The 57671-nt window shown below is 64.9% G+C and carries 49 protein-coding genes (2 of these 49 only partly in view); 32 read left to right on the top strand and 17 right to left on the bottom strand.

Annotated features, from left to right (window positions below; genetic code table 11):
• The 6 genes from HIM68_RS12025 to HIM68_RS12000 form a co-directional block, all read right to left on the bottom strand.
• Positions 1-171, bottom strand: the beginning of a protein-coding gene (locus HIM68_RS12025; RefSeq protein ID WP_367647521.1) for a glycosyltransferase. The gene continues 1686 nt to the left of window position 1, outside the view; the window shows 171 of its 1857 coding nt (coding positions 1-171); the start codon lies at positions 169-171; its stop codon lies off the left edge, out of view.
• A gap of 22 nt (positions 172-193) precedes the next feature.
• Positions 194-1960 carry a HAMP domain-containing sensor histidine kinase gene (locus HIM68_RS19360; RefSeq protein WP_172172467.1) on the bottom strand — a complete coding sequence of 589 codons (1767 nt, stop codon included), beginning with the start codon at positions 1958-1960 and terminating at the stop codon, positions 194-196.
• Between the two features lie 113 nt (positions 1961-2073).
• Positions 2074-3072, bottom strand: coding sequence for an electron transfer flavoprotein subunit alpha/FixB family protein (locus HIM68_RS12015; protein WP_253903952.1), 999 nt, complete (start codon positions 3070-3072; stop codon positions 2074-2076).
• 2 nt (positions 3073-3074) lie between these two features.
• Positions 3075-3887 (bottom strand): electron transfer flavoprotein subunit beta/FixA family protein, encoded by an 813-nt coding sequence (locus tag HIM68_RS12010; protein ID WP_172172463.1) that lies wholly within the window; start codon positions 3885-3887, stop codon positions 3075-3077.
• Between the two features lie 2 nt (positions 3888-3889).
• Entirely contained in the window at positions 3890-6403 is a 2514-nt protein-coding gene (locus HIM68_RS12005) for an FAD-dependent oxidoreductase (RefSeq protein ID WP_172172461.1), read from the bottom strand.
• Positions 6404-6575: 172 nt separating this feature from the next.
• On the bottom strand, positions 6576-7454 hold the full coding sequence (locus HIM68_RS12000; protein ID WP_172172459.1) for a LysR family transcriptional regulator: 879 nt from the start codon (positions 7452-7454) through the stop codon (positions 6576-6578).
• A gap of 219 nt (positions 7455-7673) precedes the next feature.
• Between HIM68_RS12000 and HIM68_RS11995 the strand changes: the two genes are divergently transcribed.
• A complete protein-coding gene (locus tag HIM68_RS11995; protein ID WP_139906726.1) occupies positions 7674-8267 on the top strand; it encodes a short chain dehydrogenase in 594 nt (197 codons plus the stop codon).
• A gap of 93 nt (positions 8268-8360) precedes the next feature.
• Here the strand turns inward: HIM68_RS11995 and HIM68_RS11990 are convergent, their stop codons facing one another.
• Entirely contained in the window at positions 8361-9137 is a 777-nt protein-coding gene (locus HIM68_RS11990) for an IclR family transcriptional regulator (RefSeq protein WP_172172457.1), read from the bottom strand.
• A gap of 118 nt (positions 9138-9255) precedes the next feature.
• Between HIM68_RS11990 and HIM68_RS11985 the strand changes: the two genes are divergently transcribed.
• Positions 9256-10005 carry an IclR family transcriptional regulator gene (locus HIM68_RS11985; protein ID WP_139469410.1) on the top strand — a complete coding sequence of 250 codons (750 nt, stop codon included), beginning with the start codon at positions 9256-9258 and terminating at the stop codon, positions 10003-10005.
• Between the two features lie 18 nt (positions 10006-10023).
• On the opposite strand, the gene HIM68_RS11980 is transcribed toward HIM68_RS11985, so the two are convergent.
• The 3 genes from HIM68_RS11980 to HIM68_RS11970 all read right to left on the bottom strand — a co-directional run bounded on the left by HIM68_RS11980 (position 10024) and on the right by HIM68_RS11970 (position 12533).
• The gene (locus HIM68_RS11980) at positions 10024-11010 is read right to left on the bottom strand and encodes a sigma factor-like helix-turn-helix DNA-binding protein (RefSeq protein ID WP_367647520.1); all 987 of its coding nucleotides are present in this window, start codon (positions 11008-11010) and stop codon (positions 10024-10026) included.
• Positions 11011-11052: 42 nt separating this feature from the next.
• The gene (locus HIM68_RS11975; protein WP_139906729.1) at positions 11053-11532 is read right to left on the bottom strand and encodes a carboxymuconolactone decarboxylase family protein; all 480 of its coding nucleotides are present in this window, start codon (positions 11530-11532) and stop codon (positions 11053-11055) included.
• A 140-nt stretch (positions 11533-11672) separates the two neighbouring features.
• Positions 11673-12533 (bottom strand): methylenetetrahydrofolate reductase, encoded by an 861-nt coding sequence (locus HIM68_RS11970; RefSeq protein ID WP_172172456.1) that lies wholly within the window; start codon positions 12531-12533, stop codon positions 11673-11675.
• A 144-nt stretch (positions 12534-12677) separates the two neighbouring features.
• Between HIM68_RS11970 and HIM68_RS11965 the strand changes: the two genes are divergently transcribed.
• Positions 12678-13982 (top strand): glycine cleavage T C-terminal barrel domain-containing protein, encoded by a 1305-nt coding sequence (locus HIM68_RS11965; protein ID WP_172172454.1) that lies wholly within the window; start codon positions 12678-12680, stop codon positions 13980-13982.
• 355 nt (positions 13983-14337) lie between these two features.
• On the opposite strand, the gene HIM68_RS11960 is transcribed toward HIM68_RS11965, so the two are convergent.
• Complete coding sequence (locus HIM68_RS11960; protein ID WP_172172452.1) at positions 14338-15792, bottom strand: APC family permease; 1455 nt, start codon at positions 15790-15792, stop codon at positions 14338-14340.
• A 170-nt stretch (positions 15793-15962) separates the two neighbouring features.
• On the opposite strand from HIM68_RS11960, the gene HIM68_RS11955 reads away from it, so the two are divergent.
• Positions 15963-17297: a TrkH family potassium uptake protein gene (locus tag HIM68_RS11955; protein WP_367647519.1), complete on the top strand. Its 1335-nt coding sequence runs from the start codon at positions 15963-15965 to the stop codon at positions 17295-17297.
• A 72-nt stretch (positions 17298-17369) separates the two neighbouring features.
• Complete coding sequence (locus HIM68_RS11950; protein ID WP_139469405.1) at positions 17370-18107, top strand: TrkA family potassium uptake protein; 738 nt, start codon at positions 17370-17372, stop codon at positions 18105-18107.
• A gap of 117 nt (positions 18108-18224) precedes the next feature.
• Here the strand turns inward: HIM68_RS11950 and HIM68_RS11945 are convergent, their stop codons facing one another.
• Both HIM68_RS11945 and HIM68_RS11940 read right to left on the bottom strand, forming a co-directional pair.
• The gene (locus HIM68_RS11945) at positions 18225-18521 is read right to left on the bottom strand and encodes an antibiotic biosynthesis monooxygenase (protein ID WP_172172450.1); all 297 of its coding nucleotides are present in this window, start codon (positions 18519-18521) and stop codon (positions 18225-18227) included.
• Between the two features lie 249 nt (positions 18522-18770).
• The gene (locus HIM68_RS11940) at positions 18771-20090 is read right to left on the bottom strand and encodes a site-specific DNA-methyltransferase (protein WP_172172448.1); all 1320 of its coding nucleotides are present in this window, start codon (positions 20088-20090) and stop codon (positions 18771-18773) included.
• A 37-nt stretch (positions 20091-20127) separates the two neighbouring features.
• On the opposite strand from HIM68_RS11940, the gene HIM68_RS11935 reads away from it, so the two are divergent.
• From HIM68_RS11935 to HIM68_RS11925, 3 genes are all read left to right on the top strand, one after another.
• A complete protein-coding gene (locus HIM68_RS11935) occupies positions 20128-21753 on the top strand; it encodes an FAD-dependent oxidoreductase (RefSeq protein WP_216657117.1) in 1626 nt (541 codons plus the stop codon).
• A gap of 123 nt (positions 21754-21876) precedes the next feature.
• Positions 21877-22911, top strand: coding sequence for an ABC transporter substrate-binding protein (locus HIM68_RS11930; RefSeq protein ID WP_253903950.1), 1035 nt, complete (start codon positions 21877-21879; stop codon positions 22909-22911).
• On the top strand, positions 22908-24194 hold the full coding sequence (locus HIM68_RS11925; RefSeq protein ID WP_172172444.1) for an esterase family protein: 1287 nt from the start codon (positions 22908-22910) through the stop codon (positions 24192-24194). Before HIM68_RS11930 ends, HIM68_RS11925 begins: the two co-directional genes overlap by 4 nt.
• A 91-nt stretch (positions 24195-24285) precedes the next feature.
• On the opposite strand, the gene HIM68_RS11920 is transcribed toward HIM68_RS11925, so the two are convergent.
• Entirely contained in the window at positions 24286-25641 is a 1356-nt protein-coding gene (locus HIM68_RS11920) for a helix-turn-helix transcriptional regulator (RefSeq protein ID WP_248284028.1), read from the bottom strand.
• A gap of 277 nt (positions 25642-25918) precedes the next feature.
• Here HIM68_RS11920 and aceA point away from each other — a divergent pair, with 277 nt between their 5' ends.
• Positions 25919-27229, top strand: a complete 1311-nt coding sequence (gene aceA, locus HIM68_RS11915) for an isocitrate lyase (RefSeq protein WP_172172442.1) — start codon at positions 25919-25921, stop codon at positions 27227-27229.
• A gap of 243 nt (positions 27230-27472) precedes the next feature.
• Positions 27473-29080 carry a malate synthase A gene (gene aceB, locus HIM68_RS11910; protein WP_172172440.1) on the top strand — a complete coding sequence of 536 codons (1608 nt, stop codon included), beginning with the start codon at positions 27473-27475 and terminating at the stop codon, positions 29078-29080.
• Between the two features lie 86 nt (positions 29081-29166).
• Here the strand turns inward: aceB and HIM68_RS11905 are convergent, their stop codons facing one another.
• A complete protein-coding gene (locus HIM68_RS11905; RefSeq protein WP_139469394.1) occupies positions 29167-29769 on the bottom strand; it encodes a DUF664 domain-containing protein in 603 nt (200 codons plus the stop codon).
• Positions 29770-29915: 146 nt separating this feature from the next.
• Between HIM68_RS11905 and HIM68_RS11900 the strand changes: the two genes are divergently transcribed.
• Both HIM68_RS11900 and HIM68_RS11895 read left to right on the top strand, forming a co-directional pair.
• On the top strand, positions 29916-30950 hold the full coding sequence (locus HIM68_RS11900) for a YafY family protein (RefSeq protein WP_253903926.1): 1035 nt from the start codon (positions 29916-29918) through the stop codon (positions 30948-30950).
• Positions 30951-31085: 135 nt separating this feature from the next.
• Positions 31086-31475: a universal stress protein gene (locus tag HIM68_RS11895; RefSeq protein ID WP_101546446.1), complete on the top strand. Its 390-nt coding sequence runs from the start codon at positions 31086-31088 to the stop codon at positions 31473-31475.
• A gap of 30 nt (positions 31476-31505) precedes the next feature.
• On the opposite strand, the gene HIM68_RS11890 is transcribed toward HIM68_RS11895, so the two are convergent.
• The gene (locus HIM68_RS11890) at positions 31506-34586 is read right to left on the bottom strand and encodes an FAD-binding and (Fe-S)-binding domain-containing protein (protein ID WP_253903925.1); all 3081 of its coding nucleotides are present in this window, start codon (positions 34584-34586) and stop codon (positions 31506-31508) included.
• A 326-nt stretch (positions 34587-34912) separates the two neighbouring features.
• On the opposite strand from HIM68_RS11890, the gene HIM68_RS11885 reads away from it, so the two are divergent.
• From HIM68_RS11885 to HIM68_RS11795, 19 genes are all read left to right on the top strand, one after another.
• The gene (locus HIM68_RS11885; protein WP_172172182.1) at positions 34913-35089 is read left to right on the top strand and encodes a hypothetical protein; all 177 of its coding nucleotides are present in this window, start codon (positions 34913-34915) and stop codon (positions 35087-35089) included.
• A 502-nt stretch (positions 35090-35591) separates the two neighbouring features.
• Positions 35592-36557, top strand: a complete 966-nt coding sequence (locus tag HIM68_RS11880) for an inositol monophosphatase family protein (RefSeq protein ID WP_172172436.1) — start codon at positions 35592-35594, stop codon at positions 36555-36557.
• A 169-nt stretch (positions 36558-36726) separates the two neighbouring features.
• On the top strand, positions 36727-37716 hold the full coding sequence (locus tag HIM68_RS11875) for a siderophore ABC transporter substrate-binding protein (protein ID WP_172172434.1): 990 nt from the start codon (positions 36727-36729) through the stop codon (positions 37714-37716).
• Positions 37716-38798, top strand: coding sequence for an ABC transporter permease (locus HIM68_RS11870; RefSeq protein WP_172172432.1), 1083 nt, complete (start codon positions 37716-37718; stop codon positions 38796-38798). Before HIM68_RS11875 ends, HIM68_RS11870 begins: the two co-directional genes overlap by 1 nt.
• 153 nt (positions 38799-38951) lie before the next feature.
• Positions 38952-39980, top strand: coding sequence for an iron chelate uptake ABC transporter family permease subunit (locus tag HIM68_RS11865; protein WP_253903949.1), 1029 nt, complete (start codon positions 38952-38954; stop codon positions 39978-39980).
• A complete protein-coding gene (locus HIM68_RS11860) occupies positions 39977-40732 on the top strand; it encodes an ABC transporter ATP-binding protein (RefSeq protein ID WP_172172430.1) in 756 nt (251 codons plus the stop codon). Before HIM68_RS11865 ends, HIM68_RS11860 begins: the two co-directional genes overlap by 4 nt.
• 657 nt (positions 40733-41389) lie before the next feature.
• Positions 41390-42442, top strand: a complete 1053-nt coding sequence (locus HIM68_RS11855) for an RAP domain-containing protein (protein ID WP_172172428.1) — start codon at positions 41390-41392, stop codon at positions 42440-42442.
• 543 nt (positions 42443-42985) lie between these two features.
• Positions 42986-43306 (top strand): urease subunit gamma, encoded by a 321-nt coding sequence (locus HIM68_RS11850; protein WP_216657116.1) that lies wholly within the window; start codon positions 42986-42988, stop codon positions 43304-43306.
• Entirely contained in the window at positions 43303-43923 is a 621-nt protein-coding gene (locus HIM68_RS11845) for an urease subunit beta (RefSeq protein WP_253903924.1), read from the top strand. The genes HIM68_RS11850 and HIM68_RS11845 overlap by 4 nt, the downstream gene beginning before the upstream one ends.
• A complete protein-coding gene (locus HIM68_RS11840) occupies positions 43916-45628 on the top strand; it encodes an urease subunit alpha (protein ID WP_172172426.1) in 1713 nt (570 codons plus the stop codon). Before HIM68_RS11845 ends, HIM68_RS11840 begins: the two co-directional genes overlap by 8 nt.
• An 8-nt stretch (positions 45629-45636) precedes the next feature.
• Positions 45637-46392: an urease accessory protein UreF gene (locus HIM68_RS11835; RefSeq protein WP_172172424.1), complete on the top strand. Its 756-nt coding sequence runs from the start codon at positions 45637-45639 to the stop codon at positions 46390-46392.
• Complete coding sequence (locus HIM68_RS11830; RefSeq protein ID WP_172172422.1) at positions 46370-47251, top strand: urease accessory protein UreD; 882 nt, start codon at positions 46370-46372, stop codon at positions 47249-47251. The genes HIM68_RS11835 and HIM68_RS11830 overlap by 23 nt, the downstream gene beginning before the upstream one ends.
• A 115-nt stretch (positions 47252-47366) precedes the next feature.
• Positions 47367-48104 (top strand): urease accessory protein UreG, encoded by a 738-nt coding sequence (gene ureG / locus HIM68_RS11825; protein WP_139906761.1) that lies wholly within the window; start codon positions 47367-47369, stop codon positions 48102-48104.
• 77 nt (positions 48105-48181) lie between these two features.
• On the top strand, positions 48182-49792 hold the full coding sequence (locus HIM68_RS11820; RefSeq protein ID WP_172172420.1) for an ABC transporter substrate-binding protein: 1611 nt from the start codon (positions 48182-48184) through the stop codon (positions 49790-49792).
• Positions 49759-50847 carry an ABC transporter permease subunit gene (locus HIM68_RS11815; protein WP_172172418.1) on the top strand — a complete coding sequence of 363 codons (1089 nt, stop codon included), beginning with the start codon at positions 49759-49761 and terminating at the stop codon, positions 50845-50847. The genes HIM68_RS11820 and HIM68_RS11815 overlap by 34 nt, the downstream gene beginning before the upstream one ends.
• Positions 50844-51626: an ABC transporter permease gene (locus HIM68_RS11810; RefSeq protein ID WP_172172416.1), complete on the top strand. Its 783-nt coding sequence runs from the start codon at positions 50844-50846 to the stop codon at positions 51624-51626. The genes HIM68_RS11815 and HIM68_RS11810 overlap by 4 nt, the downstream gene beginning before the upstream one ends.
• Positions 51623-52618 (top strand): ATP-binding cassette domain-containing protein, encoded by a 996-nt coding sequence (locus tag HIM68_RS11805; RefSeq protein WP_172172414.1) that lies wholly within the window; start codon positions 51623-51625, stop codon positions 52616-52618. The genes HIM68_RS11810 and HIM68_RS11805 overlap by 4 nt, the downstream gene beginning before the upstream one ends.
• Positions 52605-53276 (top strand): ATP-binding cassette domain-containing protein, encoded by a 672-nt coding sequence (locus HIM68_RS11800; protein ID WP_172172411.1) that lies wholly within the window; start codon positions 52605-52607, stop codon positions 53274-53276. The genes HIM68_RS11805 and HIM68_RS11800 overlap by 14 nt, the downstream gene beginning before the upstream one ends.
• A 163-nt stretch (positions 53277-53439) precedes the next feature.
• Positions 53440-55548 carry a KAP family NTPase gene (locus HIM68_RS11795; protein ID WP_172172409.1) on the top strand — a complete coding sequence of 703 codons (2109 nt, stop codon included), beginning with the start codon at positions 53440-53442 and terminating at the stop codon, positions 55546-55548.
• Between the two features lie 707 nt (positions 55549-56255).
• Here the strand turns inward: HIM68_RS11795 and HIM68_RS11790 are convergent.
• Positions 56256-56753, bottom strand: a complete 498-nt coding sequence (locus HIM68_RS11790) for a hypothetical protein (protein ID WP_172172407.1) — start codon at positions 56751-56753, stop codon at positions 56256-56258.
• A 178-nt stretch (positions 56754-56931) separates the two neighbouring features.
• On the opposite strand from HIM68_RS11790, the gene HIM68_RS11785 reads away from it, so the two are divergent.
• Positions 56932-57671: the 5' end (the start) of an amidohydrolase gene (locus tag HIM68_RS11785; protein ID WP_172172405.1), read on the top strand. 1135 nt of this gene lie beyond the right edge of the window; 740 of the gene's 1875 nt are visible here — the first part of the coding sequence; its start codon is at positions 56932-56934; its stop codon lies off the right edge, out of view.

The following is a 57671-nucleotide window of genomic DNA, read 5'->3' as shown; positions in this document are numbered from 1 at the left end:
CGTGATGGTGATGGTGATGAGCGCGATGTCGAACCACCAGTACTCGCCGAGGCGCCCAAACGATCCGGAGAAGCAGAAGATGTAGGCCGCGAGAATCCCGTAGACAAGGGAGAGCAGCACCGCGATCGGACCGATCTGTCTCGTCGAGGACTGGCCGTCGTCTCTGGTCACGGTCGGGCTCCTTCGTTTCGGGTCACGGTCGAGTTCCTTCGTCTCGGGAGGGGATGCGGACGCTGAACGTGCTGCCGGCGCCTTCGATCGAGGACACCGTGATCGTTCCGGCGTGTGCGTCGACAATGCCTTTGACCAGGGAGAGTCCCAATCCGACGCCCCGCTGGTTCGAAGCTCGGGCGGCAGCGCCGCGGAAGAACGCCGTGAAGAGCTGATCGACCTCGCGGGCAGGCATTCCTGCTCCGTCGTCGACAACGTCGAATCCGATGCCGAGCGCATCAGAGCGGGTTCGGACGGTGACGCGATGTCCGGGGCCGGAGTATTTGATGCCGTTGACCACGAGGTTCGTCAGCACCTGCGTGATGCGCTTTGAATCGGCCGAAATCGTCGGGGAACCCGCGGACTCGACGGCGAGTTCGACTTTCTGGTCGGCGGCCGTCGAGCGAAGCTGTTCGACGACGTCGTGGATGAGCGGGGCGAGTTCGAACTCGGTGATGTTCAGTTCGAAGCGGTTCGACGGTGTCTGCTGGGCGCTGAGAATGTCCTCGACCATGGCGAGCAGCTGATCGGAGTTCCGTTGCACGACGGCCAGATGTGAGGAGATCGCCGAGGCGGCTGCGCGGGAGCCGTTCTCGAGTTCGTCGAGAGCGAGGTCCGTATACCCCATGATCGAGGTCAGCGGCGTCCGCAGTTCGTGCGAAACCGAGGCGAGGATGCGTTCGCGGGCCCGGATGAGCTGCTGGGTGGATGTCACGTCCTGGGTGGTCACGATCGTGTGCGGGGCGATGCTCGGGTGCCCCTGCCAACTCACCGAGGAGATCGACAGCGCCAGCTGATCACCGCCTTGCGGGCCGACCCAGATGAGTTCATCGGCGAACCGTTCACCGCGGCGGGCACGGGCCACCGGTGACTCCCTCGGGTCGATTCGGGTGTGCCCATCGGCGCCGAACATGTCCCCGTCGGCGATGGCGGACTCGTCGATGACAGAGTCTCCGGCGGCGGAACTGCCGATGGTGGTGTCTGCGTCCCCGGGACCATTCGAGGTGGTCCGAGCGCCGGCCAAGCGTTTGACCGTCGCGTCGAGGTGGGAGGTGAATGCGGGGTTCTTGAACGCGGTGTCCCCGTTCTCGTCGAAGACGATCAATCCGACGTCGACGCTGGCACCGGTGCCGCGCAGCAGCGCGCTTGTCTTCTGCAGATCGCTGGTCAGGCTCTGCTGCCGCTCAAGGGCCGCAGTCAGGCGCGTGTTCATCGAACGCAGGCGCGTCTCGAACCCGATGGTCAGCCCGGAGACGAGCACGACGGCCACGGGCAGGATGAGTGCGAGCACGATCCGGGCGGCATCGACCGGAGCATCTCCGCCGAACAGGCTCACTGGGGTGAGGGTGATGAGCACTGCCCCGAGTGCGATGACGGCGCCGCGTGTGCGGAAGCTTGTGACCAGCCAGACGACAGGGGTGAAGGCGAGGATCGACAGGCCCGCCCCGTCGGGGTAGGTTCCCAATCGGCACAGGCCCAGGGCGAGGAAGTCGAGCAGTGGGATCGCGAGATTCGGCACCCAGGGGCGTAAGAACTTCTCCGAGTAGACGGCACCGAGCGTGGCGATGACGAGCAGGACGGACCCCGATATGAGCCACTCGTGGCCCACTGCTGAATCCGGTCGCAGGGCGCTGAGCAGGGCTGCGCTCGCCCCGAGCAGGATCGCAAATGAGACCTGGTGGATGATCGTGAAGGCTTTGGTATCGCCGGCGATGAAGCCGAGGTAGGCGATGCGGACGAGCCGGTTCACCGCCGATCCGCCGATCGTGTCGAACTCAAGTGGACAGAGCGCACGACAGCCGCCTTTCGCCGCTTCCTGGAGACCCCCATTTGCGGAGGTCTTTGAGGAAACTATAACTGCGCTCAGCCGCGACGGCGGACGATCTCCTCGTTGACGGCTCCGACCACCTCGTGGAGGTCGCCGATGATCGCATAGTCCGCCCGCTGGACCATCGTCGATTCTTCATCGGTGTTGATGGCCACGAGCGTCTTCGCCCCCTCGATTCCGGCCATGTGCTGGATTGCTCCTGAGATCCCGCAGGCGATGTAGACTTCGGGGGAGATGCGGCTGCCGGTCTGGCCGACCTGCTCGGCGTGCGGGCGCCAACCCAGGCCCGTGACCACGCGAGAGACGCCCAGGGCACCGCCGAGGTGGTCGACGAGTTCGAGGACTTCGACGAATCCGTTCTCCGAACCGACCCCGCGACCGGCCCCGACCACGGCCCTGGCCGAGGTCAGTCCGGACGCATCATCGGCGGCCTCGACCTCGGTGCGCTGGACACGGGTGGCCAGGTCCGCCTCGGCGACGGTGAGGTCATAGGCGTAGACCTCCGGGGTGGTTGGGGTCGTCTCTTCGGGAGTGCAGGCGTGACCGGCGATCGTGAGCACCTGCAGATCCCCGTCGAGGCGGAGGCGTTCGAAGGTAGTGCCGCCGTGGACCTGACGCAACAGGCCCTCTGCGTCGGCGGCGATGACATTGGCAGCCATGCGGGCGCCGGTGCGGACCGCGGCGTGGGCCATGAGCTCCATGCCACGCGGGGTGCCCGAGGCCAGCAGCGTGCCGGCCTCCGGAGCGACGTCGACGATCGCCTGCGCCCAGGCCGCTGCCGAATACTCCGCGAGATCCGGATGCTCGAGATGATGGATGACGCCGACCCCGAGCCGCCCCAGCGTCTCAACCGCAGCATCACTGAGCGGGCCGATCACCACCCCCTCCGTGCTACCTGACGGCGGCCCAGATACCTCGCGCGAGGTTGCTGCGCCCCCGTCAGGTAGTAATTGGGGGTTTTTGCGGGCGAAGGTGATGGCTTCGGCGGAGGTGAGTGTGACCTCACCTGCCGGGTCCGTTTCGACGAAAACCATAGTCATGGCCGGATCACTCCGATCTCCTCGAGCACATCGACCAGGGCGGGAGCCGCTTCGGGGCCCTCGCCGAGGATGGTCACCGAACTCGCCTTCACCTCAGGCAATTCGAGCCGGATCCGGGGGCTGCCCGTCCCCGGAACGGGTGCGTCGTATTCGACGACCTGCGCCTTCTTCGCCTTCATCCGCCCGGTGATCGAGGGGTAGCGCGGATCGACCCCGCCCTCATGGACTGCGACGACCGCGGGCAGATCGAGGGAGAAGATCTCCGTTCCCACCGGCCCGATCCCGCGCGCCTCGATCCGCCCGGCGCCGCGCTCGCCGCCGGGTTCGCCGCCTCCATCCGCCCCGCCGACACTGATCGTCTGGATATTCGTGAGCACCGGGTACTCGAGGTCGTAAGCCAGGCGGATCCCGACCTGGAAATCGCCGGTGTCGGCGGCATCGTCACCGGTGAGGACGAGGTCGAAGGTCTGCCCCGCCTCGGCGCGATCGCGGATGACATCACCGATGACCTGCGCAATATCCTCGGGGGCGAACACGGACGGGTCGGCCGCCTCGACGAGGATGCCGTCGTTCGCTCCCACCGCCACGGCCGCACGCAGCTGCTCGACCGCCTCGGCGGGACCGAGAGTGAGCACGGTGACGGTCCCACCGGCCTGGGCCGCGGTCTGGATCGCAAGCTCGACAGCGCACTCCTCGTGTGAGGACATGGTGTGGCCGAGCCCGGATTCGTCGATCCCGGTGCCCGCGTCGTCGAGAGTGACGGAACCGGCGATATCGGGGACACGTTTGATGCAGACGAGGATGTTCACGGCTACCTCCGGATGCACTCGTTGTCAGGGTCGAACAGCGGCGTCGAATCGACCGATGCCACCGTCACCGGATAGAACTCCTCCATGTACACGACCTGCAGACGGTTGCCCAGCACCGCCTCGGCGGGTGGGAGGAACGCCATGAGCACGTGTTTGCCCAGGCTGGGAGCCGATCCCGCCGAGGTGACATAAGAGTGGCGACCGTGCCCGTCGATCAGCGGATCGCCGTCCGCGGAGACGATGGGTTCCCCGCCGAGCATGTACCGCTTCTCCCCGCCGGCGCTCGTGTGATCGTCGACGGTGAGCGAGCACAGCACCGTCTTCGGCTCCTCCTCGCGGTGGCGCAGATACACGGCCCTGCCGACGAAGTCCTGGGACTTCACCTTCGGTCGGGCCATCCCGACCTCGACGACGCTGCGCTCGGAGTCGAGCTCGGCCCCGAATGCGCGGTAGCCCTTCTCGATCCGGCCCGTGGTGCCGTAGACGCCGAGTCCGACGGGGAGCAGTCCGTGCGCGTGGCCGGCGTCCATGAGCGCATCCCAGAGCTTCAGCCCCGATTCCATCGGCACGTAGAGCTCCCAACCGAGGTCACCGACATAGGAGATGCGGGAGGCGAGCACCTCGAGCGAACCGATCTCAATCGTCCGGGCGGTGCCGAACTTGAACGCCTCATGGGAGACATCGGAGCTGGTGAGACCGCCGAGGATGTCGCGGGCTCGCGGTCCCCACAACCCGATCGTCGTCCACGAACTCGTGAGATCGGCGATCTGCGCCCCCATATCGGGCAGTCGGTCGGCGAACCATTTCAGATCGACCATTCCGTGGGCGGCACCCGTGACGACGCGGAACCGGTCGTGCGCCAGACGCATGATCGTCAGGTCGGAACGGAACCCGCCGTTCTCATCGAGGATCGGGGTGTAGACGACCCGACCGATGGCGACATCCATCTGAGCCAGGGCAATGTGCTGGACAGCGTCGAGAGCAGCCGGACCGAACACATCGAAGATGACGAAGCTCGAGAGGTCGACGAGCCCGGCACGCTGCCGCATGGCGAGGTGTTCGGCGTTGATGATCGGTGACCACCAGCGGGAATCCCATTCGGCGCTGCGGTCCATGACCGCGTCACCGAACTCCTCGAGCAGACCGGCATTCGACTGATACCACTGCGGCCGCTCCCACCCGCCGGCTTCGAAGAACACGGCCCCGAGATCGGCCTCGCGATGCCACATCGGGGATCGGCGGACGTCACGGTCGCTGGCCCACTGCTCGCCGGGGTGGACGATGCCATAGGTCTTGTTGAATGCCTCCGAGGTGCGGGCGCGCACGTGTTCGCGGGTGCGCTGATGGGAGTGGAATCGAGCGATGTCGGCACCCTGCACGTCGATCTCCGGCAGTCCGTGCGTCATCCACTCGGCCACCGCCCGCCCGACGCCAGGACCTTCCTTCACCCACACGGCCGCCGCCGACCACAAGCCCTTCACCTGGGGTGATTCGCCGAGGATGGGCGCCCCGTCCGGAGTCAGCGAGAGCAGTCCGTTGATCGCGTAGCGGATCTCGACGTCCGGATTCGACAGCACCTCGGGCATGAGCTCGACGGCCTGTTCGAGCTGCGGGTCGAAGTCATCCTCGGTGAACGGCATCTCCGTGGGGGAGAGCTTCGCCGCCTCGATCGAGGGAATCTCATCAGGGTCGTGGAGGATCGGCCGGTGGGCATAGGAGCCGATCTCCATGTCCGAGCCGTGCTGACGTTCGTAGCAGAAGGTGTCCATGTCCCGCACGATCGGAAACGAGATCTCGCCGGGACGCTCGGCAAGTTGCGGGACGGGCCCGACGCTGATCATCTGGTGGACCGCCGGAGTCAGTGGGATGGCCGCACCGGCCATGGCGGCGATCCGCGGGGACCAGACACCGCAGGCGATGAGGATGCGGTTCGTCGCGATCTCACCCTTCGTCGTGTATACGGCTGCGATCTGCCCGTCCCTGACATCGATGCCGGTCACCTCGGTGTTCGGGGACACGGTGAGCGCTCCCTTGGCTTCGGCGGATTCGCGCATCATCGTGCCCGCCCGGACCGAATCGACGACTCCGACCGTCGGGGTCCAGAATGCACCGAGGATGGCCTCGGGATCGAGGAACGGCACCTTCTCGGCGACCTCGGCGGGGGTGACGAGGGAGGATTCGATGCCCCATGCGCGTGCCGAGGCCATGCGCCGCCGCAGCTCCTCCATGCGCTCCTCGGTGCGGGCGACTTCGAAGCCGCCGGACTCGGTGAAGACCCCGAGTTCTTTGTATTGGCGCATGCTGTCGAGGGTGAGGTCGGTGATCTCACGCGAGTGGTCGACGGGGAAGATGAAGTTCGAGGCGTGCCCGGTCGAGCCGCCCGGATTCGGCAGCGGGCCCTTGTCGATCTGGACGATATCGGTCCAGCCGAGCTCGGCGAGATGGTGGACGAGGCTGTTGCCGACGATGCCGGCGCCGACAACGACGACGCTGGCCTGGGCGGGGACGTAAGCCATGAGCAGGCTCCTCTCTGAAAGCATCTTCGCCTTCACCGGCATCGTTGCGAATTATGCAACGATGCGCGCTATGTGGAACTGCGTACGATGATCGTCCTCCGCCGAGGCCGGAGTGTCAAGAGGTCGCTTGCGCGGTCATTGCGCGGTCGGACGATCGCGTCGAACGATAGCGTCAGGGCTGAGCGGTCAGCTCCCGGAAATACCGCTGAGCGAACTCGGCGAATCGGGGACAGGCCGAGTGGGCGCCGCGGGTGTTCCACTCGATCGTGACGTCGACCTCGGGCGAATCGACGATCTCGCGATAGACCACCTCGGGGTGGGAGTAGGTGAATGAGGTCGCCGCCGAGGTGACTCCGACGGCCTTGTCGAGGACGACGTTGACCAGCCATTCGTCCGTATTGCCCGCCATCAGCGGACGAGGCGCGACAGGTCGGTCGTCCCAGAGCCGCAGACTCGCCGTCGGCGAGACGGAGCACAGCGCCACCGTGCTGTGGGCGATCTGGTCGAGGCTCAGCTGAGGGCTGGCCGCGAGCGGGTTGGACACGGAGACGGCTGCGACGAGGGACTCGCGAAAGAGCGGCCGGCACTCTCGTCCCTCGGGTGCTTGTGGTTCACCGACGGCCCGTTTCACAATGGCGATGTCGATATCGGCCTTGGCCAATGCAGCGTCCAGATCGTCGGGTCGACTCGCATCGATCGGTGTCTGCGAGGTGGCCTGCCATTCCCTGATGAGCCCGTGCGTGTGCTTGCCCAGTCCCGCCCATGCCCATCCGAGCCGGAGGGGTTCGCGATCGTCGCCGAAGCGTTCGAGCAGCCGGTCGAGCCGGCCGACGAGGGACGCGGCCTCGACAGCGAACTCCATTCCCCGCTCGGTGAGCACGACGCTGCGGGTGGTCCGCTCGACCAGCGTCGTCCCCACAAGTTCCTCCAGCTGCGAAATGGTCCGCGACAGAGTCGGCTGGGTCGTGCCGAGGAGCGCAGCGGCGACCGTGAACGAATGGGTCTGATCGATGGCGACCAGGGCGCGGAGATGACGCAGCTCAACACTCATGCGCTCAGCGTATAGCGACCGATCTGGATTCTCCAGGCCGCGCGGAGAGGCGGAGTCCTTGGGAAGACCGAGGCACCCAGGGGGACCAGCCGTTCTGGCGGAGCGACAGCCTTTTCATGCGTCTCAGACATGAATATCCGCACAGAAGTATTTCTCTTCGCCTCCGAACGTGCCTAGGCTCGCAGCAGACCACCACACCAGCGAGACGAGGGAGACACCATGAAGGTACTCATCATCGGAGCCAAGGGACACGTCGGAACCGCGGCCGTCCGAGCGCTCGAAGGCAAGCACGAAGTCATTCAGGTCGGTCGGAGCACGGATCCGGCGGTCGATCTCGACGATCCGGCGACGATCGAGGCGCTGCTGAACGAGGTCGGTGAGGTCGATGCCATCGTGTGCACGGCCGGACACGTCCCGTTCAAACCCGTCACGGAACTGACCCGGGAGGACTTCGAGTCGGGGTTCTACGGCAAGACGCTCGCCCAGCTGGATCTGGTGCGCATCGGCCTGCCCCATGTCAGGGACGGCGGTTCGATCACCCTGACGACCGGGGTGACGGCCCGCGCCGCGATCCCCACCGGATCGGCGGCCGCGATGGCCAGTGGAGCCATCGAATCATTCGTCATGGCCGCCGCCGGTGAGATGCCGCGCGGCATCCGCATCAACGTCGCCAGCCCGACCGTTCTGGAATCGGCCACGCATTTCCACGACTTCTTCCCCGGGTTCCCGCCGGCCTCCGATGAGGCGGTGGGCAATCTCTACCGCCGCGCCGTCGAGAGCATCGACACCGGCACCACGTACATCCTCGACTGACCACCTCCCCGAGGAGGAGGACCACACCCACGCCGAGGCGGGACCCCAAGAGCGCGTCCGTGCCGATTTCGTGGGGTACCGACGTCGCGTGGCTCAGTGTTCGCGCCACCCGAGGCGGGCCGAGATGTCGGCGGCGGCCGAAGTGAGCAGGTCTTTCGCCGAGGCGACCTTGTCCTCGGTGAAGCGGAAGCTCGGTCCCGAGGCCGAGATCGACGCGATGACGTCCCCGTGAGCATTCCGCACGGGAGCGGACACTGCGGTCAGCCCGACCTCGAGCTCATCGACGACGAGCGAGAATCCGGTGGTGGCCACCTCGGCGATCTGGGTGAGCAGCTGCGCAACCGAGGTCACGGTGTGCGGGGTGTAGCGGGTCAGCTTCGCGCCCAGGGTCCCACGGATGCCGGCCTCGCTCAGGCCGGAGAGCAGGACCTTGCCGTTGGAAGTCGCGTGCAGCGGAATGCGCTGCCCGACCCAGTTGTGGCTCTGCACCGAGGCAGTCGACGAAGCCTGATCGAGGTAGAGCGCGGCACCGTCGGAGAGGACGGCGACGTTGATCGTCTCGCCGGTCGCCTCGGCGAGCATCTTGGTGATCGGGCGGGCTTCCTGGACGATGTCGAGACGCGCGGTCGTCGCTCCGGCGAGGCGGAGGATGGACAGGCCCAGACGATATCTGCCTCGGCGATGGTCCTGCTCGACGAGTCCGCGGGCTTCGAGGGTGGAGACGATGCGTGAAGCAGTCGACTTGTGCACGCCGAGTTCACCGGCGATCTCGGTGATCCCGGCGAGCCCCGTGCGGGCGATGATCTCGAGGATCGTCACGGCTCGATCCACGGATTGGACGCCGCCCGAGCCCGCATCTTTGTTGCTCATTTCGAAACTGTAACTCACGACGCGCAACCCGGCCAGAGTCTGAGGGCGTGGGGTAGGGTGAGTGCGGTCGGTGGGCCTCGATTCCGCCGACCCCCTTTCCCCGACGGAGCTGAGCACGATGAGCAATGGGACCCAGTCGATCGACCGGGCGGCAGAGATTCTGTCGTTGGTCGTGAGGTCCGACGACCCGATCTCCTACACCGAGGTGGTCGAAGAGACCGCATTGGCTCGGTCGACGGTCTCGCGCCTGCTCTCCGCCCTCGAACGCAACGGTCTGGTCGAACGCGACGGTGACGGCCTCTACCGCGGCGGATCGCTGTTCGCGACCTATGCTTCCCGCTTCGACCGAGTGGAGAACCTCGTCGCCGCAGCCGACCCGACCCTGCAGCGCCTCAGTGAGGAGACCGGTGAGACGGTCAACCTCGCCATGCCGGGACCCAAAGGAGTCGTCCAGGTTGCCCAGGTCGATTCGACGTTCGTCCTCGGCGCCACGAACTGGGCGGACGTCGAGGTGCCGCCGCACTGCTCGGCTCTGGGCAAGGTCATGTTCGCCTATGACGTCATCCCGCTGCCGACCGGCAGGCTGGAGCGGCGCACCGAGAAGACCTTGGGCTCACGCAAGGAGCTCACCGACGATCTCGACACGGTTCGTGATCGCGGATTCGCCATCGTCCACGAAGAGTTCGAGATCGGACTCGACGCTCTGGCCGCACCGGTGTTCGGCATCGACGGAGACGTCGTCGCGGCCGTGGGAATCTCCGGACCGACGATGCGCATCGCCGAACACCACGATCGCCTCGGTGCGCTGCTCGTCGACGAGGCGGGACTGCTCTCGCGCAGTCTCAGACGCAAGGTCACCCACCGGTAGGGACGGTCGGACCCGGTGTCATGACACAGGATCGGTGCGCATCCGTTTCAGTTTGTCCGGGTTGTTCACTTGTCGCAGGCCCATCACGCGGCCGGTGTCGTCGACCTCGACGGCCAGCACTCGCAGATCACCGTCCTTGACGATTCCGATGCCCGCTTCGCCGTTGACAGCGATCACCCCTGTCACCTGCTGGCTGCTGGGATCGCTCGGATCGAATACCGCGGCGAAGAATCGGATGATCCGATCGATGCCGAACAGCGGATTCCGAGTGGCCGGGACCTTCCCTCCGCCGTCGCTCCAGAAGATCGCATCGTCGGCCAGCAGCAGACGCAGCGCCGAGCTCTGATCGCCTGAGCGGATTGCGTCGACGAGGCGGTCGATCACCTGCCTGTTGCCCGAGCGCGGTAGGTCTCTGTCGAGGTCGAGCCGTCGTTCGGCTCTTGAAATCATCTGCCGGACAGCGGCGGCAGATTTGTCCAGGATCGAAGAGATCTCGCTCGCGGGGACGTCGAATGCTCGGGACAGAACCACGGCTGCCCTGGCTTCGGGAGTGAGCTGATCGGCCAGATGCAGCAGGGTCACCGACAGCAGCTCTCTGTTCGCCACGGCTTCATCGGGCAGTGCTTCGGTTGCAATCGGTTCGGGGAGCCACGACCCGGGGTACTCCTCTTTGACGCTCTCGAGATGCCGAGCCTGGTCGATCGACCGGCGGACGCAGACCGTCGTCAGCCACCCCGGCCAGGAACGCACTGTGCGGGTCCTGCCGGGGCCGGCGGACGGCTGAGTCGACGTGCCGGAAGGCGGCTGAGTCGAATGGCCAACGGCACCGTCGGAACTATCGGCGGCACCCTTCCGCTCTTGGACGACCGCTGCGATGCCGACCTTGGAGACGATGTCCTCGGCCAGCCCGACGTCTCCGAGCATGCGGTAGGCGATTCCGAAGAGTCGCCCCCGGTGCTCTTCCCAGGCGCGGGTCGCCGGTGATTCGGTGTCAGGCGCGTTCACGTGCACCAATGTAGACCACCGTGGATTCTCAGTGGCGGCGGCTCACGACTGCTCGCCGTCTGCCGGTGCTGCAGCAGACTCTGCCTCGGCCGGTGGGACTGTTTCGGTGCTGATCGCCAGGCGGTTCCACACATTGATCGTCGAGATGCCGAGCAGGAGGTCTCCCAGCTGCTCATCCGTGAAGTGGCGCGTCGCCTCTTCCCAGATCTCGTCGGTGACGGAGTCCGGTCCGATCTTCGTCACGGCGTCGGTGAGGGCGAAGACGCTGCGCTCGCGGTCGTCGAAGAGCGACCCGGTGTGCTGCCAGGCGGCGACGTTGACGACCTTGCGCGAGGAGACTCCCATGGCGATCAGGTCGCTGGAGTGCATGTCGACGCAGAATCCGCAGCCGTTGACGATGGAAGCGCGCAGCTTCACGAAGTCGTAGAGTTCTGTGCCGAGGGCTCGCCTGCAGTAGGAATCCATATGTGCGACGGAGGCGTAGGCCTTCTTGTTCATCTGGTCGAGGCTGATGCGTGCCATGGGGTCCCTTTCACTTGATGCTTTTGCGGCGGGTGACTCTTCGGCCCGCCACCTACTGTGTCGGATGGGGATCCCATTGTGTGACACCGGAGCGACATCGGGTGATCGAATCGGCCCGATCGTCGCTTCTCACCACCCGATCACCACGCGGTCGAGACCTCTTCGGCGCCGCCGAGGGCCGCGAGCTGCTTGCGGCGCCAGACCTCGGTGTCCTTGATCTGATTGAACGTATAGATGTGCAGACCGGCGACGCCCATATCCTGGTCGTCGAGGACCGGGCCGATCTTGTCGAGGAACTTCCGCGGGTTGTATCCGCCGGGCTTGGCCATCCGCGTGAAGGTCGCCGTGTTCTTCCGCAAGAACCGCGTGGACTCTCCCACCCCGATCTTCGTCGCGACCCGGGCGAGCTTCGCTAGCTCCACCTTGCCGGCAATACCGAGGACCAGCGGCAGTTCGACGCCCCGTGCGCGAACCCTGGGCACCCAGGACGCGATGAGCGCCGGATCGAAGCACAGATTCGACACCAGGTGCGTGGCGTAATCGCGTTTGTCCCACATCGCCTGGATCGTCACATCGTCGGGGATGATCGGATGCGATTCCGGATAGGCGCTGACGCCGATGTGCTGGAACGGTGCGGCCATGGATGAGAGATCGACGAGGAGGTCGTGCGCACCGACGTATCCGCCGGCCGGGGGAGTGGCGTCTCCCGCGGGGACGAAGATCCGGTCCACAGCCGCCTCGGCGAGGCGATCGACGATCTCCGTGAGCTCGGGTCTGCCGTGGATCATCCGTGCGGCCAGGTGGGGCACGGCGCGGAAGCCCAGGGCCTGGAGCTGTTCGGCCGTGGACAGCGTCGCCTCGAGGGTCAGCCCCGTCGACGCGGTCACCGTGATCTCGCGGCCCGGTGCCACGTACTCCTCGATGCGTTCGACGATCCCGGCCGTGGGCAGAACCTCGTAGCGGGTGGTGCTCAACAGACTGCGCAGCGTTGACTGTGACATCCTCGTCTCCTTCTCGGAGGTCGATTCATGAAACTCGCATGTGCGAGTCCCTTGCGTCCCGGTGTGTCCGATCCTACACTCATTGTACCCATGATATGGGAATCAAGTTCCATAATATAAAACTGTGCAAGCAGGGGGAACACCATGGACAACAATGTCCCGTCAGTGGACCAAAGCCACAGAGAAGTCCCGATCAACCTTCGTCAATCCGGCCCCACCCCGGTCGAAATGCTCATCGACACCCGCGTCCGTAAGTCGCCCTATTGGGAGCTGTCTATGCAGCAGGGCTGCTGGCGGGCGTCGATCTACAACCGGATGTACCATCCACGCGGCTATATCCCCCGCGACGAGGGCGGCATGATGGCCGAGTACCAGTCTCTCGTCAACGATGTGACCCTGTGGAACGTCGCCGTCGAACGGCAGATCCAGGTCAAGGGTCCCGACGCCGAGGCGTTCGTCAACTTCGTCATCACCCGTGACGCGACGAAGATCCCGGTGATGCGCGCCCGCTACGTCATCCTGTGCAACGAGGCCGGCGGCATCCTCAACGATCCGATCCTGCTGCGGGTCGGCATCGACGAATTCTGGTTCAGCCTCTCCGACACCGACCTCATGCTCTGGTTGCAGGGAGTCAACGTCGGCGGCCGGTTCGACGTCACGATCGCTGAGATCGACGTCGCACCAGTGCAGGTCCAGGGCCCGAAGTCCGTCGACGTCATCGCCGACCTCGTCGGGGAGGAAGGACGCACGCTGCCCAGCTACGGACTCATGGAAGCTCAGGTCGGCGGCCGCGACGTCATCATCTCCCAGACCGGATTCACCGGTGAGAAGGGTTACGAGATCTATCTCAAGGATGCGACGAAGTACGCCGAGGATATGTGGAACGCCGTCCTGGAAGCCGGCGAGCCGTACAACATCAAGGTCGTCGCCCCCAGCCACCACCGCAGGATCGCCGCGGGCATCCTCTCGTGGGGGCAGGACATGGATTTCGAGACGCTCCCGTTCCAGGTCAACCTGTCGTACCAGGTACCACGGAAGAAGGAGGCCGACTATATCGGCAAGGCCAGACTCGAGGAGGTGCGCGGGCTGATCGAGGCCGGTACCCCGCCGTATCGCACGCAGCTGGTGGGTCTGCTGGTCGGCGGGAAACCGATCACAGATTACGCGCCCGACTTCTGGCTCGTCTCCGCCAGCGCTGACGGTGAGGCGGTTGGGTACGTGACCTCGCCGTGGTATTCGCCGGAACTCGAAGCGAATATCGCGATGGCCCATGTGCCGGTGTCGGCGACCGAGCTCGGCACCGAATACTGGGTGCATCTGCCGGAGCCGTTCGCAGATGATCCCGAAGTCCCGGTGCGCGCCGAGGTGGTCGAGATGCCGTTCCGCCCGAGCGTGAACCCCAACCAGCGTGAGCGCCTGAAGATGCGCGGCCTCGACGCAGCCGTCTGAGCCGACGCCCGCTCCCCGAGACCGAGCGCGGTCGCCGTTGCGCAAAGCCGGCGGCCGCGTTCGCATGTTCGGATGCGCTCGGATATTCGGGCGCGATAGTCGGCTCAGAGCAGCGGCATCACACACCGTCGGTGCCGAATCCTCCCGTTGGCAATGCCGGCATCCCTCACCCGGAGTAGCTTCTCCTGCAGGTAGCAATGCACCCCTCACCCGCAGCGGCTCACCACCCCGGTGCAGAGGGGCGATAGGTCGCTGAAGGTGAGGGATGCGACCCCCGGTGCGGATTGCCACTAGTGGTGCGGGATGCGACTGAAGGCGAGGGGCGCGCGAAGGTGCTGCGCGGCGGCTCACAGGTTCACTTTCCGCGGAGGGCCCTGACCTTCGCGAGGAGTTCGTTCTCGGCATTCGGTCCTGCTTTGACGCCGCGCGGCAGCCGGAACATGAAGACGATGCCGATGATCAGCCACAGGCCGAACATCGCCCACGACTGCCATGCGAGCTGTGCGGAGACCGGCGTGATCGGCAGGTAGAGGACGAAGAGGACGAGTGTGAGCACGGCCGAGATGACACCGATGGCGAAACCGGAGTTGCCCTTGCCGCCGATGCGCAGCGGGCGGTCCATCGCAGGTTCGCGCTTGCGCAGGACCAGGAAGGCGACGCTGACGAGGAAGTAGGCGATGACGATCGCGGGCGAACCCGCGTCGACGATCCACCCCAGGGCCGCCGAACCCAGGAACGGTGCCAGCGCCGAAAGCGCTCCGATGAAGAGGATCGAGTTGACCGGGGTGCGGTAGCGCGGGTGCAGCTTGCCGAACCAGGCCGGGATCATTCCGGCCACGGCCATCGCCCACATGAGGCGGGACGAGCCCATGAGGAAGGCGTTCCACGAAGTGATGATGCCGGCCAGACCGCCGGCGATGACGAGTTTGCCCCAGATCGCCGAGTTGAACATGACCGTGAGGGCATCAGCGGTGACGAGGTCGTGCGTGGCCAGTTCCGAGGCGGGCATAGCCAGGGACGTCATCCAGATGATGATGACGTAGAAGGCGATGGCCATGAACACCGAGGCGACGACGAGTTTGCCGATCTTCGCCGGCGGCAGGTTGATCTCCTCGGCCGACTGCGGGATGACGTCGAAGCCGACGAAGAGGAACGGCACGACCGCGACGACGGCGATGAAGCCGGAGCCGCCGCCGGTGAACAGAGGTTCGGCGTTGGCGGCCTCGCCGCCGACCAGCCCGCCGGCCAGGAGCATGAGGGCGACGATGATGAGGAACGAGACGACGAAGGTCTGGACGAGGGACGCGACCTTCACTCCGCGGATGTTGATCCAGGAGATGATGATTGCGGTGACCGTGCCCACGAGCGCCCAGGTGAGGTACACATCGAAGTCGGCGATCGTCCACAGTTTGACGAACTCGAGGTCCGGGAACAGGTAGAGAGCGGTCTTCGGCACGGCGACGGCTTCGAACATGACGACGCTGATATAGCCGCCGGTGATCGCCCACGAACCGAAGAGAGACACCTGTGGGCCCATCGCTCGGATGAGGTAGTTGTGCTCACCGCCGGCATGCGGCATGGCGGCGACGAGTTCGGAGTACACGGTTCCGACGAAGCACATGATGATGCCGCCGACGACGAAGGCGAGGATGGCGCCCATGGTGCCGGCGCCCGACAGCCATTCTCCGGTGAGCACGACCCAGCCGAAGCCGATCATGGCGCCGAATCCGATGAAGAGAGCATCGATCGAGCCGAGGGCTTTGACGAAGCCGTGGTCTCGATCCGTTGTTGCTGCCTGCGGTTGACTCATGAGGTTCCTCGACACTTCTCTGTGGATGGACGAACAGGTGCTGGGCCGTGCCCCGGGCATGAGCCGAATCACGGCAACTCCGATAAGGCAGAGTAGCAGGATTCTGACCGTTACCGGTGAGTTGCCTGCGGGTGACGCCGAACCGTTGCGATGGTGCTACATTTCGTCTGGTGCACAGCTCACATCGCTCAGCGATCGTCCGCGTCATCGCGGGCTACCTGGCAGCGTTGGTCACCGGAACCACTCTGCTCATGACCCCGGCGGCCACGGTCGCCGACGGCGGCATCTCACTGCTCAAAGCCCTCTTCACGGCCACCTCGGCGCTCAGCGTCACCGGACTCGTCGTCCTCGACACCGGTCAGGACTTCACGCTCTTCGGTCAGATCGTCATCATCTGCCTCATCCAGGCCGGCGGTCTCGGCGTGCTCCTGCTCACCGCACTGCTTGCCCTGCTGCTGGCGGGAAAGGCCGGTCTCCGGCTCCGCCAATCCGTGGCCTCGGAGACGAAGAGCGATGCGATCGGCGGCGTCAAGCCTCTCGTCCTGCGCATCACGGCACTGACCTTCGGCACGGAACTCGTGGTCGCCTCGGCGCTGTTCCTCCGATTCTTCCTCCACTACGACGAACCCGTCACGGCCGCGATCTGGGATGCGATCTTCCACGCGATCTCCGCGTTCAACAACGCCGGATTCGGGCTCCGTCAGGACAACCTCGTCGACTACGTGGCCGATCCCTTCATCTGCGGTCCGATCGGACTGGCGGTCATCCTCGGCGGGCTCGGCTATCCCGTCCTCATCGAACTCGTCCGGCGCTACCGAACTCCGCTGAAGTGGGGTCTGACCACGCGGATCATGGTCGTCATCACCCCGTTTCTGCTCATCGGCGGCACTGTCTTCATTGCCGTCATCGAGTGGAACAATGCGGCGACGATGGGCCATCTCGACGCGTGGGGGAAGATCCAAGCAGCGACCTTCCAATCGACGATCACGCGCACGGCCGGGTTCAACTCGATCGACATCAGCCAGATGCACACGGTGTCCTGGTTTGGGATGGACGTCCTCATGTTCATCGGCGGCGGACCGGCCGGCACGGCAGGCGGCGTGAAGATCACGACGATGGCGGTGCTCGCGGCGACGACGTGGACGGAGATCAGCGGCGGACGATCCGTGACCCTGTTCGGTCGCCGCATCTCCCGTGACGTGCATCGACAGGCGACGACGGTCATCGTCCTCGCGCTCGGCTGGGTGCTGCTGGCGACGATGGTCATCCTCCTCTGCGACCCGAGATTCGGCCTCAGCCGGGTCCTCTTCGAGGTCATCTCCGGATTCGGCACGGTCGGTCTGTCGACCGGGATCACCGCAGATCTGTCCGCGCCCAGTCAGATCGTCCTCATCCTCACCATGGCGCTCGGCAGGCTGGGTCCGGTGACCGTGGCGTCCGGTCTGGCACTGCGCGAGCGCCCCATCCGCTACGAACTGCCGAAGGAACGGCCGCTGATCGGCTGATGGCAGGTCCATCGAGAGCCGAATCAACGACTGCCGACACCCCCGCCGAGGCGGCTCAGAAAGGAAAAGACCATGAACGAGAAGAAGAACTGGATGGCGCGCTCCGCGTCGTTCTTCACCGGCGACCCCTCGCCGCTGGCGAAGGACGGAGCGGTGGCCGTGATCGGGCTCGGCCGCTTCGGCGGATCCCTGGCGCGCGAACTCGCAGAGCATGGAGTCGAGGTCATCGGCGTCGACCGTGACGAGTCGGTTGTAGCCGAGTTCGCCGATGTCCTCGCCCACGCCTCTCGCGCCGATGCCACCGACGAGGTGGTGCTGCGACAGTTGGGCATCGACGAGGTCTCCCGCGTCGTCATCGCCATCGGCAGCGACCTCGAGGCGAGCATCCTCGTGGCCTCGCGGATCCTCAAGCTCGGCAATCGGCACATCTGGGCGAAGGCGATCAGCGAAACCCACGCCGAGATCCTCCATCAGCTGGGCATCGGCAACGTCATCAGCCCCGAGAACGACATGGGCCGGCGCCTGGCCCACCTGATCAGGGGGCATATCTCGGACTTCCTGCCCATCGACGAGGACTTCGTCCTGGCGCGCACCACTCCGCCGGTGCGCACGACCGACGTGCCCTTGGCCTCACTGGGGCTGCGCACGAGGTACGACGTCACGATCGTCGCGTTCAAACGCCGCGGCGGCACCCACTGGGACATCGCCGATCGAGACGTCACGCTCTACGCCGACGACGAGATCCTCGTGGCCGGCAGCCCGAAGAAGGTCGAAGCCTTCAGCGAATTGGACAAGGACGCCGACGCATAGGTCGACGTCCTTGGACGATTGGCATTCCCTCGCCGAGGCGGCACTTGACGTTTCAAGGTCTCCTCGCCGAGGCGGCGCAGTGTTTGGGCGCGTAAGCTCGGGGCGCTGCTGAGGGCTTCAGTCGCCGAGGTCGACGACCTCGAACTCGAGGAGGTCCGCTTGCTCGGAGACCGGCTTCTTTCCGCTGGACTCGTGGGCGGATGAGCGGTTGGCGCGCCAGTTCTCGAAGTCTTCGCGGGTCGCCCACTGGGTGTAGACGAAATACTGGTCCCCGCCGGCCACCGGGCGCAGCAGCTGGAAGCCCTCGAAGCCGGGAGCCCCGTCGACCGAATGCTTGCGCTGCGCGAAGCGCTTTTCGAGTTCAGCGCGAGCTGGTTCGGGGACGGAGAGCGCATTGATGGCGACGACTGACATGGTTGCTCCTGTTCGAGTTGGCAGCTGAGTCACCTCGACCCTACGTCGTTGATCCGAGCGCTGTCTGAAGAGTCCGATTGTTCGCCCGCAGAGTCTCAGATCCGACGTCGTGCAGCGGTGCAGGAGCATGGAGGCGATTGTTGGGTCGATCCACGGTGTTCTGGAGGTCGAAAGCACCGTGGATCGACCCAACAATTCAGTCGGAAGGTACGACGGGGCGGTCTTCGGCTGTCACGTCGCCGCCGGGCGCTATTCGCCGTCGACGACCTCGAGTTGGGTGAAGATCAGTCCGGGAGAGTGGACGTCGGCGGCGCGACGGATGCGTTCGGCGGTGAGTTCGCTGATCGTCGGGAACTCGGCGTCGCCGGCAGCGGTCGCACCGTCTGTGCCGCCCGCGCCATCGCTGCCAACAGCCACCACGGCCCCGCCGGTCCGCTCGGCTCCGCCACCAGCTGCCGTCACCACGGCCCGGGCAGTCTTCGACCGCAGCGGTTCCGGGGTCTGCACGAGCACGAACGACCGCGACCCCTGATCCCGTTCGTTCGCGGCCATCACGGCCTGTGCCGTGGTCCCGGATCCGGCGAAGAAGTCGAGGACGATGGCATCGGGGTCGAAGAACGTCTGCGAGGCCACGAGCGCCTTGACCAGCTCGACCGGCTTCGGATAGCTGAATACGCCCGCCAGGCCCAGCAGCTCCAGATCGTTCTGCCCGCCGAGCGCCTTGATGATCGAGTACAGCTTCGAACTCGCATTCTCCGCCGGGGTCACCCGCACCACCGCATGCTTGCCCTCTGTGCCCCAGGGCCGCAGGATGTACTCGCCCGATGCCAACTTCGCATCCACATCGGCGAGTTTCCCCTCACCCTTGACGGCGACGATGTCCTCGTACATCAGCCGCCGCTCGGACCCGCGGGCATAGCGGCCGAAGCCGGCGCGCAGCACATCGGTCTCCACGAGCATCCGCCTGCCGTTGATGACCTCGAGCTTCGCCGGTGACTTCTTCTCTGTGAGGAACGGCCCGACCTGATTCGCATCGCGGGCCCACACGTGCACATAGTCGTGCCCGCGCACGAAGGAGCGGGCGTTGCCGCCGCCCTTCGCGCGCTGATGGATGAGCGTGCCCAGCGAATTGTCTTCACCGAAGATCTCGTGCCCGAGCAGCTGAGCCCACGCGCTCTCCTTGTCGTCGAGATGGAGGAAAAGCACCCCGTCCTCACGCATGAGCTCACGGGCGAGCAGCAGTCGCGGGGTCATGAATGACAGCCAACTGGCGTGATCGTGCCCGTGATCTTTGTAGGTGTGCGCGTTGCCCGTGTTGTACGGCGGATCGATGTAGACGACCTTGACCTGCCGGAGGTGCGTGGCCAGCAGGGCCGTCAGCGCGGGCAGATTGTCCCCGACGACGAGCAGATTCTCGTGTGGATCGGGAACGTGAGCGGTACCGTCGACGTCCCGCAGATGCGGACGACCATCACCGAGATGGCCCTCCCGTTCAGGGTCACAGTCCACGAGGCGGCGACCGAGGTCGATGGCGGCGGCCTTGCCGGTCCACTCCAAGACGGTCGTCATCCTTCTCCTTCATCCCGAACGGTGCCAAGATTGCTGTATGAGTATTTCACGAGTGGCCGTGGTCGGTGCCGGTATCCTCGGTGTCGCCGCCGCCCGCGAAGTCACCAAGCGGTTCCCCGACGCCGAGATCACCGTCTTCGACAAAGCTGAGAACGTCGCTGCACATCAGAGCGGTCACACCTCCGGAATCGTCGACTCTGGTCTCGGCCAGAAGCCCGGCTCGGCGGAGGCGAAGCTCACCCGCCGCGGCCTCGAGCTGCTCATTCCCTATATGGCTGAGGCAGGCGTTCCCTACCGGGAATGCGGGCAGCTGCTCATCGCTCAGAACACCGATGAGGCCGAACGCCTCGAAGAGATCTTCGCCCGCGCCAAAGACAATGAGGTTCCAGGCGCCAGACTGCTCGAGCGTCACGAGATCGGAGCCGTCGAACCGGCCGTCAGGGGAGTCCTCGGGCTCTTCTCACCCCATGCGGCCATCGCCGACTTCTCGGCGCTCACCGCAGCGCTCGCCTCCGATGTGCGCGCCGCCGGAGGGACATTCCGCTTCGGAACCGAGGTCACCGGATTCGACACCATGAGCAACGAAGTCCGACTGCGTGGGCGCCCGGTTCCGCCAGAAGACTCGCCGGCGGGGGAGGGAGCCCCAGCCGGAGAGTCCGATCAGGCCGACCGTGGTGCGAACACGGCCGGCGATCGGGTCGGGTCGGGTAAGGATGCCGTCGATGACCGCGACCGACGCGACGATCAGGCCCACGACCGCGACCAGCGCGACGATCAGGTCCATGACCGTCCGCGCACCTATCGCGGAGAAGAGGGCCGCGAACCCGTCATCGGCATTGCAGACGAGCTGCGCGATCGCTTCGGACAGAAGGACTGGTTCAAACAGGCCGAATCGACGCTCGGTGAGTGGACGCAGAAGGTCTCCGACGCGTGGGCGAACCGCGACGGCTCACGCCTCGGCGACTCTGGCTCACGCACCGGTGACGCTCCCAGCGGCAGGTCGCGCAGCGAAGCGCCAGCCGAGGAAGTGCTCGGCACCTTCGACATCGTCATCGTCTGCGCCGGTCTCCAGACCGATCGCCTCGCCGTCTCAGCGGGACTCGACGCCGAACCGAGGATCGTACCCTTCACCAGCGACTTCTACCGAAGCCCGGCCACCGACACCGAGGTGGTCCGCGGCATCATCGGGTCCGTTCCCGACCCGCAGTCCCCGTTCGCCGAAACCTCGATCGTCCGAGGACTCGACGACGGGCTCATCCTCGGACCGAACACCTTCGTCGCCCTCGGCCGTGAAGCCTACGATCGGCACGGGTTCGACCTCGCCGACATCACCTCGACCGCCCGCTCCAAGGGGTTCTGGAAGTTCGCCGCGCAGACAGCGAAGACAGCGGCCCGCGGAGTCAAACCCCTGGTGAGCAAGACTGCTTTCGTCGACGGAATCCGCCGCTTCGTTCCCGAGCTCGACCAGAACGACGTGGCGCCCGGGGCCCGCGGTGTCCGAGCTCAGGCGATGACCGCCGAAGGCGAACTCATCGACGAACTCACCATGACCAGGCGCGGCAGGCTGACCGTGGTCAGGTCCGTGCCGAAATGGGCGGCCACCTCGGCGCTGGCGATTGCCGAAACGATCGTCGATCGGGCCTTCGAGAACGCGGCCCGCTGAGATCGCCCCGCCGCGGACCGTGCCGCGCTGACGTTCCCAGCTGACCTGCACCGCCGCTCTGGGACGCAGACAGCTGCTATGGTAATTTAGCTTAGGCTAACCAAACTATGAGCGAAAGTGACGATGCCCGTGCCCGCGATTCGACCCGCCTCCACCTCGACGTCTCCGACATTGGCGGTCCGCCGGCGCCGATTGCCGGCACTGACCTTCGCGTTCGCCCTCGCGCTCACCGGGTGCGGGGGAGGCTCCGCCGACGGGACCGATGCAGAACGAGCGAGTGCAGGCAGCGTCGACGACGCCTTCGGCTCCGTTGACATTGGGAAGGCCGAACGCGTGGTCGCTCTCTCCGTCTCCGATGCGGACGCTGCTCTTTCCGTAGGTGTGGTCCCCGTGGCGATGACCGAAGCTCCGGTCGAGCCCGTGATGCCGTGGGCGGAGGAGACGATCGATGAGCTCGGCGGCGACGATCCGGAGCTCTTCCACTGGTCGACCGAAGACACGATCCCCTTCGAGGACATCGCGGCGTGGGAGCCCGATCTGATCCTGGCGACCGGGACCATCATCGGCAAGGAAACACACGACCAGCTCAGCGAAATCGCGCCGACCCTGGGCACGGCCGAGGAGAATACCCCCGACAGCTGGCAGTCACAGGCCGAGCGGGTCTCGACCGTTCTCGATGCGAAAGACGAAGGGGAGGAAGCGATCGAAGCGGCGCAGACAGCGATCGACGATGCGGCAAAGGACCACCCGGACCTCACCGACAGGTCCTTCCTCGTCGGGCTCTTCCACAGCCCCGACGAGGTGGGAGTGCTGACCGATCGGGACTCGGCCACCGTCCAATTCTTCAGCGAACTCGGGCTGACGCTCGACCCCGTGGCTGACAAGATGGCCGACGGGTCGGTCCCCGACAGCCTGTCCCTGGAGAAGCTCGACGTCCTGCAGAGCGATATCCTCGTCGGCTACTTCCCCGATCCGGAGCTGCGGAAGAAGTACGACGGAGTCCCCACGTTCTCGAGCCTGCCAGCCGTTGAAGGTGGCCACTACTACCAGCCGACCGATGAGGAATGGCGCGGGCTGCGCTCCGTCTCCGCGCTCGCGCTGCCCGAGATCGTCGGCCCCATCGCAGAGAAGCTCGACACGGCGGCGGTCGGATCATGACCGGGACCAGCGCGATCAATTCGTCGGCGGAGCAGACCGGTTCGGCCTCTGCTCTGTGCACGTGGACCGAGATCGGCCCGGACGAGAGCTGGAGGCTGCAGGTGGAACTTCCGGCCACAGCCATCCCCGCCGAGGCGGTCCCCGGAGACGAGCAGGAGATCTTCGTCGACCTCAACGGAGTCACCGACCGACGGAATGTGCCCGGCGGGATCATGACCCTGCGCCCTGCCCGGGACGAGGGCGGCGACAGTGCCGACGGTGCCGACGCGACGAGGTATTCGATCGAGTTGCCGGTTCCGCGAGGGTATCGCGGGGCGCTTCGCTTCCTGCCCGTGCCACGAGGACTCCAAGTTGCCGACCGTCCGACATGGCTCGATGTCCTCGAACGGGGGTTCGTCCCCGCCGGTGACCATGATCTGCTCACGATCACGGACATGCGCAGGAAACAGGTCCTCGAGCTCGCCGCACCCGATGCCCGGCCCCTGATCTGGACCGGTGGGGACCGGCCGGCGACCGACTCCCGCAGCGGGGCAGGCGAAGGTCGGACCGACGTCGACGAACAGGTCATCACCCTCGGTTCCGCGCCGAGGCGGATCTGGACCCACCGGCCGCAGCGAGGTCCCGCCTCGGCGCCGGTGCTCGTCGTCTTCGACGGGGAGAGGTTCATCCGCGGGGGACTGCTCGCAGCGATCGACGAGCTGGTGTCCCCGCCGTCAGCGGTCATCGCCATCGACCATGCACCCGTCGTGGACGCCGGCCCCGACGAGGACGCGGCCGTCGGCCAGCGCGCCGACGACCTCGTGATGAACTCTCGGTTCTGCGACGACGTGCTCGCGCTAGTTCGTCAGATGGCGCCGGAGGTCTCGGCCCGCACGATCGTCGCGGGCGCCTCCTACGGCGGACTGGCCGCGGCGTACTTCTCCCTGCGGCACCCGGAAGCGTTCCGCGGGATCTGCCTTTCGCCGTCGTTCTGGGAATCCGACGATCAGGGGCGCAGGATCTGGGATCTCGCGCCGAGCAGCACCGACGACGGTCCGGACGGACGCGCAGGGGCGCCGGAGTCTCGGACGGTGGAAACCCGGCCGGCGACCGCCGCAGATCCGACGTTCAGTGTCGACCACGGGATCCTCGAGACTGTCATTGCGGACTCTGTCGCCGAGGCGACCGAGGAGTTCGCGGCTCGCGGCATCGACTTCGTGCCCCGACCGTTCGTGGGCGGGCACGAGTATCTGTGGTGGCGCGAACTCATGCTCGTCCGCCTGGCCGAAGTCCTGGCGGAATGACCCAAACGTCAGTCAACGTGGGTCGGGGAGCACCCGAAGTGGGGGAGCCGCCTCGGCGAGGGTTTTCTGCACCGTCGATCGATGTCGACGATCAGTCGGAATGGCGTTCGAGGAACTCGTAGACCTCGGTGTCGTCGACGCCGGGAACCGCTCCGGGCGGGACCGCGGCGAGCAGGGAGGCGTGCATGCGGGCCGACGGCAGCGCCTGATCCTCCCATTTCTCGGCCAGGTCATCCGGGGCCTGCCGGCAGCAGGACGGATCCGGGCATCCGGACTGCGAGCGGATCGGTGACTCCCGTCCTTCGAACCAGCGGACGTGGGAGAACGGGACGCCGACGCTGATGGCGTAGTCGCCGCCGGGCAGCACGCGTGCGGTGCACCAGAACGATCCGTGCGGGGTATCGGTGTACTGGTAGTAAGGGCTGAATCGGTCGGCGACACGGAAGACGGTGCGCGACGTGAAGCGCTTGCACGCGAACTGTCCCTCGATCGCGCCGAGCGGATCGGTGGGGAACGGCAGCCCGTCGTTCGAGTACGCCTTGTGGATCGTGCCGGAATTGTGGACCTTCATGAAGTGCACGGGCAGTCCGAGGTGCTCGGTGGCGAGGTTCGTGAACCGGTGGGCGGCCATCTCGTAGCCGACGCCGAACATATCGCGCAGATGCTCGACGGAGAGCACCCGCTTCTTCTTCTCCTCCTCGAGCATCGGCACGGCCGCGGACTCGGGCAGCAGGATCGCGGCCGCCAGATAGTTCGCCTCGACGCGCTGCTGGAGGAATTCGTGGAAGTCCTTCGGGGAGTCATAGCCGAGCACATGCGGAGCCAGGCTCATGAGCAGGTGCGACCGCGGATCGAAGGCGGCGTCGGCGTTGGGCAGATACAGCCGCTTGTTCGCAGTGTCCGAGATCGACCGGGTCGATTCGGGCAGGTCGGAGACGTAATGGAGACTGAAGCCGAGCTTCTCGGCGATGAGCGCCGTCTGCCGCTGTGACACCGTTCCGGATTCGTAGCCGACGAGGTCGAGCAGCTCGGCAGCAGTGGCCTCGAGGTCGGCGAAGTAGTTGTTCTTCTCCTTCATCCGATCCCGCAGCTCACGGTTGGCCCGCCTGGCCTCCTCCGGGGTGGCCGCACGCCGTTCCAGGGCCTCGCCGAGCTGGCGTTGAAGCCCCACGATCGCCTCGAGGGCATCGGCCGGCAGCGACTTGATCCGCACCTGCGGCAGGCCGAGGGCCGAGTACATGGGGGAGGCCTGATTGCGTTCGGCCTCCAACTCGAGGGCCTGTCGTTCGTCGATCGGAGCGGGGTCGATGAGCTCGGAGACATCCGTCTTCAGCGCCTTAGCAATCGCGGCCAGGAGCGTGACAGAAGTTTCTCGCTTGCCGTTCTCGATCGTCGAGATCTGCGAGGCCGCACGCCCTACTTCCTGCCCCAGCTCGTTGAGGGTCAAACCGCGCTTCTTTCGAAAAAAGCGGATTCTTCTGCCGATGCTGAGTGGGTCGGTCTGCTGCTCTTCGCTCTCGACTTCCGCGCCAACGCTGTTCAAGGCGCCTCCCTTGGTTTCTGTGTGCTGGTTCACATGGTTGAAAAACAGTATGACAGAACCGCGAAATTTCTGAAACCGGAAATATCGAGATTATTCATCCAGAAATTCAGTGCGAGAGCCCTTGCGGCCCCCGCAGACTGGATACATCAACAACCCCGAGAGATCGAGAAAGAGAAGGACAATGACTGAGAACACCACGCAGAACAGCTTGCACGATGCTGAAGCCATCCGCCGCGACTGGGCGACCAACGCCCGCTGGTCGGGAATCGCTCGCGACTACGAGCCCGAGGATGTCGTCAAACTGCGCGGTTCGCTGATCGAGGAGCACACGCTGGCCCGTCACGGAGCCGAGCGCCTCTGGAACCAGATCACCGCCGGCGACATCCACTCCGGTGACTACGTCAACGCCCTCGGTGCGCTGACCGGCAACCAGGCAGTCGAGCAGGTCAAAGCCGGCCTCAACGCCATCTACCTCTCCGGTTGGCAGGTCGCCGCCGACGCGAACGCCGCCGGCCAGACCTACCCCGACCAGTCGATCTACCCGGCCAACTCGGTGCCGCAGGTCGTCCGCCGCATCAACAACGCTCTGATGCGCGCCGACCAGATCGAGACCTCGGAAGGCAACAAGCAGGTCGATGACTGGTTCGCTCCGATCGTCGCTGACGCGGAAGCAGGCTTCGGCGGCACGATCAACGTCTACGAGCTCATGCGCTCGATGATCGCCGCCGGCGCAGCCGGTGTGCACTTCGAGGATCAGCTCGGATCCGAGAAGAAGTGCGGCCACCTCGGCGGCAAGGTCCTCGTTCCGACCTCGCAGCACATCCGCACCCTCAACGCCGCCCGCCTCGCGGCCGACGTCGAGAACGTGCCCAGCCTCGTCATCGCCCGCACCGACGCCGAGGCAGCCACGCTGATGACCTCGGACATCGACGAGCGCGACCAGCAGTTCGTCACCGGTGAGCGCACCGCCGAAGGCTTCTACAAGATCACGAACGGACTCGAAGCCGGCATCGCCCGCGGCCTGTCCTACGCTCCCTACGCGGATCTGCTGTGGATGGAGACCTCGACGCCCGACCTCGAAGCTGCGAAGAAGTTCGCCGAGGCGATCCACGCCGAGTACCCGGACCAGATGCTGTCCTACAACTGCTCGCCGTCGTTCAACTGGCGCAAGCACCTCGACGATGCGACCATCGCGAAGTTCCAGCGCGAGCTCGGAGCCATGGGCTACAAGTTCCAGTTCATCACCCTGGCTGGCTTCCACGCGCTCAACTACTCGATGTTCGATCTGGCTCACGGCTACGCCCGCGAACAGATGAAGGCATACGTCGACCTGCAGGAACGCGAGTTCGCAGCCGAAGAACGCGGATACACCGCGACCCGCCACCAGCGCGAGGTCGGCACCGGATACTTCGACCTGGTTTCGACCGCGGTCAACCCGGAGTCCTCGACCACCGCACTGGCCGGCTCCACCGAAACCGCTCAGTTCCACTGAGCCGCACCGGGTTCACGCCCCGCTGACCAGCGGGGATGAACCCACCCAGAACCCGGGGCGGATCGGCAGTGTTTTCACGGGGTTTACATTGTCGATCCGCTCCGTCACACCACAGACGCATCGAAACCCCGCCACGATCCCAACGCACGGCTCACGACTTACGGCAGAGCCGCCTCGGCGAGGATCACCCACAGAACCAGCCACACATTCCAGGCACACACTACGACGGGTGAGGAGAAGCCCATGTCTTACATCAAGATCAACGCGCCGCTCGAAACCGGCTTCGGCACCGTCCTTTCGGAGCCTGCTCTGACGTTCATCGCCAAGCTCCACGACGAGTTCGCCGGCACCATCTGCGACGTGCTGCGCACGCGCCGGGCCCGCGCGGCCGAGATGAACGGCGGAACCCTCCCCCGTTTCAAGCCCGAGACCGCACGCATCCGCGCCGACCGCTCCTGGTCGGTCGCCGGATCCGCCGGCGCCCCCGGCCTCGAAGACCGCCGCGTGGAGCTCACCGGCCCGGTCACCGAGGATGAGGTCGTGGCGGCACTGAACTCGCAGGCGAAGGTGTGGCTGGCCGATCTCGAAGACGCCACGAGCCCCACCTGGGCCAATGTCATCGGCGGACAGGTCAACCTCTTCCGCGCCATCCGCGGACAGCTGCCCGGCGTCAACAACGACAACCAGCCGACCATCGGACTGCGCCCCCGCGGTTGGCACCTGCCCGAGAAGCACCTGATCTACGTCGATGACAACGGCCAGGAGTTCTCGACCTCCGGTGCTCTCGTCGACTTCGGTCTGTACTTCTTCCACAACGCCCGCCACCTCATCGACAACGGCTCCGGCCCGTACTTCTACCTGCCGAAGCTCGAGTCCTCGCAGGAAGCACGCCTGTGGAACAAGGTGTTCGTCCTGGCGCAGAACATGCTGGGCATCCCGCACGGCACCATACGGGCCACCGCTCACATCGAGACGATCACCGCGGTGTTCCAGATGGAAGAGATCCTCTTCGAGCTGCGCGAGCACTGCGCAGGACTCGAAGCCGCCGGCTGGGACTACCTGTTCTCCGTGGTGAAGAACCTGCGCAACACCACCGACTACGTTCTGCCCGACCGCGAACGACTGACGATGGACCTGCCGCTGATGAAGGCCTTCACCGACCGGCTCGTGGCCACCTGCCACCGTCGCGGAGCACACGCGATCGGCACGATGTCCAACCTCATGGCCGATCACCCGGACCAGGAGTTCGTGGCCGCCGAGTTCGAGCGCATGCGAGAGGACAAGGCCCGCGAGGCCTGGCAGGGCTTCGACGGCACCTGGGTGGCCGACCCGGCTCTGGTTCCGGCGGCTCTGGCCGTGTTCGACGCCGCCCTGGGTTCGCAGCCGCACCAGCTGGAGAACAAGCGTCCCGATGTGCAGGTGACCAGCGAGAACATCCTCGACATCACCGGCCTCGAACCGGTCGTGACCGAAGAGGGTGTGCGGGTGAACATCCGCGTGGCCATCGGGTACATGAACGAATGGCTCGGCGGCAACGGGCACGTGGCTCTGGAGAACCAGCTCGAAGACGTGTCGACGGCTGAGATCTGCCGCTCGCAGATCTGGCAGTGGATCCGCCACGAGGTGACTCTGGACAACGGGCAGCAGCTGACCTCGCGTCTGGTGGAGCGCTACCTCGGCGAGGAGCTGGCCCTAATGGAGCGCACCGCCGATGATCACTTCGATGAGGCCGTGGAGATCTTCCGCGAGACGGCGCTGGGCGAGGAGTTCGCCGAGTTCCTCACCATGCCGGCCTACACCGACCACCTGGTCGACCGGGTGTCCAAGGCCAGCGAAGCCTTCGTCGCCTAACAATTGCTACCTGACGGCGGCCCAGCAACCTCGCGCGAGGTTGCTGGGCCGCCGTCAGGTAGTTTTGGGCGGGATCGTGTGGGGACTCAGCTCCAGTCCATGCCCTCGGGCGGCCACGGTTCGCCGTCCGCCTGAGCGTTGAGCTGGTAGGCGATCGCGCCGTCGATCGATTCGCGGATGATGTCAGCGTGGCCGGCGTGGCGGGCGATCTCGGTGGCCAAATGCCACAGGATCCACCGCACGGTCATAGTGAAATCGTTGGGCATCCACGGGTTGTACGGCATCGGAACTTCGGTGCCGAGGTCGGTCCCCGCGTCGTCGACTGCGGCCCTCGCGTCCTCGATCCCGTCGATGACCTTGTCGAAGATTGCGACCGCCTCGGTGATGTCGAGGTCGGGGAGAGCGGACCCGTCGAACATCGCTGTCAGCCCCAACTTCTCGTTGACCGTCCGGTAGTCGTCCTCGCCGACCTCTCTCGTCGGATCCTTGACTTGAATGAGCCAGTTATTGACCACCTGGGCTCCGTGAACGATGAGGCCGGCGATACTCAAACCACTGGCCGTCGGCGTGCTGCGGGCCTGCTCATCGGTCAGGCCCTGCGCCGTGAGCTTGAGCTGGGTGCACTGCTGGGTGAGGTAGGTGAACGCGGCGTCGGCTTCGCTCGTGACGGAAGGGGTGAAGAACGGCATGATCTCTCCTTTGCAATGTCCGCCGCGGCCGGATGGCTGAAGCGGTGATCCTATCGTCAGGTGCTATGCGGACATATACTGTCCGCATCAATAAGTCGGGCGAAAGTTTCTCATTCGGAGGTGGAATGCGGTCGGAGACGCGACTCTTGAGCCTGCTCGGACTGTTCGCATCCGGCAGGAGCTGCACTGCCCTCGAGCTCGCCGCCCGCTTCGACGTCACCCCACGTACCATCCGTCGAGATATCGCCGAGTTGCGCGATCTCGGCTACATCATCTCCTCGGCACCGGGCCTGACCGGGGGCTATCGCGCCGAATCCCGGACGATGCTGCCGCCTCTGCAGCTCGAGGCAGGCGAGGCGCTGGCCACCGCGGTCGGCCTGGCACTCCTGCGTGGGGCCGGCCTGGACACCGAACACGCGGAATCGGCGACGACAAAGCTGCAGACGATGCTCCCGGCCGCGATGCGCGCGACCGTCGCCGAAATCTCGACGGCTGTGTCTGTGTCCGAAGGCCACGCACCCGGAGTCGACATCAGCGCGGTCATCACGCTCGCCTCGGCGATCAATGCGTCGACGATCGCGACTTTCGACTATCGGAAGATGCAGCGCCATGGCGTCGACGACCCCACCGTCACCGGGCCGGCCGGCGCCCTGACCACCGACGCGTCCGGCACTGCGACTGCCGAACTGTCCGCAGGCCCGGACGACGACCACTCCTCGACGGCCCGCCGCGTTGAACCGATCCGTCTCGTCGTCTTCGGCGCGCACTGGTACCTCTTCGCGTTCGACCTCGACCGCGATGACCATCGGGTCTTCCGCCTCGACCGGATGAGCCGGGTTCACGCGACGACATTGAGCATCACCCCACGTGAGCACCCCGACGCCGAGGCGGCTGTGTCCGCAGCCGTGACCACCACCGCGTATCCGCACACCGTCGTTCTGCGCACTGCCGCCTCGGCGCGGGAAGCGAAGGAATGGTTCCCCACCCGGAGCGCCACAATCACCGAGGCGGCCGATGGGGTGCGCATCACCTGCGGATTCTGGGATCTCAGGTGGGTCGCGGCCACCCTTGCGTCCATCCCCGCCGAGATCGAAGTGCTCCACCCACCTGAGCTCATCGACGCCCTGCGCGACCACGCAGAGAGGGCGCAAGCGGTCGTCGAAGCATCAATTACTACCTGACGGCGGCCCAGCAACCTCGCGCGAGGTTGCTGGGCCGCCGTCAGGTAGTAATTGGGGCAATGGGGGTTGCGGGTTGCTGACCGAAGCGTGATCCCGAAGTGAACGAATCATGGATGAGTCCATATACTGGGGGCCATGACGATTCTCATTGGCTACCTACCCGCTCCCGAGGGTGAGGCTGCTCTGCGCGCGGGATTCGCAGAGGCCAAACTGCGGTCGAGCGCTGCCGTCGTGATCAACTCACAGCGACGAGGTGCCAGTGGAGCTCCGACCGAGATCGGTGAGGACGAGATCAAACGGATCGTCGACCTCGGCAAGGAATCGGACGTCGACGTCGAGGTGCTCCAGCCCGATCACGAAGACGATCTGCCCGGCACGCTCAACGACCTCGCCGAGGAATACGAAGCCCAGCTCATCGTCATCGGCCTGCGCAAACGCTCGGCGATCGGGAAGTTCATCCTCGGCTCGCAGGCACAGCGCATCCTCCTCGAAGCCGAGGTCCCTGTGCTGACGGCCAAGGCCTGAAACCTCGCCGAGGCGGCCCTGACCTCGGGTTCATCGCCGCGGTTGCAGCCCCCATCCCCAGGCGAGGAGCTCGGCCAACGATACGCCCTCGGCGTCACTGAGATCCGCAATCTGAGTGCGGCACGAATACCCGTCGGCAAGAACCACCTGCAGCCGGGTGTCTGCACCTGAACTCGTCGCACGCTCCGGTGACACATCGGTACCGGACCCTGTCGCACCGGTCGGCGAAGCATCGACTCCTGAACCAGTCCGAGACCCTACGCCGGCGGCCAGTCCCCGCCTGCGCAGCGCCGGCAGCAGGGCCACCTCGGCGACGGCGACCGAGGTCTCGAAATGGCCGTCTTCGACGCCGAAGTTCCCGGCCAGACCGCAGCACCCGCCGAGGAACTCCGTGTTCGCTCCGGCCCTGGCCAACAGCTCCTTATCTGCCGCGTTGCCGAAGATCGCCGACTGGTGACAATGCGGCTGCACGAGCGCTTCGATCCCGGACAGGTCCGGCAGTTCGGCGCCGATGCTCAGCAGATACTGGGCCAGAGTCTGCACCCGGTCGGCCACTCGGTGCGAGGCCTCATCGGCGACGAGTTTGAGCGAATCATCCTTGAGCGTCGCCAAACACGACGGCTCGACCCCGATGATCGGCACATCCCCGGTGGCATCGAGAGCCGTAACCGTCTCCGAGAGATTCGCCTTCGCCGCATCGAGCTGACCGGTGGAGATGAGCGGCAGCCCGCAGCACACGGTCTGATCGATCACCCGCACACGCACACCGGCCTGCTCGAGCACAGCGACGGCCGCGGCGAGGATGCGCGGAGCGAAATGGTTCGACCAGGAATCGGCGAACAGCACGACCTCAGCGTTCGGTCGCAACGAATCCGAGGCGGGCGACGACGCCTCGGCCGGCGTCTTGCCGTTCGAGTGAGACTCGGCAATCGCACGCGATTCTGGTGCCGCCTCGGCGGTGGTGGTCCACCATTTCCTGAACGTCGTGGACGCGAACTGCGGGATCGAGCGACGAACGTCGATGCCGGCCAACTTCTTCGCCAGGGTCGTCAGTCCCGGCAGCCCCGACACCCGGTTGACGACCGGTGCGAGCGGGGTGACCAGGCGGGCGAGCTGCGGAAGGAACCCGAGCGAATAGTGCTTCATCGGCCGCAGCCGTCCCTGATAGGTCTGGTGCAGGACCTCGGCCTTGTACGTGGACATGTCGGTGCCGGTCGGGCACTCGGTCCCGCAGGCCTTGCACGACAGGCACAGGTCGAGGGCTTCGTGCACCTCGGGGGAGTCCCAGCGAGGCTCGAGCAGGGGCCCGGACACCATCTCCTGCAGCACGCGTGCCCGACCCCGCGTCGAATGCCGCTCGTCCCGGGTGGCCTGATACGACGGGCACATGATGCCGCCGCCGGCGGCCGAATCCGCGCGGCACTTGCCGACTCCGGTGCACCGGTGCACGGCCGAGGCGAAACCGGCGGATTCGCCTTCATAGGCCATCGCCAGAGTGCCGGGCAGCTCCTGACGCAGTGGCAGCTGAGTCAGACGGATCGATTCGTCGAGGGCATCGGGGTCGACGATGACACCCGGATTGAGCAGATGCTGAGGATCGAAGAGGCGTTTGACCTGGGCGAACAGATCGAGCGCTGCCGGGGCGTACATGAGCCGCAGCAGTTCGGAGCGTGCCCGACCGTCCCCGTGCTCCCCGGAGACCGACCCGCCGTAGCGGGCGACGAGCTTCGTGGCCGCGACCATGAACTCGCGCATCACCTGCCCGCCGTTCGGATCCTCGAGCGGGAAGTCCACGCGCATGTGCAGGCAGCCATCACCGAAGTGCCCATAGGGAATGGCCCACAGCCCGTGCTCCTCGAGCAGGTTCATGAGGTCGTGCAGATAATCGCCGAGGTGGTCCACCGGAACCGCCGAATCCTCCCACCCCGCGTGGGCGTCGCGCCCATCGGGTGTGCGTGAGACCAGGCCGGCACCATCGGCGCGGATCGCCCACACCTCGGCGGCCGCCTGGGCGTCGAGGACCGCGGAGTCGAGTGACTTCGACTCTGAGATGAGGCGCTGGGTCTCGGCCTCGAGCTTTGCCTCGTCCTCGCCGGTGAGCTCGACGACGAGCCAGCCCGCGCCCTCCGGCAGGGGAGGGACCGCCTCGGCGCCCTTGGTGTCGATGACCCGGTCGAGCATGCGCGAATCGAGTCCTTCGCAGGCGGCGACGGGGAAGTCCTTCAGCAGCGGCGCATCGTGGGCGGCGGCGACCATGTCCGCGTAGCCGAGGACGACCGCCGAGGTGAAGCTCGGATCCTTGACCAGGCGCATCTTCGCCGCCAGGATGACACCCCAGGTGCCCTCGGTGCCGGCGAAGGCGCGCCGGACGTCGAAGCCGTTCTCCGGCAGGAGCGACTCGAGCCCGTACCCGGAGACCTGGCGGGAGAATGTGCCGAAGTTCGTGCGGATGGTGCCGAGGTTCTGTGCCACGAGTTCGTGCAGCCGCGGGAACGTCGTCGAGGCATCCGAGTCATCGAGGGTGACGACGGTGCCGTCGATGAGCATGATCTTCAGCGCCAGGATATTGTCGCCCGTGCGGCCGTAGCCCAAAGCTCGCGGGCCGCAGGCATTGTTGCCGATCATCCCGCCGATCGTGCAGCGGGTGTGGGTGGACGGGTCCGGGCCGAAGCGCAGACCGTGTGGTTTGGCCTGTCTCTGCAGGTGGGCGTGGACGCAGCCGGACTGCACCCAGGCCGACTGTTCCTCCGGGTCGAGATCGAGGACCGCGTTCATATGGAGAGAGAAGTCGAGGACGATGCCGCGGCCGATGGCATTGCCGGCGATCGATGTGCCGGCGCCACGGCTGGTGATCGGCACGCCGAGGCGGCGGGCAACGGAGAGGACCCGCGCCACTTCGTCTTCGTCGTGAGGGAAGACGATGGCGGCAGGGACGAGCCTGAAGAGCGAAGCGTCGGAGGAGTATGCGGCGCGATCGGTGTCGTCGATGCTGAAATCACGGATGCCCGCGGTGCGGAACTGTTCGGCGAGTGCGGTGGGAAGCGCTGTCTGGGACTCGTCTTCGTCGACGGTCGCCCGATTCGCTTCGCTGGGATGGGCCATAGTCGTCATGTCCGCATTGTGCCACTTGGGTTGCTGGAACATCGATACCTTCCACGGCGGGGAGTGGCGAGCGAGAGTCATCGTCGCGAACCAGCGAAAGTTATACATTCGTTATGACACATGCTCAGAACGGTGCTAGTCAGTAGCCTGAGTTCCTATATCCGGGAATTCTTGGCGTCTTGACATATTCATGGTATCTAATGGGACTACACCAATTCGTGGCAACGGGCCACTACATGAATGCAAGGGAAGAAACCATGTCTCGTCGAGCTCGTGAATTGACAGTCGACCAAGCCGCATTAGTCGGGGCGGTCCGAAAGGTCGCGCGGCAGCGATTGAAAATCAACACCGACTATGTGATGGCGATTCTGCGCGCCCGCGAAGAAGGCGCGACCTTCGGTGCGATCGCCGAGGCGGCCGGCACCTCCTCGCAAGCCGTTCAGGAGATCGTGCGCAGGCACGGACCGGTCAAGCGCAGTGAGCCGAAGGCCGGAGTCGCCGACCCCGCCTGATCCCAGAGAACACAGGGGCAGAACGGCGTTCGCCGGTCCCCTCTGTGTTCGTACTTCCCGCGCAAAGACCAGGGCGGTGATCCATACTCGATATGGATCACCGCCCTTGTGCGATTCATGGACGTCTTCTGACGATTCCGTGACCGAATCTTCGCGGAGCCGGAGGCGGGAATTCCCCGAACGAAGACAACGGGGCTGATGGGCTGAGAAAGCCTTCAGGAAAATCCTGCCCTGCGTGCGGAAATCGCTTCACGATTCGACTCTTCGACTGTTTGTGAAATATCAGATGCTGAAGTGCCCTGCCGACAACCTCAGGTGCGTTTCCAGCTCGGTGGAAAAGCCGTGCAATCGGAGTTCCCGACCTCCTTGGACGGCTTAGATACAAGAAGTACATATTCGCCGGTGTATTGCAGTCTTGTTACACGCGTCGCGGATCTGAGTGGTTCCCGGCCGGCGGCGGACACCCGGGCGAGATGCGGAGAGGGTTGTCTAGAGTGGCCGTATGAACTCCGAGCTCGAATCGCTGCCCGCTGAGATCGTCGACCACCCTCTGATCCGCATCGCCTCCGACCTCTCACTCATGGCGTGGGAGCAGATGCTCGCCTGGAGGCCGCTGCTCGGCGCGAGCCTCGACGCCAGTGTCGTCGACACGAAGACCTCGCCGAATGACCTCGTCACTCGCGCCGATGCGCAGATCGAGGCGCTTGTGCGCGGCTACCTCAACCGAGTCAGGCCTCATGACCTCATGGTCGGCGAAGAGGGTTCGGAAGCCCTTGATCCGGTCGAATTCTTCCCGGCGGACTTCCTGCTCAAACTCAACGCTTTCGATCCGGAGACCGGTGCACTCAACGAGGCTGCTGACGAGGGTCCGCGTCTGGAATGGCATGTCGACCCGATCGACGGCACCGTCAACTATGTCCGCAACATCGAACACCACGCGTTCTCCGTCGGAGTCTGCGCGGCCGCAGGTGAGGCAGATGCCGGCCTCGGACTCGGCGACTGGCAGATCGGACTCGTCGCCTCGCCGGGGTTGGATGCCACATGGCTGGCGGCTGCCGGTCGCGGTGCCTTTCGGGTCGACGGGCGCTTGGCCGACCACCGCGAGGCCGGCTCCGCCATTCCGGCGCGACGACTGCACGGGACTCCGCCCGGGCTGTCCGGCAGGCTCCTGGCCACCGGATTCGCCTATGCTCTGAGGAACCGCGGGGCCCAACTGGCCAAGCTCGACGACCTCATGACCGGCTACGACGATATCCGCCGCTGCGGATCGGCGGCACTCGACCTGTGCATGGTCGCCGAAGGTCGGGTCAACGGCTACGCCGAACGCGGACTGGGCATCTACGACTACGCCGGTGGGGCTGTCATCGTCGAAGAGGCCGGACTCAAGGTCAGTCGCGGAGGATCCGGCGGGCCGACCGCCGCGGCAGATACTGAAGAAGAGGTCGACCGCCTCATCGCCGCTATCTGATCCGAGGCCCACCGCGCACCCACCCCGCCGCGCGCCCATCCGATCTCACTTCAGATGTGATACAGATAACGTCATACTTTTTTGACTTTATTTTCAAAGCATAGGCTAAGCTTACTTTCAGTGTGCGCACACGTTTTTCTCATACGTACATTCCTGAAAGTGGGACCCCATGGTTTCGACTCGCCTTCAATTGAGCGCCCTGGCAGGCGTTGTCGCTCTGACTCTGGCCGGCTGCGGCTCGGCAGACTCCGATTCGGCTCAGGCCGAAGACTCCGGATCCACGATCGAGGTCGAGGACAACAACGGCAAGCAGACCGTCGCCTCCCCGCCGAAGTCCGTTGTCGCCACCGACAACCGCACGTTCCAGACGCTCAGCGACTGGGGCATCGAACTCAGCGGCGGCGCAGTCTCCCTGATGAGCGACGACCTCGACTACACGCAGGATGATTCCATCCTCGACCTCGGCAGCCACCGCGAACCCGACCTCGAGAAGGTCGTCGAGGCCAAGCCCGATCTCATCGTCAACGGCCAGCGATTCGCCCAGTTCCATGACGACCTGGCCAAGCTGGCCCCCGAAGCAACCGTGCTCGAACTCGATCCCCGCGACGACGAGGACTTCGATGCCGAGCTGCGCCGCCAGACCGAGGTCCTCGGCGAGGTCTTCGGCAAACAGGATGAAGCGAAGAAGCTCGTCGACGACTTCGACGCCTCCATCGAGCGCGCCCAGAAGGCCTACGACGACAGTGACAAGGCCATGGGCCTGATCACCTCGGCCGGCGACATCGGCTATGCCGCACCGTCGGTCGGCCGCACCGTCGGCCCTGTCTTCGACATCCTCGACCTCGACCCGGCCCTCGAGGTCGAAGAAGGCAGCGAAGACCACCAGGGTGACGACATCTCCGTCGAAGCCATCGCGAAGTCGAACCCCGACCTCATGATCGTCCTCGACCGCGACGCCTCCTTCGCCCCTGAAGAACGCGACGAAGGCTCGGCCCCGGCCGCCGAAGTCCTCGAAGACTCCGAAGCACTCAAGGATGTTCCTGCGATCAAGGACGACAAGATCGTCTACTTCCCTGAGGACACCTACCTCAACGAAGGCATCCAGACATACACCGAGTTCTTCAACGACTTCGCCGACAAGCTCGAAGCTCAGAAGTGATGACCCTCGCCGAAGCGGCCCGACGTCGGAACGAAACCCGACGCAACCGGACGGCTGAGTCCCCGCAGAGAACGGTCGATCCGTCCCCCAGCGGGACGGCAGTTTCGTCCGCACGTGGGGCCGCCTCGGCGAAGGCACCTCTGTTCGGATGGCCCCTGCTGTTGGGCATCGTCGGGGTCGCCATCCTCCTCGCGCTCTCGCTGCTCACTGGCGTCTACGACATCTTCGGCGGTGACGGCGGGGCCGAGATGTTCCAGATCACGCGGATCCCGCGTACGATCGCCCTCGTCCTGGCCGGCGCCGCCATGGCTATGTGCGGACTGGTCATGCAGCTGCTGACCCAGAACCGCTTCGTCGAGCCGACGACGACCGGCACCACCGAATGGGCCGGACTCGGCCTCATGCTCACCGTCATCGTCTATCCCGACGCCTCGATCGTCGCGCGAATGGTCGGCGCGATCATCGCCGCGTTCGTCGGCACCCTCGTCTTCTTCGTCTTTCTGCGTCGCGTCTCTCTGAAATCCTCGCTCATCGTACCGATCGTCGGCATCATGCTCGGCGCCGTCGTCGGCGCCGTCTCGACATTCATCGCGGTGCAGACGGATATGCTGCAGTCGCTGGGCATCTGGTTCGCCGGCAGCTTCACGTCGATCCTGCGCGGCCAGTACGAGACCCTGTGGATCGTCGCGGCCGTCGTCGTCGCCATCTTCATCCTCGCCGACCGCTTCACCGTGGCAGGGCTCGGCAAGGAGATAGCCACCAACGTCGGTCTCAACTACAACCAGATCCTGCTGCTGGGCACTGTGTTCGTGGCGATTGCGACCGGAGTGGTCACCGTCGTCGTCGGCAACCTGCCGTTCCTCGGCCTCATCGTGCCGAACATCGTCTCGCTCATCCGCGGCGACGACCTGCGCTCGAACCTGCCCTGGGTGTGCCTGCTCGGCATCGCGATCGTCACCATCTGCGACCTCATCGGCAGGATCATCGTCATGCCCTTCGAAGTGCCTGTCTCCCTCATCCTCGGCGTCGTGGGGGCTGCCGTGTTCGTCGCCCTGCTGCTGCGTCAGCGGAAGGTCGGGTGAGTTCCGGTGCGCGCGAAGGACGAATCCCCGGCTCACACCGGCACCGAGGCGGCCCACCCGACCGCGGTCACCGACGTTCCCGGTGGGGATCGTCTGAGCTCCGCGAACGAAGACAGCGGAGATCGCTCCGGTGCAGGAGTACGGGACGGTGGGCTGCCTCGGCGCGGGTCTGCCTCTGTTCGCAGGTCGTCGGGTCCGCTGCCGACGGCGAAGTCGGCGCGTCGCTACTGGACGATGATCATCGTTCTCTCGGTCGCTTCGGCGGGGATCGCTCTAGGCATCCTGGCCTGGGACAATCCGATGCCGATCACGGACCCGGGATTCTGGCTGATCGCGGAGCTGCGGCTGACGAACCTCGTCGTCATCGCCATGGTGGCGCTGTGCCAGTCGTTCGGCACGGTCGCCTTCCAGACGGTGACGAACAACCGGATCATCACGCCCTCGATCATGGGATTCGAATCCCTATACGTGGCGATCCAGACCTCGGCGATGTACTTCTTCGGCGTCACGGCGATCGTCGAACTCAAGGGACTCGTGCCCTTCGTCGTACAGCTGGTGCTCATGGTCGGGCTGTCGCTGGCACTCTACGGATGGCTGCTTTCCGGACGGCATTCCTCGGTGGCGCTCATGCTGCTCATCGGCGTGGTCATCGGCGGCGGACTCGGATCGGTGGCGACATTCATGCAGCGGACGCTGACGCCGAGCGAGTTCGACGTCCTCTCCGCCCGCCTGTTCGGGTCGATCTCGAATTCGGATTCGAGCTACCTGCCGGTATCGATCCCACTGTGCGTGCTGGCCTGCCTCGGGCTCTACCTCTGTTCCTCACGCTTGAATGTGATGGCGCTGGGACGGGACATGACGAGCAACCTGGGACTCAACTACAAGGGCGAGCTGCTCAAGGTCCTCTTCTTCGTCTCCATCCTCATGGCGGTGTCCGTGTCGATGATCGGACCGATGGTCTTCCTCGGGTTCCTCGTCGCGATGCTCGCCTACCAGTTCGCCGACACCTATGACCACAAACGTCTCTTCCCGATGGCCGCGCTCCTCGGCTTCGTGGTTCTGGGTGGGGCGTACTTCGTCATGAAGAACATCTTCTACGCCGAGGGGGTCGTGTCGATCATCATCGAGATCGTCGGCGGCGGCGCCTTCCTGCTCGTCATCCTGAGAAAGGGACGCCTGTGATCACACTCGAATCGGTCCGCAAATCCTACGACGACGAAGTCTCGATCGGGCCCGTCGATCTGCAGATCCCGGCCGGGGGAGTCACCGCCCTGGTCGGGCCGAACGGCGCCGGGAAGTCGACGCTGCTGACGATGATCGGGCGGCTGCTCGGGATGGATTCCGGTGCGATCTCGGTCGCCGGCTATGACGTCAGTTCGACGAAGTCGAAGGATCTCGCGAAGATCGTGTCCATCCTGCGCCAGGAGAATCACTTCATCACCCGGCTGACGATCCGCCAGCTCGTCGGCTTCGGGCGCTTCCCGCATTCGAAGGGGCGACTGACGACCGCCGATGAGGAGATGATCTCGCAGGCGATCGACTTCCTCGAGCTCGGGGAGTTGGAGAACCGGTTCATCGACGAGCTCTCCGGCGGGCAGCGGCAGCGGGCGTATGTGGCGATGGTGTTGGCGCAGGACACCGACTACGTGCTGCTCGATGAGCCGCTCAACAACCTCGACATGAAGCGGTCGGTGCAGATGATGCAGCACCTGCGCCGGGCCGCCGCCGAGATGGGGAGGACCATCGTCATCGTTCTCCACGACATCAACTTCGCCGGTCACTACGCCGACCACATCTGCGCGGTCAAAGACGGCGCCGTCATCGAATTCGGTGCGCCCGAGGAGATCATGACCGGTGAGGTGCTGTCCAGGGTGTTCGACACCCCCGTCGACGTCATCGACGGACCCCGCGGCCCCTTGGCGGTGTACTTCTGAGCCCAGGCCGGTCGGTGGGAACCGCTGTCCGTGTGTGAGTGCTGCTGGTAGCGGGGGCGGGGACGGCTCAGTGCGTGAGTTCTGCCCGTGCGGTGACTGGGGCGGCCGGCAGCTGCGAGCGGCCGGTGTCCTGCCCCGGCGAGGGCGGTCGCTGCGACAGGGCGCGGTAGGAGCAGGTTTTCTGCGCCGAAGGAGCGTTGAACGACGCCTCGAATGCGCGTTCATCGCCTACTGAGGCAACTTTCGGGCGCTCATCGCCTTTTGATCGAATCATCGAGTTCGAACCCGATGCATCGATCAAAAGGCGATGACGGTTCGGACGAAAGTCGATAACTGATGGCGCAAAAGGCGATTACCGGGCAGGCGCCTCCGTGGACTGAGTTCTCACCCGCGCACCAGACTCTGTGGAAGACCTGCTCGTTCAGCGACTTGCGAGAATCCAGACAGTCGGTGCGAACTTCGGTTCCAATGGGCGAACCCACCTCAGCGGTGCTCATCAGGTGCGTGAGCTCAGAAGTTCTTGTGCGGAGACGTTCATCAGCGGCCTGTGGAGAAGACCTCGACTCGACCGTCGTTGACTTGTGGACAGCGAAGCGCCGTCCACAACCCCGGCGCCAGGGGTTTTTGCGGAAGTGTGCTGATGCCGATACTCGCCAGATGAAGAATACGATCTATCGCGAAGAATTCAGTGCCGCGGGCATCTCTTCCAAAACGATCAAGAGTGCGCTGGGCTGTTGTCTGATTCGTCTTTGCCGCGGAGTGTACTCTGTGATCCGCGAGTGCCGGGTGAAAGACCACAGCCGAATTGCGGCATTTATCGGCGACGTCGACTGGATCAGCTTCCATGTCGACAAATCTCCATCCGACTTGAAGCAAGATTTCCGGTACCAGACCCAGCTCCGAGCACTTCGTATTCGCAACTATCGCTGGTATCGACCAGAGGATGTGATCGTTGGCAAGTCGGCAGCGGTCCTGCACGGAATCCCTCTGTACAAGGACGAATCGAAAGCGATAACGGTCAGACACCCGAGGAGCAATTCGCACACGAAGGAGATCATCCGCGTGAAGGGAGAGGTCCCCGCAGAGGATCAGGTGGGATTCGGTCATCTAACGGCCACCTCGGCGGTTAGGACGGCCTTGGACCTCATTCGGATTTCGGGACAACGCGAAGCTTTTGCGGCAATGGAATGGGTGCTGCGTCAGACTACGGCCGCTCAATTCCCTGGCTTCAATCCGAGGTTCGGGTATACGGAGAAGTTTCAGGCCGAGGCACGTCGAATTGTCGCGACGGCGTTCTACCCTGCGGTTGCTCGCATGCGGTCGGGCCAGGTCACCGCGCAGCGGATGGTCGAGGCGATCGATCCGTTCTCGGAGAGTCCTGCTGAGAGCAACTGCCGATTCAACCTCATCGCATTGAATCTGACGGGGTTCGAACAGCAGATCGAAGTCCGAGACGACAAAGGCTTCATAGCGCGAGTGGATTTTCTCAACGAACAGGCGCGAACGATTCTCGCGGTCGACGGAAGTGAGAAATACGTTCTGGTGGGGCCCTCGCTGATTCGGAGAGAAGGCGAACAGCACAACCGGCTTCTCAGTATGGGCTATAAGGTCATCCATCTGAGCTTCGATGACGTGCTCAGACTCAACGACTTTCGGGACAAGATCTTCACGCAAGTGCCGGAGCTGAAGCAGTTGGTCGGGCGTCCGTGACGTAGAGCTCGCGTATCGGGTTTTGTGCCGCTAGTCATCGGGTTTTGTGCAGTTGGGTATCGAGTTTTGTGCGGCGCATCGAGTTTTATCCCGATGATCTGATCAGAAAGCGATTATTCGCCGAGGAGGCCGCTGAGTTACCACGCCTCGGCGCTCGGCGAGGGAGGCTCTTCGGCTCGCGGAGGTGGGTGAAGGCGATTCCAGGCTTTCCTCAATCAGGTGAGGACGCGGAAGGCGGCGGTACTTACGGTCTGAGCTCGGCGTCTCCCGGACCTGATGGGTCCGTCCCGGGACGGCGTCTCCCGGACCCGATGGACCCGTGCCGGGGGCGTCGTTCCGGTGGTGTTCGTCACCGACCGGAACCGGCGCGTACAGCGGGCTTGACTGCCCCCGACCGATGGGTAGAGTAGCGAGCATGAGCGCATTCTCGCGGGTGAGAGGCCGAAATCCGGCATAGGAGATGTCGGTTGCGAATCGGGTCCGAACCACCCGGCACGACGCAGGCATTCCACTTCATCCGAGCGAATCGACGCTGTCCAGCCGATGTCACCGGGAGTAGCAGTGTTTCTCAGTCTGTATGAACAAGAGCGGTTGATGATCTACACCGCCGGAAAGCTTGCGCTCGAGCGCAAAGAGCGTGGTCTCAAACTCAACCTGCCCGAGGCGACCGCGATCATCACCTCGTACCTGCTCGAAGGAGCGCGCGACGGCAAGTCCGTCGCTGACCTCATGGAATCTGGCCGCCATGTGCTGGCCAAAGAAGATGTCATGGAAGGGGTTCCCGAAATGCTCACACAGGTCCAGGTGGAGGCGACGTTCCCCGACGGAACGAAGCTCGTGACGGTGACAGGACCGCTGCAATGATGAGCAACGAGAACGCCCCCGGCGAGCAGAACGAGGACATACAGCCCCTCGACGACAATCCCTTCGAGAACGTCGAGCTCCAGCCCGAGGAACGCAGCCTCGAGGCAGAACACGCCACAGACGACCCCGGCCGCGAATACGACGAGGCCGAGACCACCGTCATCGATGAACCCGGCATCGACGACGACCGCGAACGCCACCCATCCTCCGGTGAGAGCAGCCCGTCGAGCCCCCGCCGTCCCGGTTCCGGCACACGTCAGGCGCCCCGGCAGGAACACGACGCTCCGGTCACCTCGGCCGATCGCGTCATCCCCGGCGAGATATTCCTCAAGGACGAACCGGTCGAGATCAACGCCGGATTGGCTGTGACCGCGCTGCGCGTGGCCAACACCTCGGACCGTCCGATCCAGATCGGATCCCACTTCCATTTCGCCGAGGTCAACCCCGGCCTCGAGTTCGACCGTGCCCGCGCCTGGGGCAAACGCCTCAACGTGCTGTCCGGCGGCGCCATGCGCTTCGAACCCGGAGCCGATGAGGAAGTCGAACTGATCCCGATCCAGGGTGCGCGCATCGCACTGGGATTCCGCGGAGAATGCAGAGGAGAGTTGGATGGCTGAGATTTCGCGTTCGGAATACGTCGCGTCGTTCGGACCGACGGTCGGTGACCGGGTGCGCCTGGCCGATACCGACATCGTCATCGAGATCGAGAAGGACTACTGCGCAGGCGGCGACGAGGTCGTCTTCGGCGGCGGCAAGTCCGCCCGTGAGTCGATGGCGCAGTCCTCGCGCACTCGCGCCGAAGGCACCCCCGACCTCATCATCACCGGTGCGATCATCCTCGATCACTGGGGCGTCGTCAAGGCCGACGTCGGCATCCGCGACGGCAAATTCGTCGCCATCGGCAAGTCCGGCAATCCGGACACGATGAACGGTGTCCACCCGGACCTCGTCGTCGGCCCCAACACCGAGGTGGCCAGCGGCAATGGTCTGATCATGACCCCTGGCACCATCGACACCCACATCCACTTCGTCGGCCCCGACCAGTTCGAGGTCGGCCTCATGGCCGGCACCACGACGATGGTCGGCGGCGGCACCGGACCCACCGAGGGTTCGAAGGCCACCCTGGCCACGCCCGGCCCCTGGTGGCTGGCCCGGATGTTCGAGTCGATGGACCCGTGGCCGGTCAACGTCCTCTTCCTCGGCCGCGGCAACACGATGAACGAAGAGGCGCTGTACGAGCAGCTGCGCGGCGGAGCCGCCGGCTTCAAGATCCACGAGGACTGGGGTGCGACCCCGGCCGTCATCGACAAGGCCCTGTCCGTGGCCGATGACACCGGGGTGCAGGTCGCCATCCACTCGGACACGCTCAACGAGGCCGGATTCGTCGAAGACATGCTCAAAGCGGTCGCCGGCCGGACGTTCCACTCCTTCCACACCGAGGGAGCCGGCGGCGGTCACGCGCCCGACATCATCAAGATCGCCTCGGAGCTCAACGTGCTCCCGGCCTCGACGAACCCGACCCGCCCGTTCACGGTCAACACCGTCGACGAGCACCTCGACATGGTCATGGTCGCCCACCACCTCAACCCGCAGGTGCCCAACGACCTCGCCTTCGCCGAGTCCCGCGTCCGCGCCGGCACCATCGAGGCCGAGGACGTGCTCCAGGACCTCGGTGCCCTGTCGATCATGTCCTCGGACGCGCAGGCGATGGGCCGCATCGGCGAGGTCGCCATGCGCACCTGGCAGACCGCGCACCAGATGAAGAAGCTGCGCGGCCCCCTGCCCGGCGACGACCGCGCCGACAACAACCGGGCCCGCCGTTATATCGCGAAGTACACGGTCAACCCGGCCATCGCCCACGGCATCGACTCCTATGTCGGTTCGATCGAACCGGGCAAGCTCGCCGACTTCGTGCTCTGGCAGCCCTCGATGTTCGCCGTCCGCCCGCACACCGTGTTCAAGGGCGGAATGGCCGCGGTCGCCGCCCTCGGCGACCCGAACGCCTCGATCCCGACCCCGCAGCCGGTGTCCGAACGACTCGGATTCAACTATCGGACCGCCTCGGCGGCGGCCACGAGCCTTGCGTTCGTGTCCGAGCAGGCCATCGAGGACGATATCGCGGGCAAGCTCGATCGCGTCCAACGCGACTTCGTGCCGATCACCTCGACGCGCAAGGTCACGAAGGACGACATGATCGGCAACTCCGCTCGCCCCGACATCGAGGTCAACACGGACACCTACGCAGTCAAGATCGACGGGGAACTCGTCGAACACCGACCCGCCGACTTCGTGCCCATGGCCCAGCGCTACTTCTTGTTCTGAGGCAGAGCTTGAGATCTCGTTCCGCACTGCTCGTCCTCGCCGACGGGCGCCTGCCGACCGGCGGGTACGCCCATTCGGCGGGGCTCGAACAGGCCATCCGCCAAGGCTGGGTCACCGACATCGCCGGGCTGCGCGACTTCCTGCGCGGTCGCCTGCACACCACGGGGCTGATGACCGCGGCCTTCGCCGTGGCCGCGTGGAATGCCGTGGATGAGTCCATCCTCGCCGAGGCGGCCCCCGCCCGATCATCGAACGTGGAGTCGACCTCAGCATCGACCTCCGGCACGGCATCGACGACTTCCACTGCAGAGGCCCTGCTCGATCTCAACGCCGAACTCATCGCGCGCACCCCGTCCCCGGCCCTGCGCCGGATCGGAGCCTGGCTGGGCACACTGATGCTGCGGTCGATGCGCAGCATCCACCCGCACCCGCTGTTGGAGATCCTGCCCAAGGACCTGCAGCAGCCGCTCGTCTACGGGGCAGTCGGCCGGGTGCTGGGCTTGTCCGATGCCGACACGGCCGCGACCATCCTCCACGAGGCGGTCACGGGACCGGCGACCGCAGCGGTCAAGCTCATGCACATCGACCCGTTCCAGGCTCATGGAGCGATCATCGACCTCGCCGCCGACCTCGACGACGCAGCTGAGCGTGCCACCGACTTCGGCCGCGGCGACCCGGCCGAGATTCCGGCGCTGAGCGCACCGCTGTCGGACTTCGCCGCCGAACTGCACGAGGGGGACAATGTTCGACTCTTCGCTTCCTGAGACCTGGGCGCTCAACCCGACGGGCTCGGCCAGCGGCATGACCTGCCGGGCCTCGGTCGCAACATCCACGGACGGCACCGGCTCGAGTGGCCGCACCCGCTCCCGCATCGACGGACTGCGTCGCCAGGCCCCACTCGTCCCGCGCCCCACCGGAGCCAGCGGTTTCGAACCCTTTGTCGACGGCGATCCGGACATCGCCCGAGTGGCACTGACGACAGCGGCCGCCGGCCCCCTCGGCGGGGACCACTACATCTTCGACGTCCACGTCGGCGCAGGCTCGACCCTGCTGCTGCGCGAGGTCTCGGCGACCCTGGTCCTGCCCGGAGCCCACGGCGACCCCTCGCTCATGCACTGCCGCGTCACCGTCGAAGCAGGCGGCACCCTGATCTGGGTGCCCGAACCCGTCATCGCCGCCCAGGGCTGCCACCACACGCACCGCGTCGACATCGACCTCGCCGAGGATGCCCGCCTGTTCTACCGCGAAGAGCTGCTGCTCGGCCGCCACGGTGAAGAACCGGGAAGCCTGAGTTCCCGACTCAATGTTCGCCGAGGCGGCCGCGCCTTGAGCATCCAACGCTTCGACCTCGGCCCCGCCGGGAAGGGCTTCGACACCCCGTCCGTGGTCGGAGGAGCACTCGGCGTCGGTTCGGTCGTCATCGTCGAACCCGACGGGGGACTGCCGGAAGCGACCGCGATCGCCGACCCGAAATCGGCTCTGCTGCCCATCGACGACACCTGCGTGCAGGTCAACTCGCTCGGCGATGACGGGCTGGCTCTGCGCAAACGCCTCGATGCGGCACTCGCCGCTCTCGGCGAACCCTGGGGCAGGGAGACCGGCTGGTCCGCGGTGCCCCGATGACGGATACCGAGGTGACGGCCCACCGGCCGCCCACCTGGGCGAACACGGAATCGCCGGGGCCGCCTCGGCGAATCAATAGGAATCTTTCACCGCACACGACAATCAGGAGGAGAACATGAGCAACGGAAAGCGCGCACTGCGCCTGGGAATCGCCGGACCCGTCGGGACCGGCAAATCCTCGTCGATTGCGAACATCTGCACGGCCCTGGCCGATGAGTTCCGCATCGGCGTCATCACCAACGACATCTACACCGACGAGGACGCTCGCTTCCTCAAGGCCGCCGGCGTCCTGCCCGAAGAGCGCATCCGCGCCGTCGAAACCGGAGCCTGCCCGCATACCGCGATCCGCGATGACGTGAGCATGAACCTGCTCGCCGTCGAGGGACTCGAAGAGGACTTCGACCCGCTCGACATCGTCCTCGTCGAATCCGGCGGTGACAACCTCACCGCGACCTTCTCCCCGGCACTCGTCGACGCCCAGCTCTTCGTCCTCGACGTAGCCGGCGGCGGCGATGTGGCTCGCAAGGGCGGACCGGGAATCGGCCGCGCCGACCTGCTCGTGATCAACAAGATCGACCTCGGCGAGCACGTCGACGTCGACGTCGAGCAGATGCTCGCCGATGCCCGGGAGGCGCGCGAAGGCCACCCCGTCCTCGGCGTCTCCCGGAAGATCCCCGAGACCGTCGAGGCCCTGGCCGACTGGGTCCGCGAGGTCCATGCCCGCTTCGTCAAGGGCGACCACACTCCCGTCGATCCGGGCCCGATGGCTCCGCACTTCCACGCCGACGAAGACGCCGAGGGCGGCGGCTACATGCACACCCACGACGAGGGCGAAGCCGCGCACAGCCACTGATGGCACTAGCGCCGAGGTGGGGGTCGGGTCCCGGCCCCCACCTCGGTGCGTCGACACGAACAGGAAGGACGGCCGCTGTGGTGGCCGGTGAACGGATGAAGATGCGGAAGGCGACGGCCTGGACGGCCGGTGCGGGAGCACTTGCGCTCCTGCTCAGCGGCTGTGAAGCTCCCAGCGGGGGAGACTCGGACCTGGTCATCGGCACGGAGAACCTCGGCGGGTACAACCCCGTCAACGGCTACTCCGTCGACGGCAACTCTCCCTTCTACGACGGCCTGCTGCGGTTGCAAGAAGACTCCGGTTCCGGGGAGATGCCCGAACTCGCGCCCGCGCTGGCCGCAGAGAATCCGCAGCCGAACGACGATTCGACGAAGTGGACGGTGAAGCTGCGCGACGACGTCACCTTCTCCGACGGATCGGACTTCGACGCGAAGGACGTCGCCGCCACCTATGAGGCCATCGTCGATCCCGAGGTGGCATCCGAATCCGTCGACGCCTTCCGCATGATCAAGACGGTGAAGACCCCCGATGACCACACGGTCGTCTTCGAACTCGACGAACCGACCCCCACCTTCACCTCACGCCTGGCCGTCGGCATCCTGCCCTCCGACGCCATCGAAGAGGGCACCCCGGCCGCAGACTGGAAGGTCAACTCCGAACCCGTCGGCACCGGTGCCTACACCCTCGACTCACTCACCGAGGACACCGCGGTGCTCAAGGCCCGCGACGACTACTGGCGGACGACTCCGGAGCTGAAATCCGTGACCCTGCAGGCCTATGCCGACACCTCCGCGCTGGCAGCCGCGGTCAAGGACGGCAAGGTCTCCGGCGCTGCCGTGCCGCCGCGCTCGGTCGACCAGATCAAGGGAGAGGGGCAGGAGATCTATACCGCCCGCACCGCCGACTGGCGCGGACTCACCCTGCCGAGTGACAACCCGTTCACCAAGGACCAGGCGGTCCGCAAGGCCCTCAACCTCGCGATCGACCGGGAGAAGCTCGTCGACGAAGTGCTCGGCGGACACGGCACACCCGCCTCGACGCCGGTCGGCGAATTCTACGGCGACGCCTACGACCCAAGTGTCGAGTTCGATTTCGACCTCGCTGAGGCGAAGAAGCTGCTCGACGAGGCCGGGTGGAAAGCCGGCTCCGATGGAGTGCGAGCCAAGGGCGGGAAGAAAGCCGTCATCGATGTCACCTACCCGGCCGGAGACACGGTGCGCGGTGACATCGCCGCCGAGATCTCCGCCCAGCTGGAACAGCTGGGTGTGAAGCTCGAGATCAAGGGCCAGGAATGGGACGAGATCGAAAAGGACCTCGCCGGACAGGCCATCGTCTACGCCGGTGGCGAGCAGCCCTATAACATCGACCACCAGATCAGAGCCTCACTGCACACGCAGACGAAGACCTCCGGAGTCTTCGACAACCCCGCGAACATGGCCGTCCCCGGCGGGGACGAGCTGCTCGACCACGCCGCCGTCGAAACCGACGAGGCGAAGGCCGATGCCGATTACCGTGAAGTGCAGTCGAAGTACATGGACGCGCCGAGCTACCTCATCGTCGCCTTCCTCGAACACACCTACGTCGCCGACACCGAAGGCTGGAACATTCCCGACACGACGTTCGAACCGCACGTCCACGGCTCCGATTGGGGACCGTGGTGGAACCTGGCCGACTGGAAGAAGAACTGACGTCGCACCCGACCGGTTCCGGGTCGTCCCGGTTCCGGCACATCCTTCGCCGAGGCAGCATCGTCCTCGGCGGGATGATCCTTGCCGGATTGGCCGGCGGGGCCGGGGTGTTCGCCCTGTCCGCGGTGTCCCCGTCCAACCCCTTGGCCCACACCGTCGCCGGGTGGGAGTTCGCATCCGCCGAGGCTCGTGAGAATCTTGCCGCCGCCTATGACACCGGCGGTTGGCTGGGTGCCTGGTGGCAGTGGCTGCTCACGTCCGTGACCACGGGAGATCTGGGGTATTCGCGGCTGCTGCACACCTCCGTCGCCGAGGTGGTGCTCGGCAGAGGTCTCAACACTGTGGCCGCCACCCTGTGTGCCGTGGCGATCACCGCGGCCATCGTGGGCATCGCCTCCGTGCTTCTGGCGAGGTTCCCCGGCCTCGCCCATCATTCGGCGACTTCCGGGCTCATCGGTGCCTGGCTGGCTGTTCCTTCGTTCCTCATCGCGCTCATCATCGTCGTCCTCTTCGGCCGGCAGCTGCCGAACCCGGCCACGAGCGCCCCGATCGCTCTCATTCCCTCTGTAGCGGGGACGATCGCTCTGGCATGGTCGGCGATGCTCATCGCCGCCGCGCGGTCCGGGGCCGCCGAGGTATGGTCGACTCCGTGGGCGCGAGCCCTTATCGGCCGCGGATTCTCCCCGATGGCCCGGGTGCGCACCGTGCTGCCGTCGATCCTGGCGGCCGTGCGGGCACCGGCGGTCATCTACGTGCCGGTGGTCATCCTCGGTGAAGCCGCTGTCGAGGCGGTCCTGTCCTATCCGGGACTCGGCAATGCCCTCGTCGAGGCGGCTGCCGGCGCCGATCTGCCGCTGCTGGCCACGGTCACGGCGATCGCCGCGGCGGTGACGACCGGGCTGGTGCTCGGTGTGCGGTCGTTCGGGGCCGGCGGAGATGACCGGCACCTGGCCGCCGGTGCCGGTGTCGGTGGTGGCCTGGGTGCCAGTGCCAGTGCCAGTGCCAGTGCTGGTGCCGGATCCGGCGCCGGTGTGCTCGGGAAGATGCACGCATGAACCGACGAGTGTGGGGTGCCGTCATCCTCGGAATCGTGCTCGTCCTGCTCATCTGCGGACGATTCCTGCCCGGCGAGGGCACCGACTTCTCACGCGCACTTCTCCCACCCGGTGCCGGCGGCCTGCTCGGGACCGACCATTTCGGTCGCAGCGTGGCCATGACCGTCTGGGATGCCGCGGGCGGTTCGGCCCTGGCCGCGCTCATCACCGCAGTCGTGACCACCGCGATCGGAGCGGGAATCGGTGTGGCCTCGACCTTGTCGAACGCGCTGTCGAAGATGTCGACGGGACTGCTCATCGCGACCTTGGTCGTGCCCTCGATGCTGTTCACCTTCATCGTGGTCGGCATCCTCGGTGGGGGTCGCACGGCGATCATGGTCACCGTCGCGCTCACGCATTGGCCGTTGGCGGCTCAGCTCATCGGGCCGAAGGTGCGGGAGGAATGGGACTCCGGGTGGGTGCGGTTCGATCGCCGCCTGGGTGCGGATCGGTGGCAGATCCTCAAGTGGCATGTGCTGCCGGCGGCGGGGGGACGGGTGGCGGCGGCGATGGCCGTGATCTTCCCGTCGGCGGTCGTGCATGAGGCGACGACGGCGTTCCTCGGCATCGGCGTCGACCCTGCAGCGGTGTCGTTGGGGCCGCTCATCGCCTGGGGGCAGTCGGATATGACGGTCGGGGCGTGGTGGACTCTGGTCGTGCCGACGTGCGCGCTCATGGTGCTGCTTCTGCCCCCGACGATCCTCGCCCGCCGCCTCGGAGAAAGGCCGAGATCGCTGTGACTGCTCTTCATCTCCGTGACATCGCGCTGAGTCTGCCGGGCACCGGCGAGGTCCTGTCTTCTCTCGACCTCGAGATGCGCGTCGGCGGCATCACCTGGCTCGTCGGCGAATCGGGGGCCGGGAAGTCCACGCTGTGCAATCTGCTCGCCGGCCTCAGCCCCGTCGATGCAAAGGTCCGCGGAGTGCTGGATCTCAGTGAGATCGTCGCGGTCCGTGATGGGTTTGGTGGTGCCAGTGAGAAGCGCGACATCGCCGAGGCGGCTGTCCCCGGAGACGGTCGCATCGACCTCGGTACCGGGCGAGGGAGTCGGGCGATGGCGACGATGCGTCGTACCGGTCTGATCGCTTGGGCTCCGCAGAATGCGATGGACACATTCCCGCCGACCATACGTCTGACTGACTGGTTCGCACGGGCAGGGATGGAAGGTCCCGACCTGACGGTGTATGGCCTGGAGAACTCGATCCTGCGCAGGCGGCCTCACGAGGTCTCGGGAGGTCAGATCTCCCGCATCTCCTTGGCCGCAGCCGTGGTGAAGTCCCCGCGGCTGCTCGTCTGCGATGAGCCGACTGCGGGACTCGATCCGGAACAGACCGACGCCGTGGTGGACGTGCTCAATGAGCAGGCAGTCGCCAGTGACCGAGCAGTGCTCGCAGTGACTCATGACCTCTCTGGTCTGCAGCGCAATGCCCGTTCCCGCGATCGAGTGGCCGTGGTCTTCAACGGGCATATCGTCGAGGACGTTTCGGCGGAGGACTTCTTCGCCGGGCAATCCGCGAATGCCTATGTCCGGGCGCTTGCCGCGGCGGCTCCGGCGGCCGGCGCGCATCCGTTGCAGGTGGCCGATGGGGCTCGGCCGACGCCGTGGGTGTACCGGGATGGGGACGAGTTACGCCGCCTCGGTGAGGGTGGACTTGATTGTGACTGGGGCGGTGAGGAATCGGTTCGCGATGGGTCGGTTCGCGACGGGGAGGACCGCGATGAGGCTGACTGATGTGGTCATCGACTACGGTTCCACGCGCGTCGGCCCGGTCGACGCGGACGTCCCCGCGGGGACGGTGACGGTGCTGCAAGGTACGTCGGGCAGCGGGAAGACCAGCCTGTGCTTGGCGATGACGGGATTCCTCACGTCGAGCAGCGGGCAGGTCGAGGGGGACTTAGGAGTTCTCGTGCCGCAAAATCCGCGCGAGTGGCTCAACCCGCGGCATACCGTCGGCGAAGTCATCGAACACACCTGGGCTGCGCGCCGAAATGGTCGGAGTGCCAAGTCGGAAGGGCAGGTGGCCGGCTCTGGCGGCAGGTCAGCCAAAGGCGGCAGTGCAGGTGCCGACGCTTCATCTGGCACCTCCGCCACAGGAGAATTGGCTACGTTGCTCTACCGAGCCCTGCTGAGCCCGGAGTTGGCCAGCCACCGCTGCGGAGAACTCTCCGGCGGACAGGCAGCCCGGGTATGCATCGCCCGTGCCCTGGCCAGCGGCATCGATACAATCGTCTTCGATGAGCCGACTGCGGCCCTCGACCCGTCGAATGCCGCGCGCATCGCCTGGCTCATCAATGACCTCTCCACGGCGGGAAAGACGATCGTCTGGGCGACCCACGACCGCGACCTCGTCGCCGCCACCGACACCGGCTACTCGTACATCACGCTCTGAGCCCGCGGTTCACTCCGGGCATGCCGTATTCAGAACGTCGTCTCTGCACTGAGCCGATGCACCGCCATATTTCGTGTGTATTGGTTAGTCAATGAGGTCCGTAACCGGAGCTTGCTCGCCCGGAAACTAGGTGTTGTAGCTGTTTGGTGGGAGCATTTTAACTATGAGCGATGAGGTTTGGAGAGACGACCCTTTGGTCCAAGGCAGCCAGGATGCGTTTGGGCGACTATCCTACGCGAGAAGAGCCGCTGAGCTCATCGGGAATGTGCATTCGTTTGATTCGAGCGCGGTTGTTGGTCTTAGCGGGCCGTGGGGTAGCGGGAAGACTTCACTCATACACATGGTGATTGAAGAGCTGCGAGCCAATGGTCAGAACTGGTCAGTTTCGTGGTTCAATCCTTGGGCAACGAGTGACGTGACAGGATTGCTGAGTGAGTTTTATGCTTCACTTACTGAGGCACTCCCTGCAAAAAAGTCGAAGAATGTGAAAAGAGCTTTGGCAGTTACTGCGTCGGTTGCTGCACCAGCGTTGGATGGAATACCCGTCGTGGGAAAACCCATCGGAGAGGCTGTTCGGCTCGTCCGAGATAAGACCAGCCAGCCAATGCCTTGGCAACGAGCCTTTGCTGAGGCATCGCATCAACTTCGCGAACTCGAGCAACCAATCCTGATTGTGATTGATGACGTCGATCGGTTGCAAGGAGACGAGCTTCTAACTCTGTTAAAAGTAGTACGACTGCTTGGCAGATTTAGTGGTGTTCAATACCTGCTTGCGTACGACGAAGAGACGTTGCATAGAAATCTGGTCGGAGCGGGTGTGGTGAGCGATAGCGGGACAGCTGAGCGGTTTATGGAGAAAATTGTGCAGTATCCGCTGTACCTCCCCCCACTCACAGAACATCAGCAGCTGGCTCGGTTAAATGCCGGCCTCGACCGTGTCGCTCGCTTCACTAGCGATGATCTGGCAACGAACCGTCGTCTCGACGGATTACGTGACTGCTTTACAACTCTCCTGACTACTCCTCGCGCGATCGACCGCTTCATTGCACAGTTGGGCCATCACCTACCCCTTCTGCCGCCGGATGAAATCGATGACGAGGACATGCAGCTACTCATTCTCATGCGTGTTGCTCTCCCGGACCTGTATGCAGTCATCCCTCGTTTTAGACGCCAGCTTCTCTCAGGCGCCACCGGGGAACTGAAGAGGGATTCGCAGTCCGATTTTGAGTATGAGCCGTTCGATAAAGAGGTGTTGGTCGAGCTTGTTGATGTGAAATACCGCGACACGGCGCGCAAGCTGATCGTTTCGCTGTTTCCGAAAGTTCGATTGAAGAGTGAGTCCGTGTCGTACTCGAGTGTTCGACGGCAGAGTGTGCAGAACGCCGAGTACTTTGATCGCTACTTTGTCATGGGAATACCCGATCACGATGTGAGCGACGAGTACGTAAGGGTTGTGTTCGCAAACGCTCTCTCCGGACAGCCATTGGGATTAATTGGTCTATTGACGGAAAAGGATATTCATCTGAGGAGTTTGGCAATCGGCAAGTGCATTGCTCTTGCAGCTGATTTGCCGACAGGCTCCAGTCGGATTACTATCGCAGACTTACTGGTTGGTTTAGTTAACAGATTCTCGCCAGACTTCTCCGAGTGGTCAAATGACGATCGTCGAATCCTTGAATGGATCGGCGACATGCTCAATTCAGTAAAGGATCATGGTGAATCCGGTCTCCACCTGGACGTCTATAGAAAACTCACGAGGCTTAGTGTGCAACTATTGCTTTGGGAGAATGTGACTACGAAATTAGATCGATTTGGGCGGGGCGAGAAGCCTGCGTGGTACGAAGGGATGGCGTCTGATCTTTTAAGGCGAGCTACTACTGATAGTTTGGAACATCTGAAGTTAGGGGATGTGGCTGATAGCCAGGCGGCAATTGCGTACCAACTGCGCTTTGTGCTGAATCTCAATCCGGATCCGCTCCGCACTGAGATTGCTGATCTTTTGGCCCGACAAGTCATCGACCTCGAGACGATTGCGTCGAGGATGGTGTCTGCTAGGACCATGCTCGGAAGCGCTCCCGACTGGCAAATCTCAGACGACATTGACCAGCAACTATTTGAACGCCTAGTTCCGGCAGCGGATGACCCCTGGTATCACCAAACCGCGAGTGATGTCGACCGGCGAGACTTGAGCTGGGAAAATAAGAGGCGGTTTGTCGTCGGTCGCATAAAACAGCCTGCTGAGAATTCCTATATCGATTGGGACAGTTTTTAGGTGAATCAAGGGGTATGCAAATAGTTGTTCAAGGATCGGTTCATCGACGGTATAGTCGGCACTCTGGTGCTGAGAGCATAATGTAGTGCGACTAAGGGCTTGCTGTGAGAGTTGTATCAACATCGGAGAGGCGCACGTCCGCGATGAAGGCCTTTATCTTGCGCAATTGTTTTCTGTCAGAGCATGCTCTTTGTTTCGGTCGGACGTCCTCGGCGGCATGGCTGCTACGTCTACATTTGGTCGCACTTTGCACCCTTCCACTAAACAAGCTGAGAAGAATTTGATCAAAATGTGTTTCTGCGCCACGGCCAGCCGCTTTAACTAGTTTAGTTAGAGAGAGCATCTTTACAGCAGAGACTTAGTGTCTGATTAATGCAAGGTTCGATGCCGAGCTTGGTCCAGTGGTATCGATGACGGGTGTCGGGCACTCCAACGTACCCGCAGATGCCGTGTTTGTTGGCGCTTGGTTCGGGCTCCGATTGGACAATGAACCTGGCTGAAAGAGACTCGCTAATATATTTCGAACAGGTTGTGCGAAAGAAGTGCGGGCTGGAAAGTGAGAGGGGCCAAGACCAAATGTGCTGGCGGAACGCACGGAATGCGGTAGGGCGGATTCCTTGTGTAGGCTGCCGTCGAACGTTGGCTGAAAGTTTGTTGCAATGGGCGAAAAGCGAGGGGGCGGCGCTCGACGGCTTCATGCTTGCACGTCACCCAGGGGCCGTGTCCGCGCCGACGGCCGGACGGATCAGCACCCAACGGCGCACCGCCAGCACGAGTGCGGCAACCAGCCCCACGATGAGCAGTCCGTCGGCAGCGATGTAGAGCAGATGCAGGGACGACCCACCGTCATCGACTCCCGCGAGAACCGCATCCGTGCGCTGATTGAGCAATGGCCGAATGACGACGACCTTGATGATGAGCACTCCGATGAGCCCGCACGCCACACTGCGGTAGACACGATCGACACCCGACTTCAGCAGCGCCCACAACAGGATCACGGCGATGACGAGCTCGACCCAGTTCATCACTCCGAACACCAGCCGACCGATGCCCAGCCCCAGCGGGATCGTGATTCCGGGGGCTGTGAACTTCAGCGGCGCCTCGATGAGCGAGATGCCGATGATGAGCCCGAGCCAGACGGCGGGCAAGATGATCCGAGCGCTCGCCGCCAGCCGCGAGTCATCGGTGCTGAAGAAGTGAGTCATGCCTTCGATTCTACTCCTCGTAGAAAAGACCGGCTGCGCCCTCAACTTCGACCCCAATTACTACCTGACGGCGGCGCAGCAACCTCGCGCGAGGTATCTGGGCCGCCGTCGGGTAGTAAGAAGGGATGGTGATCGGCCCACTCAGCGACTTCGCCGCACCCGCTCTAGACTGGTGTCCATGCGTCTGTTCTCCAACGCCGTGGTGCGCACTTTCGCACCCCAAGCCGCCTCGAGTGCCCCCGACTCGAACACCCCTGCGTCGATCGCGTCCGACCCGAGCGAATCGAACACAGACAAGGTCCCCGACCCGACCTCCACGCCAACCTCCGACCTCACACAGGCGGCCCCGGATGCGATCCTCGTCGATGGGGAGACCATCGTGGCCATCGGCGCCCGGGCCGAACTTCTCGACATCGCCGCCGCGGAATCGTCGACGACGGCGGCGCTCGCCTCGGCGGGTGGGGTCGGTGCCACCACGGTCATCCCCGGCCTCGAGATCGATGAGGTCGACTGCAGCGGGCAGGTCATTCTGCCCGGATTCGTCGACGGACACATCCACTCGATCCTGTACGCCGACTCCCTGACCGACCTCGATCTGTCCCAGACGAAATCCCTCGCCGAGGCGGTCGCCGCCATCCGTGCACGCGCCGATTCCCTCCCGGTGGGCACCTGGGTGGTCGGCTCCGGATGGGACCTCAACAAGTGGGAGGACCCGAGCTACCCTGACCGGGAACTCCTCGACGCCGAGGTCCCCGACCACCCCGTGGCGATGTGGTCCCTTGATCTGCACACCTTGTGGGTCAACGCCCACGCCCTCGAGATCGCCGGCGTCGACGAGGCGACCCCCGACCCGTCGGGCGGCAGCTTCGTCCGTGAAGACGACGGAGAGCTCACCGGTCTGGTGCGCGAGGACGCCAC

This window comes from Brevibacterium sp. CT2-23B (assembly GCF_013168765.1).
Classification (GTDB): domain Bacteria; phylum Actinomycetota; class Actinomycetes; order Actinomycetales; family Brevibacteriaceae; genus Brevibacterium; species Brevibacterium sediminis.
Note: the sequence above shows the minus strand (reverse complement) of the source record. Positions and strands in the feature narration are given on the sequence as shown.

Excerpts from the sequence above, each read along its gene's own strand:
- HIM68_RS12015 (WP_253903952.1), bottom strand. The coding sequence starts at position 3,072 with ATGGTTTTCGTCGAAACGGACCCGGCAGGTGAGGTCACACTCACCTCC.
- HIM68_RS12005 (WP_172172461.1), bottom strand. The coding sequence starts at position 6,403 with ATGGCTTACGTCCCCGCCCAGGCCAGCGTCGTCGTTGTCGGCGCCGGC.
- HIM68_RS12000 (WP_172172459.1), bottom strand. The coding sequence starts at position 7,454 with ATGAGTGTTGAGCTGCGTCATCTCCGCGCCCTGGTCGCCATCGATCAG.
- HIM68_RS11995 (WP_139906726.1), top strand. The coding sequence starts at position 7,674 with ATGAAGGTACTCATCATCGGAGCCAAGGGACACGTCGGAACCGCGGCC.
- HIM68_RS11990 (WP_172172457.1), bottom strand. The coding sequence starts at position 9,137 with ATGAGCAACAAAGATGCGGGCTCGGGCGGCGTCCAATCCGTGGATCGA.
- HIM68_RS11985 (WP_139469410.1), top strand. The coding sequence starts at position 9,256 with ATGAGCAATGGGACCCAGTCGATCGACCGGGCGGCAGAGATTCTGTCG.
- HIM68_RS11975 (WP_139906729.1), bottom strand. The coding sequence starts at position 11,532 with ATGGCACGCATCAGCCTCGACCAGATGAACAAGAAGGCCTACGCCTCC.
- HIM68_RS11970 (WP_172172456.1), bottom strand. The coding sequence starts at position 12,533 with ATGTCACAGTCAACGCTGCGCAGTCTGTTGAGCACCACCCGCTACGAG.
- HIM68_RS11965 (WP_172172454.1), top strand. The coding sequence starts at position 12,678 with ATGGACAACAATGTCCCGTCAGTGGACCAAAGCCACAGAGAAGTCCCG.
- HIM68_RS11960 (WP_172172452.1), bottom strand. The coding sequence starts at position 15,792 with ATGAGTCAACCGCAGGCAGCAACAACGGATCGAGACCACGGCTTCGTC.
- HIM68_RS11950 (WP_139469405.1), top strand. The coding sequence starts at position 17,370 with ATGAACGAGAAGAAGAACTGGATGGCGCGCTCCGCGTCGTTCTTCACC.
- HIM68_RS11945 (WP_172172450.1), bottom strand. The coding sequence starts at position 18,521 with ATGTCAGTCGTCGCCATCAATGCGCTCTCCGTCCCCGAACCAGCTCGC.
- HIM68_RS11940 (WP_172172448.1), bottom strand. The coding sequence starts at position 20,090 with ATGACGACCGTCTTGGAGTGGACCGGCAAGGCCGCCGCCATCGACCTC.
- HIM68_RS11935 (WP_216657117.1), top strand. The coding sequence starts at position 20,128 with ATGAGTATTTCACGAGTGGCCGTGGTCGGTGCCGGTATCCTCGGTGTC.
- HIM68_RS11930 (WP_253903950.1), top strand. The coding sequence starts at position 21,877 with ATGCCCGTGCCCGCGATTCGACCCGCCTCCACCTCGACGTCTCCGACA.
- HIM68_RS11925 (WP_172172444.1), top strand. The coding sequence starts at position 22,908 with ATGACCGGGACCAGCGCGATCAATTCGTCGGCGGAGCAGACCGGTTCG.
- aceA (WP_172172442.1), top strand. The coding sequence starts at position 25,919 with ATGACTGAGAACACCACGCAGAACAGCTTGCACGATGCTGAAGCCATC.
- aceB (WP_172172440.1), top strand. The coding sequence starts at position 27,473 with ATGTCTTACATCAAGATCAACGCGCCGCTCGAAACCGGCTTCGGCACC.
- HIM68_RS11905 (WP_139469394.1), bottom strand. The coding sequence starts at position 29,769 with ATGCCGTTCTTCACCCCTTCCGTCACGAGCGAAGCCGACGCCGCGTTC.
- HIM68_RS11895 (WP_101546446.1), top strand. The coding sequence starts at position 31,086 with ATGACGATTCTCATTGGCTACCTACCCGCTCCCGAGGGTGAGGCTGCT.
- HIM68_RS11890 (WP_253903925.1), bottom strand. The coding sequence starts at position 34,586 with ATGACGACTATGGCCCATCCCAGCGAAGCGAATCGGGCGACCGTCGAC.
- HIM68_RS11880 (WP_172172436.1), top strand. The coding sequence starts at position 35,592 with ATGAACTCCGAGCTCGAATCGCTGCCCGCTGAGATCGTCGACCACCCT.
- HIM68_RS11875 (WP_172172434.1), top strand. The coding sequence starts at position 36,727 with ATGGTTTCGACTCGCCTTCAATTGAGCGCCCTGGCAGGCGTTGTCGCT.
- HIM68_RS11870 (WP_172172432.1), top strand. The coding sequence starts at position 37,716 with ATGACCCTCGCCGAAGCGGCCCGACGTCGGAACGAAACCCGACGCAAC.
- HIM68_RS11855 (WP_172172428.1), top strand. The coding sequence starts at position 41,390 with ATGAAGAATACGATCTATCGCGAAGAATTCAGTGCCGCGGGCATCTCT.
- HIM68_RS11850 (WP_216657116.1), top strand. The coding sequence starts at position 42,986 with ATGTCACCGGGAGTAGCAGTGTTTCTCAGTCTGTATGAACAAGAGCGG.
- HIM68_RS11845 (WP_253903924.1), top strand. The coding sequence starts at position 43,303 with ATGATGAGCAACGAGAACGCCCCCGGCGAGCAGAACGAGGACATACAG.
- HIM68_RS11840 (WP_172172426.1), top strand. The coding sequence starts at position 43,916 with ATGGCTGAGATTTCGCGTTCGGAATACGTCGCGTCGTTCGGACCGACG.
- HIM68_RS11830 (WP_172172422.1), top strand. The coding sequence starts at position 46,370 with ATGTTCGACTCTTCGCTTCCTGAGACCTGGGCGCTCAACCCGACGGGC.
- ureG (WP_139906761.1), top strand. The coding sequence starts at position 47,367 with ATGAGCAACGGAAAGCGCGCACTGCGCCTGGGAATCGCCGGACCCGTC.
- HIM68_RS11810 (WP_172172416.1), top strand. The coding sequence starts at position 50,844 with ATGAACCGACGAGTGTGGGGTGCCGTCATCCTCGGAATCGTGCTCGTC.
- HIM68_RS11800 (WP_172172411.1), top strand. The coding sequence starts at position 52,605 with ATGAGGCTGACTGATGTGGTCATCGACTACGGTTCCACGCGCGTCGGC.
- HIM68_RS11795 (WP_172172409.1), top strand. The coding sequence starts at position 53,440 with ATGAGCGATGAGGTTTGGAGAGACGACCCTTTGGTCCAAGGCAGCCAG.
- HIM68_RS11790 (WP_172172407.1), bottom strand. The coding sequence starts at position 56,753 with ATGACTCACTTCTTCAGCACCGATGACTCGCGGCTGGCGGCGAGCGCT.